We start from the raw sequence: 55,594 nt of genomic DNA, 5'->3' as shown, positions 1-55,594 counted from the left end.
GTGGACCAGCGCTCCGTCGCCCTGGACATGAAGACCGAGGGCGACCAGGTCACCGTGACGGTCCCGAAGAACCGCAATCTGGTCCCCTCCGGCTGGTACATGCTCTTCGTGACGGACGGCAAGGGCACACCGTCGAAGGCGCAGTGGGTGAAGGTGCCGTAGGCAGCCGTCCCCGGGAAGCAGCGCGCGGGGCGAACTCGCGGGCGCGCGCGACGACTTCCCGGGCAACAGGACGCCCGCCGGTCCTCCAGCGGTCCGGCGGGCGTTCCTCAACTCTCCTGGCCCATGGGCTACTTCGCGCCCTTCGCCAGCCCCAGCGCGTACTGGGGCCACCACTCGCCCGCCTTGGGGCCGCCCTTGCAGGTGCCGTCGGACTCGCCCGGGCGCTTGACCCAGAGGTAGGCCTTGACCAGGGGGTCGCCCGTCTTGACGGTGGGGGGCTCGCCGAGGGCGCGGCCGGGCGGGTTGCACCAGCGCTCCTTGGGATCGCCGCCGGTGTAGGGGCCGTTGCCGTTGCGGCTGGTGTCGACGACGAAGGGCTTGCCGCCGAGCTTCGCCGAGAGCTGCTTGCCGTAGGCGACGGACTGGTCGGTGCCGTAGAAGTTCGAGACATTGACCGCGAAGCCGTCCGCCTGCTCCGCGCCCGCCCGCTTCAGCGGCTCGAAGAGCTGATCGGGCTTGCCCCAGCCCGCGTTGCCCGCGTCGAGGTAGACCTCGGTGTCCTGCAGCGCGCCCAGGCGCTCGATGGCGCCCTTGAGCAGGTCGAAGCGCTCCTCGTGGAATTCGCCGGGGGTGCAGCCGTCCACCAGGTGCAGTACGGCGTCGGGTTCGAGGACCACGGTGGCGGGGCGGTCCCCGATGCCCGCCGCGACCTGATCGACCCAGCCGCGGTAGGCGTTGCCGTCCGCGGCGCCGCCGCCCGAGTAGTTGCCGCAGTCGCGGTGCGGGATGTTGTAGAGGACGAGCAGGGCCCGGCGGTCGGCCTTGGCGGCGGCCTCGGTGAAACCGCGCGCCTGCTGCTCGGCGTTCTCCTGGCCGATCCACTCGGCGGCGGGCTGCTCGGCGATCCGGCGCAGCAGACCGGCCTCCTCGTCCTGCCCGTCCCCCCGGTAACCGGCCGCCTGCGCCGCGGCCTTGCCGTCCGGATTCACCCAGAACGGGTCGGCGGCCTTGGGCTGCTGACGCACCGGCGCAGACTCCTCGCCGCCGTCGTCGGAGGAGGAGCAGCCGGCGAGCAGCAGCGCGGCCGCCGCGCCGAGCGCCGCGGCCCGAAGTCCCGTACGGGCGGAGCCGGTTGTGCGCTTGCTCACGGTGCCGCGGTCCGCGGCCCGGCAGATCGGTGTGCTGCCGTACATCCACTCCCCCTCGGTGGGCTCACTGGCGTCCCATCGTGGCACACCCGCCTTGCCGCACAGCGTCCGTACACCCCAGGTCGGCGGCTTGCGACCGGTTCGGGCGGCGGGCGCGCGGGGTGTCCGAGGGGCGGACGCAGAAGTGACCTGTCTGGTTGACAGGTTCACCGAACTGCTGGGACTCTCCGGACGACAAATCCATACATCGAGGCGACGGAAGCCAGGAACCCGGTGCGAATCCGGGACGGTCCCGCCACTGTTACCGCCGGCAGCCGCCGCGCGGGAGTCAGGAACTGACCCGTCGTCCTCCTGCCATGGGGCGTGGAAACCCCAAGAAGGAGGTCCACCGGTATGTCCTTGCACACCGCATCGCACACCGCGTCGGCGGCCGACGCCACTCTCAGCACCCGCGACTGGGCGATCGCGGCGGCCGCGGCGATCGTCTCCCTGATCGCCCTGTACGCCGTCTTCCTCGACCAGGGCACCCTGGTCTCCGCGACCGGCAGCTATCTGCACGAGTTCGCGCACGACGGCCGCCACCTGTTCGGCGCTCCGTGCCACTAGAGGGTGTCGTCACCGTCCCGCGCGGCGCCCACCGGGCCCGCACGGGACGGTGACGACGCTCCCCGCACCACGTACGACCACCCCCGCGTACTGATCCCGGAGCGCACAGAACCATGTCCACACCCCTGATACCCCTGCTCGGACGCGGCGTCGTCGCGGGCGCCGCCGCCGGTCTCGCAGCCGGTCTCTTCTCGCTGTTCGCGGCGGAACCGCTGATGGACCGCGCCATCCGCGAGGAGGAGGCGCGCGCGGCGAAGGAGCACGCGCACGAGCACGCCGCCGCCACGGCCCAGCACCACGAGGAACTCTTCTCCCGCTCCACCCAGCACTTCGGCCTGGTGGTCACGGCGGTCGTCGCGGGCATCGCCCTCGGCGTGTTCTTCGCCCTCGCCTACGCCCTGATCCACCGCCGCACGCCCCTGGCGAACCCCTGGCCGCGCGCCCTGGTCCTCGCCGCCGCCGCCTTCCTCGCGGTCGCCCTGCTGCCCGCCCTGCGCTACCCGGCCAACCCGCCCGGCGTCGGCGACTCCGCCACGGTCACCGACCGCCAGGAGATGTGGCTCGGCGCGGTCGCGATCGGCGTCCTCGGTCTGCTGCTCGCCTGGCAGGTCGCGGTGAAGCTCGCCGAACGGCCCGTCCCGGTTCGCCACACCGCCGTGGCCGTCACCGTGGTCGCCGTCCTCGCGGTGCTCTTCCTGCTCCCGGACAACCCGGACGCGGTACCGGTCGAGGCCACCCTGCTCTGGGACTTCCGCGTCCTGTCGATCGGCACCCAGGCTCTGCTCTGGGCCGTCTTCGGCGCGGTCTTCGGCGCCCTCGGCCTGCGCGCCGCGTCCCGTCCGGCCACCGCCGCCGAGCCACGACGGGAGACCGCCACGGCCTGAACGGCGGGAGACCGCCACGGCCTGAACGGCGCCCGCTTCGCGCACCGGCCCCGGTGCCCGTCCCCGATTCCGGGGCCGGGTATCGGGGCCTTCGCCATTCCGGGGCCGGGTATCGGGGACTTCGCCATTCCCGGGCCGGGTGTCGTGGCCTTCGCCGCTCCCCCCGTTCCGCAGCGTCTTTCCCCCGGTGTTCCGCCCGTGTTCCGCCCGGTGTTCCGCCCGTGTTCGGCCCGGTGCTCCGCCCGGTGTTCCGCCCGCCCCTCAACTCCCGTCAGCCACGCGGTTTTCCGCCGGTGCGCGCGGCTCCGCGGCGGGTGCTCCGTACCGCCATGGCGACCGCGGCCACCGAGGCGAGGGCGAGACCGGTGACGGTGTGCCGGGTGCCGGGGCCCGCGAGTTCGGGCTGGGCGGCCATCTCCGGGGCGGCGGCGCCGGGGGCCCGCGGTCCGGGCGAGGCGGAAGGGGCCGCGCCGGTCGCCTCCGGGGCCGCCGCCCCCTGCTTCTCGCCGGGGGCGGACGCCTGTCCCTCGCCGGAGGCCGACGTCTGCTCCTCGCCGGGGGCCGCTCCCCGCTCCTCGCCGGGTACCTGCCTCTGCCCTTCGCCGGGCGCCGAGCCCGTGGAGTGGGCCGCGTGGCGGGCGCCCCGGGTGCCCTCGTCCGGGCCGCTCCGCGAGGGCGCCAGATCTGCCAGGTCTGCCGTGCCCGCCCGGTCGCCCGCCCCCTCGTCGAGCACCCGGAAGGTGGTGAGCAGCCCCCGGTCGGCCCGGGCGGCGCCGTCCGGGTCCACCGGGCTGCCGGTGGTCGCGCAGGCGATCCGTACCTCGTGCAGGCCGAGGGTGGCGGTGGGCCGTATCCGGGCCTCGGCGCGGAGCGGGGCGCCCGGGGCGGCGGTGAGTTCGGCGGGGGCGGCGAAGGCCGGGGAGTAGGCCCGCCCGGTGCGGCCCGGGCAGCCGGTGACGGTGAGCGCGACGCTGCCGCCGCGGTCGACGACCGCGGGCGCGACCCGCACCACCCCGTCCCCCGCGGATGGCGGCGGCCCCTGGGCGGCGCACGCGGGTGCCGCCATCAGGACGGCGCACGCGGGTGCCGCCATCAGGACGGCGCCCGCGGCCGCGGCGCTCAGAGAGAGCAGAGCTATGTGCATCGTGAACCTCCTACTACGGCAGGTTCACCCCCGCGGAGGCACTTCGCATCCGGAGCGCTACGGAGCGTAGCCACCGGCCCGATGTCGACCGGGCTGCCGGGCCGCCTCTCCGCCGGGAACGCCCCGGTCGGCGGCGGTCGGAACACCCGGGCTACGGATCCAGCCCCGATCCCGAGGCCGACCCTCAGCCTCGGCCCCGCCTCAGACCAGATCCACCAGATCGGCGATCGAGCGCACCACGGTGGACGGCCGGAAGGGGTACTTCTCGATGTCGGCCTCGGCGGTGAGGCCGGTCAGCACGAGGAAGGTCTCCATGCCCGCCTCCAGACCGGCGAGGACGTCGGTGTCCATCCGGTCGCCGATCATCGCGCTGGACTCGGAGTGGGCGCCGATCGCGTTCAGGCCGGTGCGCATCATCAGCGGGTTCGGCTTGCCCGCGAAGTAGGGCTCCTTGCCGGTGGCCTTGGTGATGAGCGCCGCCACCGAGCCCGTCGCGGGCAGCGGGCCCTCGGTGGAGGGGCCGGTCTCGTCGGGGTTGGTGCAGATGAAGCGGGCGCCCGCGTTGATCAGCCGTACCGCCTTGGTCATCGCCTCGAAGGAGTACGTACGGGTCTCGCCGAGGACCACGTAGTCCGGGTCGGCGTCGGTGAGGACGTACCCGATGTCGTGCAGGGCGGTGGTCATGCCCGCCTCCCCTATGACGTACGCGGTGCCGCCGGGGCGCTGGTCGTCGAGGAACTTGGCGGTGGCGAGGGCGGAGGTCCAGATGTTCTCGACCGGGACGTCCAGGCCCATCCGCTTCAGGCGGGCGTGCAGGTCGCGGGCGGTGTAGATGGAGTTGTTGGTGAGGACCAGGAAGGGCTTGCCGGATTCGCGGAGCCGCTTGATGAAGGCCTCGGCCCCCGGGATGGGCACGCCCTCGTGGATGAGGACCCCGTCCATGTCGGTGAGCCAGGAATCGATGGGCCTGCGGTGTGACATCGTGCGGGTCTCCTGCCGTACGCCGAACCGAACCGAGAAAGTGCCGTGCTGGGGGCGCCGCCACCACACCGTGCCGACGCCCCCACCTTAATCAGCCGCTGGTCAGCCGGACCCCGTCGAGCGCCCAGAACCAGTTGTCGCCCCCGCGGTAGCGGAAGCGCACGGTGGCCTCGCGGGCGCCGGAGGGGACGTCCAGGCCGAGGTGTTCGACGCGGGAGGGGACGTCCTCGGTGTAGGTGGTGAGGACCTGCGGTGCGCCGCCGTCCCAGGAGACGGAGACCTCGCCGCGCTGCTCGCCCTCCTGGCGGTAGAAGGTGGTGTACGTGAGGGTGGCCGCGCCGCCGGTGACCGGGTACGCGGGGCTGACCAGGGTGGAGTCGAAGGTGCCGGCGGTCCCGGCGTCGGACCACTCGTCGCCGTCGGCCACCGCGAAGACGCCCCGGGAGCGGAGGTTGGACTCGCGCTGCTGGTCGGGGGCGGCCCGGGTCCAGAACTCGTCGGTGGTGAAGGTCCAGCCGCGCCACTCGGTGATTCCGCCCCCGCCCATCGCGGAGTTGTCGACCGACCAGCCCTTCGGCGGGGTGTGGGTGAAACCGAGGGCCTCGCCGGGGCCGCTCTCGTCGACGGCGGTCCCCAGCTTCTCGCGCAGGCTCTCGAAGTCGTCGGCGGCGGGCTCCTGGAAGGGGCGACCGTCGAGATCCCAGGCCGGGTCGAGGGCGATACCGAGGTGGGCGAGGGCGCCGGCCGCGAGGTCGGGCATCCGGATGTCGTGCCGGACCGAACCGGCCTCGGCGCCGCCGCCCACCGCGAGCAGGAAGGTCTGCCGCTCGGCCCAGGAGGAGCCGCCGTGGCCGCCGGGGTCGGTGTGGCCGTGGTCGGCGGTGACGAGGATCAGCCAGTCCTCCTCGCCGTGGCCGGGCCGGGCGGCGACCGCGTCGAGGATGCGGCCGACCTGGGCATCCACGCCCGCGATGGCGTCCAGGTACTCCTGGCTCGCGGCGCCGCTGCCGTGTCCCGCGTGGTCGACGTTGTCGAGGTGGACGAAGACGGCGTCCGGGTCGCCTTCGGTCAGCTCGGCCACCGCGCGCCGGGTGGTGCCCTCGTCGTACTCCGCCTCCGGGGTGGAGACGCGGGTGTCGACGGCCGGGGAGATCACGGTGTCGGTGAGCGGGTTCCAGGAGCAGACGGCGAGGGTCTTCAGCTCGGGCCGCGCCTGCTCGACGCGGGTGAGGAAGTCGGGGTAGCGGTCGAAGGCGTTGCCGGTGAACTCGTTGTCCCGGACGCGGTGCTTGTCGGGCCAGACCCCGGTCAGGACGGTGGCCCAGCCCGGTCCGGAGAGGGTGGGCGCGAGCGGCTCGGCGTAGATACTGCTGCGGGCGGTCAGGCCCTCGGCCATCAGCCGCTGGAGTCGCGGGGCCCGCGCGTCCTCGATACGGGAGAGCAGGGCGCCGTCGATGCCGAGGGCGAGCACCTTCGGTCTCCGGGCGGCGCCGCGGGCCACCGAGGCGAGCGGGCCCGCTCCGGCGGCGGCGAGCGCGGCGGCGCCCAGCAGCAGGGAGCGGCGGGAGAGGCGTGACATGGGGGTCCTCCGGTGGGGGGTCTCCGGGCGGCCGGGCCGCCGTGCCGGGCAGCCGGGCCGCGGTCTCCGGCGGCGGGCGCCGCGGAGGGTCTTGGTCCATACCTGTTATGCATTGGAGATAATCGCGGATGCGCGGCCGGGCTTTACAGCACCGGACGGTAAAGAGATTCCGGAGCGCGGGGGCGCAGGGGCGCCGGGCACACCCCGCTGCCCCTGTCGACCGGCCCCTCTCAACTGCCCGTCGCCGACTTCCAGTCGTCGACGTGGTCCGTGAGGTTCCCGGCGATGTCGGCCCAGTCGGGGGTGAAGATCTCGACGCCGTCCATCAGGGACTTCAGGGCGCGGGCGTGTTCGTCGGTGGGGCGCACATCGCGGCGCACGGTGAAGCCGCGGCCGATGGCGCTGACCTGCTCCTGGGCCCGCTTGCCGAGCAGGAAGTCGAGGAGCCTGCGGGCGTTGCCGGGGTGCGGGGCGCCCTTGACCAGGCCCGCCGCGTAGGGGAGCGCGAAGGTGGTGGGGCGGCCGCCCTGCCGGGCCGGGAACCAGATGCCGAGGTGGGGCAGGCTCGCGGACTGGGCGTGGTTCATCTGCACATCGCCGTTGGCGACGAGGAGTTCGCCCTTGTCGACCTTGGGCGCGAGCTTGCTGGTGGAGGAGGACGGGCCGACGTTGTTCTTCTGCAGGCGGCCCAGGTAGTCCAGGGCGGGCTGCTTGCCGCCGAAGTCGTGGATCGCCTTGATCAGTACGGCGGTTCCGTCGCCCGCGATGCCGGGGGTGGAGTACTGGAGCCGGTTCTTGTAGCGGGAGCCGAGGAGTTCCTCCCAGGTCCGGGGCGCGGTCTTCAGCCGCTTCTTGTTGTAGACGAAGCCGAAGTAGTTGTTCACCACCGGGGTCCACTTCCTCCCGGAGTCCTGCGGGGCGCCGGTGAGCTGAGCGGCCTCCTTGGGCTGATAGGCCGTCAGCAGGCCTTTCTCCTCGGCCTGTTGGATGAAGGGCGGCAGGGTGACCAGGATGTCCGCCTGGGTGTTGCGCTTCTCGCGGACGGCGCGCTGGACCATCTCGCCGGAGCCGCCCTCCACGTAGTCGACCTCGATGCCGGTCTGCTTGGTGAAGTCCGCGAAGACCCGGTCGTACCAGCCGTCGCCCTTCTCCCCCTTGAGCCCGTCGGCGCTGTAGACGGTGACGGCCTTCTCGTCGGAGGCGGCGGAGCCCGCGTCGCAGGCGGTGGCCGTCACCGCGAGGACGAGGCAACCACCGGCGGCCACAAGGGACTTGAGGGTACGGGGCAGGGTGGGCGGAGTGGACATGGCAGGGGTGTCTCCTGAGTACGGGACGGGAGCGGCGGGCGAACACACCCGCGCGAAAGGGGAGTTGAGCGGCGTCCGCGGTGGACGTCAGCGGTAGGAGGCGCGGTTGCGCAGGCGGGAGAGGGCGAGGAGCACGGCGAGCGTGGTCGCCATCAGGACGACGGCCAGGGCGGAGCCGGTGAACAGGGCGCCCCGGTCGGTGGCGGTGTAGATCTGCACCGGCAGCGGAACCCAGCCGGGCGGGTAGAGCATCATCGTGGCGCTCAACTCCCCCATGGACAGGGCGAAGCAGAGCCCGGCCGCCGCGTTCAGGGCGGGCAGGAGCAGCGGCAGCCGGACCCGCAGCAGGACGTACCAGGGCCGGGCGCCGAGCGAGGCGGCGGCCTGCTCGTAGGCGGGGTCGAGGCGGCCGAGCGCGGCGGTGACCGACTGGTGGGCGAAGGCGGTGACCAGGACGGTGTGGGCGAGGACGACGATCCAGGGGGTGCCGTTGAGCAGCAGCGGGGGCTGCGAGTAGGCGACGAGGACGGCGAGCCCGACGACGACCGAGGGCACCGCGAGCGGCAGCACGAACAGCGCGTCCATCAGGCGGCGCCGGCGCCCGCCGAGCGCGTGCGCGGCCAGGGCCGACCAGCCGCCGAGGAGCAGGGCGAGCAGGCCGGCGCCGAGGGCGGTGGCCAGGCTGGTGCCGAGCGCCTGGAGGGAGGAACCGCGGGTGGCCGCCTGGTAGTTGGCGGTGGTCGGGCCCGAGGGCAGGGCGCCGGACCAGTGGGTGGCGAAGGAGGCCGCGAGGATCACGCCGAGCGGCAGCGCGAAGAGCGGCAGGAAGAGGGCGAGGAAGAGCGCCCACAGCGCCCATCTGCCCTTGCGGCTATGCACCAGCACGGCGGCTCACCACCCGGTAGAGGGCGTAGAGGCCCACGGAGAGTGCGATGTTGACGACGGCGACGACGCAGGCGCCCGGGTAGTCGGACTCCAGGATCGCCTTGCCGTAGACCAGGGTCGGCAGGGTGGTGACGCCCTTGGCGCCGGTGAAGAGCACGATGCCGAACTCGTTGAGGCACATCACCAGGACCAGTCCCCCGCCCGCCGCGAGCGCGGGCAGCGCCTCCGGCAGGATCACCGTGCGCACGATCCGCAGCGGCCGGGCGCCCAGCGAGGAGGCCGCCTCCAGCTGCGCGGTCTCCAGGTGGGCGAAGGCGGCGAGCAGCGGGCGGACCACGAAGGGCGTGAAGTAGGTGATCTCCGCGAGGAGTACGCCCCAGGGGGTGGTGAGGAAGGCGAAGGGGCCCTCGGCGGCGCCGGTGGCCCCGGTCCAGACTCCGTTGGCCATGCCGACGGTGCCGTAGACGAAGACCAGGGCAAGGGTGACCAGGAAGGACGGGAAGGAGAGGAAGACGTCGATGAACCGGGCGAGCGCCCGGCATCGGCACGAAGGCGATGATCAGCGCGAGCAGGAAGCCGAGCAGCAGACAGCCCGCGGTGGCGGCGAGCGCCAGCCAGACGGTGGTCAGCAGCGCCTCGTGGAAGGCCGCGGAGCCGAGGACCCCGGTGTACGGGGCGAGGGAGGTGCCGCCCTCCTCGGGCCGGAAGGACTGCCGCACGACGAGGTACAGCGGGTAGAGGAAGAGCAGCCCGAGCGCGGCGAGCGGGGGCAGCGCCCAGAGCGCCCGGGTGCGGCCGCCTCGAAGTCCGCGCCGCCACCCCGGAGGGCTGCTCCGGGGCCGCGTCCGGGCGGGCGGTCCGGGCGGTCCCGACCGGTCTGCCGGGTACGGCGGTTGAGCGGGTGCGGCCGGGAGCAGGGTGGGGTCAGCCATCGGCGCGCCCCGCTCCGGTGAGGGCGCCCTGCGGTGAAGTCCCGGGAGCCGTGCGGGGGTTCGCGTCCGCGCCGATCCCGGCGGGCAGCAGTACCGCGTCGCCGGGGGCGAAGTGCACGGTGATCCGCTCCCCGAGGGCGGGCGGGGTGCGCAGCTCGGGCAGGTCCGCGGTGAGGGTGCGTCCGCCGAGGTCCAGGTGCAGCCGGTGGGTGGCGCCGCGCCACTGCACCTCCCGGACCGTGCCGGCAAGGGAGTTGGGGCCCTCGCCGAGGCCGATCAGGTGCGGGCGCAGGCACAGGGTGGCGCCGGCGCCGGGGGCCGACTCCCCGCGCTCCACGTCGAGTCGGGTGGTCCCGAGGAGGATGCCGCCCTCGGTGACGGTCACCGGCAGCAGGTTGGCGCCGCCCACGAAGGAGGCGGTGAACTCGGTGCGGGGCCTGCGGTACAGCTCCTGCGGGGTGCCGACCTCGCGCAGCCGGGCCTTGTCCATGACGGCGATCCGGTCGGCCAGGGTCAGCGCCTCGACCTGGTCGTGGGTCACGTACAGCATCGACATCTTCGGCAACTCGCGGTGCAGACGGGCGAGTTCGGCGAGCATGCCGGAGCGGAGCCGGGCGTCGAGGGCGGACAGCGGCTCGTCCAGGAGGAGCACCTCGGGACGGATGGCGAGCGCGCGGGCGAGGGCGACGCGCTGCTGCTGGCCGCCGGAGAGCTCCCGGGGGTGGCGCCGGGCGTAGGCGGCCATCCCGGTCAGCTCCAGGGCCTCGGCGACCCGGCCGGGTATCTCCCGGCGGGGCGCCCGCCGGGCCCGCAGGCCGAAGGCGACGTTCTCCTCGACGCGCAGGTGCGGGAAGAGCGCGTACTGCTGGACGACCATGCCGATGCCCCGCCGGTACGGGGGCAGCCCGGTGACGTCCCGGCCGCCGATCCGCACCCGCCCGGCCGCCGGGTGGACGAACCCGGCGACCGTGCGCAGCGCCGTCGTCTTGCCCGAGCCCGAGGGGCCGAGCAGCGCCATGACCTCCCCGGGTTCGACCCCGAGGTCGAAGCGGTCGAGGACGGTGGTGGCGCCGTAGGCGACCGAGACGTTCTCGAAGCGGATGCCGCCGCTCATGGCCGGGACCCGAACTGGTCCAGCAGCGCAGGCAGTTCGGCCACCGAGCCGAGGACATGGCTGGCGCCCGCACTGCGCAGCGCCGGCTCGTCGTGCGCCCCGGTGAGCACCCCCGCGACGACCGGGGCCCCGGCGCGGCGCCCGCTGAGCATGTCGTACGAGGTGTCCCCGGCGACGGCGATCTGGTGCACGCCGTCCGCGGCGCCGGTGCGCAGGAAGGCCTGGAGCACCATGTCCGGCCAGGGGCGGCCGCGGCCGCCGGCGTCGGCCGGGCAGAGGGTGAGCGCGACCAGGTCCCGCCAGCCGAGGGCGTCGAGGATCGCGTCCTGGGTGGGCCGGGCGAAGCCGGTGGTCAGCACCACGGTGCGGCCGGACTCCTTGAGGCGCTCGATGGCCTCCCGCGCGCCGGGCAGCGGGGCGATGCGCCCCGCGGCGACCTGCTCCGCGTACGCCTCCTCGAAGGCGGTGTTCGCGCGCTGCGCCGGCTCCTCGGCGCCGAAGAGGTGCCGGAAGACGGAGATCTTCGACTCGCCCATGGTGGCGCGGACATGGGCGAGCTTGGCCGCGTGGTCGGCGGAGCCGGGCTCCACCCCGAGGCGGGCGGCGGCGGCCGAGAAGGCCTGCTCCACCAGTCCGCCGTCGGCGACGGTGGTGCCCGCCATGTCGAGCACGGCGAGGCGGATGTCGAGGGGCGCGCCCTCGGCGGAGGGCTCCGGGCGGGCCGCCTCGCGGCGCGTGCTTGTCGGGGTCGTGGTCTGGTGGTCGGTCACGGGGGGCTCCACGGGGGTCGGTGCCGGGGTCATCGCCGGGGTCTGGGGCGGGAGTTGGGGCAGGGGTCGGGGCAAGGGTCGGGGCAAGGATTCGGACGCGGACTCGGGCGGGGACTCGGACTGGGGTGGGGAGGGGCGCCGGGCCGGGGGCTTCGCTGCGGCCCGTGCCGGGAGTCTCACGGCGGCCCGGGCCGGGGGCTTCGTCCGGTCCGGTGCCGGAGGTGCCACGGCGGCCCGTGCCGGGGGCTTCGCTGGTTCCCGTGCCGCGGGCTTCGCCCGGACCCGGGAGGCCGGGGGCCTTGTCACCGTGCTCACCAGCCGAGCGCCTCGGCGGTCTGTTCGGCGATGGCGGGTGAGCAGGTCATGCCGCGACCGCCGGGGCCGGTGACCAGCCAGGCCGCCTCGCGGACCTGCTCGCGGTGGACGAGGCGGGTGGTGTCGGTGCACTGCGCGTACACCCCGGCCCAGCGGCGGACGATCCTCGGCAGCGGGCGGCCGAGCAGCGACTCGGCGACCTCCCGCACATGCGCGTAGGGCTCCTCGGCCACGTCGAAGCCGAAGGGCTGCGCGTACTCGTGGGTGTCGCCGAGGGTCAGTCCGCCGTCCCGGCGCTGCACCATCAGGAGCTGCATCCGGTGCGCGGCGGCCACCTCGGGCTGCGGCTGACCGGAGTTGAGCGCGTCGAGCGCGCCGCCCGCGTAGGCCGGGTAGTAGCGGAAGCTGTCGGCGTCGGCGACCGAGGTGGTCAGGGTCTCGCCGAGCGGCGCGGTCTGCATCATCTGCAACCGCACCCGGCGCACCGGCAGTCGGGGCGCAAGCTCGCGGACCAGGCCGCCGAGCCAGGCCCCGGTGCACAGCACCACCTGGTCGCCGCGGTGCACCTGGCCGTGGTCGTCGCGGACCGCGCCCCGGTCGAGGACCTCGCGCACCTCGCGGCCGGGCAGGAAGGTGTAGCGCCCGGATCCGGCGAGCGCGGCGCGCAGGGCCAGTTGGGCGGTGCGCGGCTCGACCTGCGCGTCCCGCTCGCAGTGCAGCGCGGCGGTGAACTCGCCGCGCAGGGCCGGGTTGAGCGCCCGGGTCTCGGCCGCGGTGAGCAGCCGGTGCCCGCGCGCCGCGGCCTCGGGCCGGGACAGCGCCTCCTCGGCGACGGCCCGCTCGCGCGCGGTGCGCACCGGGGTCAGCGAACCGCTCGCCCGGAAGCCGAGGTCCGGGACCCGGGCGGCGATGGCCTCCCAGAGCTCCCGGGCGCGCAGCGCGGCACCGAGTTCCTCGCCGTGGGCGCGCCCGCCGACCCAGACCAGGCCGAAATTGCGCAGCGAGGCGCCGCGGGCCTCCGCCTCGCGCTCGATCTGTACGACCTCGTGGCCGCGTTCCACTGCCTGCCAGGCGTGCATGGTTCCGACCACGCCGCCTCCCACCACTATGACTCTCACGTCGGCAACGCTCCTCGGGATGAGTGGAATCAGTCCGTCCGCCCGGCAAAGGACCGGTGAACCGACTCCCAAGTTTGGACTAGACCCGTTACGTTAGCGTTATCGATAAGGGAGATCGAGACCGGATTGGAGTGATGGGCACCCTTCAGTGCGGTATGCGTCTTATGTCAGGGCGAGACCTCGGCCACAGGAGGGCGCGGAGCCGCCTCGGGGCGCCCGGCTCCACCCGTACGTACCGCCCGTGGGTGGAGCCGGACGGGGCGTACCGGGTGGAGAGTCCTCCTGGACGTACGGGTGGAGAGTCCTCCCGGGGGTCTACGTCGCGCTCCACCCGCTGAACTCGACCGTGCCGCGCGCCCCGCCGCCCCCGTTGGTGGCGGTCATGAACAGCCCCGCGTCCTGCCGGGCCGCCGCGCCGGGCACCCGTACGGCGGCGACCTCGCGCCAGGTGGTGCCCGCGTCGGTGGAGCAGGCGCCGGTGAAGGTGTCCCCGGTGCGGCTCAGCCGCAGCAGCACCGGGGCCGTGACCCCCTTCAGGCTCCGGTAGGTGTCCAGGGTGCCGTCGCCGGTGCTGTCGTAGGAGAGGACGACGCCGTTGCCGGGGGTGGCGGCGAGGTTGAGGAAGCCGGGGGCGCCCGCGGTGGCGAGGCTGTCGCGCACGATCAGGCCCGCGCGCGCCCAGGGCCCGGTCACCGCCTGGCTGTCCACGGACACGGTGAGGACCCCGCCGTCCGCGAACACCCCCGCCCGGTAGAGGGTGCCGAACTCCGCGGTGCCCTTCCAGAGGTCGGCGCCCGCCCCGTCGACGGCGAAGCGGTCGTCCAGCTGCCCGAAGACCGCCGCGTTGGTGGTGACGGTGCGCCAGCCGTCCGCGAGCGGACCGGCCTCGAAGAGGGTGCCCCGCTGCACGGCCTCCACCCGCCGCTCGCCCTCGGGCCCGTACCGCGCGGTGAGCGTGTACGGGAGCGGGCGCAGCGGGCGGTCCAGGGGTTTGGCGGGGGCCTTGGCCCGCCAGCGGACGGTGCCGGTGCCGGCGGGGGCGACGCGAGGCAGCCGGGCGGGGCCCTCGGGCTCGGCCTCGACACCGGTGAGGGTGAAGTCGACGGGGCCGGTCGCGCGCAGGCCGTTGACGTTGCGGAACTCGGCCGTGAGGCGGGCGCGGCCGCCGGGCGGGAAGGCGGGCGGCTCGCTGCTCACCGCCAGCCGGCCCTGGTAGGGCGCCCGGGCGAGCACCGCGCGGACCCGGGAGGCGGTGCGGTACGGGTCGGTGACCGGGCGCAGCGGATAGTCCTTGCGGGTACGCGTCCAGGGCTCCTCCACCGCGAACCAGTCGACCTCCGGCGGCTCCTCGCCGGTGTCCAGCGCGTCCTGGAGCAGGTCGAGCCACCTGCGCCAGCGCGGCAGGTAGAACTCGCCGATCAGCCCGTGCCATTCGCGGTTGGCGTACTCGTGGAGCTTGCCCGGGTCGGCGGTGCCCCGCTCGCCCCAGACGGTGAGGAGGACCTTCGCGGTGCGCTCGAACTCGGCGCGCTCGGCGGCGGTGGTGCCCATCCGGCGGGCGGCCTCCACCCAGGGGCCGAGGAGGAAGGCGCGGTGTCCACCCGTCAACTCCTCCGCCAGGTGCATGAGTCGCAGCCACAGCCGCGCCAGCTCCCGGAAGGTCCCGGCGTCGCCCCGCTCGTAGGCCGCCCGCAGCTGGGGCAGGTACTGGCGGCTGCGGTGGGCGAGGGCCTGGCGGGCCACGTCCACCAGGTCGTAGGCGTAGGCCTGGCCCCGGCGGCGGGCCGGGGCGACGGCGAGCAGCCCGGCGAGGGCGGCGTCGAAGCGGCCGGGATCGTAGGCGAGCGCGGGTGGCGCGTAGGCCGAGGAGCGCTCCGCGCTCAGCGAGGGCCGGGCGGTGAACAGCGAGTCGTGTGGGTCGCTGCGCTCCTTCGCGGTGTGCTGGTACGCGGTTTCCTCAAGTGCCCGCCAGGCCGCGCGGGCCCCGGGGTCCCGGCCGCCGTAGCGGAAGTCGGCGTACCCGGCGAACCAGTCGGCGCGGTCGGGGGCGCTCTCCCGCCAGGCGAGTTCGGAGAACAGCTCGAAGGCGGCCGGGTCGCGGTCCACGGCCTCCGGCAGATAGGCGGTTCCGGTCAGCGCGCTGTCCGGCTTGTCGCGCCAGGCGAAGAACTTCCGCGTCCACAGGTGGGCGCGGGCGCCGAGGGTGGTGCGCCCGCCGAAGTTGGGGATGGTGCCGAAGGCGTAGGGGGTGCCCGCCCAGTCCTTCTCCCGGTCGGTGACGCTGGAGAAGCGGTCGGAGACGCCGTCGACGATGAGCATCCGCTCCTTGTCCACCGCGTCCAGCAGCTCGGGCAGCGGATTGGCCTCCCAGCCGAGGATGACCCAGGTGCCCTCCGGATGGGCCGCCCGGAGCGCCCGCTGCACCCCGCGCGCCGCCTCCGGCACCGGTACGTCGCCCGCGGTGCCGCCCTCGTGCAGCAGGTCCATCTTGAAGTGCCGTGCCTCGCCGAAGAGTCGGCGCTGGTGGCGGTAGAAGGAGGCGGCCACCGAGGCGAAGGAGTCGGTGCGCGGGTCGAGCCAGTCGGGGCGGGCGAAGCCGTGCCAGGTGCCCTGCGGGACGACATGGGCGTCGCCTCCGTTGCGGTCGACGAAGCCGTCCGGGACATGGCCGTAGTAGCCGGGCAGCACCGGGGACATGCCGAGTTCGCGCAGCCGCGCGGTGATCCGGCGGCCCAAGTCGGCCCGCCCGGCGATCAGTTCGGCGGAGAGCGGGCCGCCGTATCCGGCCAGGTTCTGCAGCAGCCACCAGGGCTGGTGCGAGGGCGCGGGCAGCCAGGCGCGCGCCTCCGCGTCGCTGTAGCCGAACTCCTTCAGCACCCGGTGGTAGACCGCCTCCGCCCCCGCGATGACCATGACCTCGTTGCAGCCGTGCAGCGCGAGCAGGTCGATCATCCGCTCCCAGTACGCCCAGTCCGCGTACGGGGCGGTGTAGCCGTCGCTGGTGTCGTTGAGCACGAAGCGGTGCTTCAGCGTGGTGGAACGTTCCAGCGGGCGCCGCGGGGCGGGCAGCCGGTCCGGCAGGTCCAACTGCGCCCCGTTCCAGGCGAGATGGGCCCCGCAGACGTACTTGAGGTACCAGTGCACCCCGGTCAGCAGGGTGGCCGGGCCGGTCGCCTCGACGGTGAGGTGCCCCCGTCTTCCGGTGACGCGGAAGTGCTCGCGGCCCTCGTGAGGGGGCCGCAGCCGGAGCGTGAACTGCTCGGCGTGGTGCGGCAGCAGGCGCCGCAGGGCGGCCCGGGCGGCGTCGGTGCCCCGGTCCTCGCCGGCGCCCGGAGCCGCGGCAGGCGGCCCGGGCGCGGCAGCGGCGGAGGTGGGGAGCGCGAGGGCGGAACCGGCGCCGAGGGCGCCCGCGGCCCCGAGGACCAGTCGGCGGGGCAGACCCGAGGAGCCCGGAGCGGGCGGCGGAGACGACGGCGGCGAGAGGGGCGGGGTGGACGCCGAGGAGGGGGGAAGGTGCGGGGGAACGGTCACGGAAACCCCAAGCTGTCGTACGGGCGACGGAGGTACGTGCCCAGCGCACGCTAAGTGGGCGCGCACACCGGAGCAAGGGTCCTGCGCACCTTCCGTGTCGCCCCGAACGCGCCGCGTACGCGCCCCGCGGCCGGAGCTGACGCTCGCTCAGGGGGCTTTCGCACGGGCGGGTTTCGGCCGTCCAGGGGTCGGGGGCTGAGGGCCGGGGGATCTCCGAGCCGGGTGGAGGCGGGCTGTACGCCAGGTTCTGTCGCCCGGGGCCTCGCGGCGCTGCGGGGGCCCGCCGCACTCGGGTGGAGGGATCCCCGGGCGCAGGTGGAGGAGCCGCCGTACCCGGCTGGAGAGATCCCCGTACCCGGGTGGAGAAAGTCCCGGAGGTCAGGTGGAGGAGTCCCCGAGCCGGGTGGAGGAGGAGTCCCTGAGCCGGGTGGAGAAGGAGAAGCGGTCGCCGCGGTAGAGGCTGCGTACGCGTTCCAGGGGGCGGCCCTCGGTGTCGCGGGAGATCCGGTGGATGAGGAGCATCGGAAGGGCGGGCGGAGTGCCGATCAGGAGTGCCTCGCGGGGCGTGGCGAGCACGGTCTCCAGGCGCTCGTCGGCGTCCCCGAAGGCGATGCCGAGGCGGTCGTGCAGATAGGAGTAGAAGGAGGAGTCCGGGTCGAAGTCGGTGTCCAGATGCGGTACCCGCTCCGCCGCGACATAGGTCGACTCCAGGCCCATCCGCTCCTCGTCCGCCAGCAGCACCCGCTCCAGGTGCCAGACCGGCTCCCCCGGCCGGAGCCCGGTCTCCTCGGCGAGCGCCGCGTTGCAGGGGAAGCGGTCGAGACCGATCAGGTTCCGGCCCGGGGTGCGCCCCTGCCTGCGCACCCCCTCGGTGTAGCTGACCAGCGAGAGGGGCTGCTCCAGCTTGGGTCCCGCCGCCACGGTGCCGCGGCCCTGGCGGCGCAGCTTGCCCTCCAGGAGCAGATCGCGCAGGGCCTGCCGCACGGTCTCACGGGCGACCTCGTAGCGTTCCGCGAGATCCCGCTCGGTCGGCAGCGCGTTGCCCTCCGCCAACTCGTCCACGAGGAGGGCGATCCGCGCCTTCACCGCGTAGTACTTCGGAATCCGGCCGTGCTCGGGGATCCCGGAGCGCACGGGGGCGCCGGGTGCCTGGTCGTTCGGGTAGTCCACCGGGGAATCGTTGCAGACGACCACGGAGTCGGGGGGCGGCGGGGCCGTGCCGCCCCGCTCCGGGCCGCCCCGCTCCGGGTGGGCCCGTCCGGTACCGGGCGCGCCCGGTACCGCCGCGCCCCGCGCCCGGTCAGCGCGCCGCCGCCGCGATCCGCAGCCGGGTCGGTGCCCTGCCGCGCGGGGGCAGCGGCGGAAAGCCGTCCGCGCCCGGGGTGAGGGAGCCGAGGACGCTCGGGTGGGCGGCGCCGGTGCAGGCGGGGACGGTGGCCGGGAGGCCGTGCAGGCTCAGGAAGCCGAGCACGGCGAAGGCGTAGGCCTCCTTCGCGGCGGACGGCAGGCCGAGCTCGTCGGAGGTGCGCAGCGGCAGGGCGCCGAGTTCGCGGCGGAGCATGGCGAGCAGCGTCGGGTTGCGGGTGCCGCCGCCGGAGGCGATCACCTCGGTGCCGCCGACCGCGCGGACCGCCTCGGCGACGGTGCGCGCCGTCAGGGCCGTGACGGTGGCCACCACGTCCTCCGGCGGCAGGGGGTCGACCAGTCTCAACCGCTCGCGCAGATAAGGGAGATGGAAGAGTTCCTTGCCGGTCGTCTTCGGGGGCGTGCGCGCGTAGTACGGCTCCCGGAGCAGGTGCGCGAGCAGCGGCGGGTGCACGGTGCCGCGCGCCCCGAGCCGCCCGTCGGCGTCGTAGTGCAGCCGCCCCTCGGTCAGATACCGCACCGCGGCGTCCAGCAGCGCGTTCGCCGGTCCGGTGTCGAAGGCCACCGGCTCCTCACCGGCCGCCGCCGCGGTCAGATTGGCGATGCCGCCGAGGTTCAGGGCCACCGGCCTGCCGGGGCGCCCGCGCAGCCACAGCACGTCGAAGGCGCTGACCAGGGGTGCGCCCTGGCCGCCCGCGGCGACGTCCCGGGCCCGCAGGTCGGAGACCACGGGCAGCCCGGTGCGTTCGGCGATCCAGGCGGGCTGGCCGAGTTGCAGGGTGCCGCGGACCCGTCCCGCCTCGGTCCAGTGGTAGACGGTCTGCCCGTGCGAGACCACCAAGTCGGCCCGGCCCGCGCAGAGTTCGCGCCGGGCGCGGTCCGCGGCCCCGGCGAAGGCCTGCCCGAGGGCGGTGTCGAGGCGGCAGACCGCCTCCATCGTGGTTGCGGAGGGCGGGAGTTGGGCCGCGAGCGCCGTCCGCACCTCCTCGGGGTGCTCGCCGCCGAACCAGCCGAGGGGGTTGAGGAGCAGGGTGGCACCCGGGTCCCCGCCGGGGCCGATATCGGCGTCGGTGCCGGTAGCGCTGTGGGCGTCCTCGAAGGTCAACTCGGCGGCTGCCGCGTCGATTCCGTCGTACGAGGTGCCGGACATCAGGCCGATGACCCTCATCGCCCGCCCCTCGCGTACCCCTGCCCGCACCTCGCGCGGCGCGGCCCGCACCTCGCGTACCGCCGTCCGCTCCCCGCGTACCGCCGCTCGTCCCTCATGCCTCGCTCCTCGTCGGCGGTGCCTCGTGGTCCGCTTCGCGCAGCGGGCGGCGGTGGGCGTCGCCGCGCAGGGTGAGGAGGGCGCCGATGCTCACCAGGCAGGTGGCGGCCACGTAGTAGGCGGGGATGTCGGCGTTGCCGGTGTGTTCGATGAGTTCGGTGATGATGAGGCCCGCCGAGCCGGAGAAGATCGCGTTGGAGAGGGCGTAGGCCAGGCCGAGGCCGATGTAGCGGACGTCCGTGGGGAACATCTCGGCGAGCATGGCCGGTCCCGGCCCCGCCGCGAGTCCGACCGCGGCGCCCGCCGCGCAGACGCCGAGCCCCTTGGCCCAGGTCGGGGCGGAGCCGTCCTGGAGCAGGCTCATCAGGGGGAAGGCGAGCAGGACGACCAGGACCATGCCCGCGACCATCACCGGGCGCCGGCCGATCCGGTCGCTGAGCATCCCGGCGGGCAGGATGACCGCGGCGAAGCCCAGGTTCGACACCACGGCGGCGAGCAGCGCCTGCTGGAAGCTGGCGTCGAGCGCCACCTGCAGATAGCCCGGCAGGACGACCAGGAAGGTGTACCCGGCCGCCGACCAGCCCATCAGCCGCCCGGCGCCCAGCGCGATGGCCCGCGCGGTGGCCCGGGGGCCCGCCCGGTCCACCGGTGCGCGGGCGGCGTCCTCACCGGGTGGCCGCCCGGCGGCGGTCCGCCGGAAGGACGGGGTCTCCTCCAGGCGCAGCCGCAGCCAGAGCGCGATCAGGCCCAGCGGCAGGGAGAGCAGGAAGGGAATCCGCCAGCCCCAGTCGTCGAGTTGGCCGGCGCTGAGCACCGTGGCGAGGAGCGCGGCGGCGCCCGCCCCGCCGAGCAGGCCGAGGGCCACGGTGAAGGACTGCCAGGCGCCGTAGAGCCCCCGGCGGCCCGGCGGCGCGAACTCGGTCATCACCGCCACCGCACCGCCGAACTCCCCGCCCGCGGACAGGCCTTGGACGATCCGTACCGCCGTGAGCAGCCAGGGTGCCGCCGCCCCGACCGTGGCGTACGTCGGGAGGAGCCCGATCAGCGTGGTGGCGCCGCTCATCAGCAGGACGACGAGGATCAGCACCGGGCGCCGCCCGATCCGGTCCCCGAGCCGCCCGAAGACGGCGGCGCCCACCGGGCGGAAGAAGAAGGCGAGCGCGAAGGAGGCGTAGGTCTTGACCAGGCTCTCCAGGTCGCCGGTGCCCTCCGGGCTGAAGAACTGCGCCGCGATGGTGGTGGCGAAGTAGCCGTAGACACCGAACTCGTACCACTCGATGAAGTTGCCCACCGAACCGGCCACCAGGGCGCGGCGCCGGCCGGGCGGGGCCTTCGGCTCCTCGCCGTGCTCGCGCTGATCGACCGGCTCGTTCATCGGCTGCCCTCTCGCGTCACCATCCGAGAAGGGTCCGCTCCGGCGGACCCGCGCACAAGACTCCGTACCGGGCCCGGTCTCTTCCGTGCCGGGCCCGCTCCCCCGCGAGCCGGGACCGCTCTCCTCGGCGCCGGGCCCGCTCCCCCACGTACCGCCGGTGGAGTCGCTCCTCGTCCCCCGGGTCATCTGGACTGCTCCCAGGCCGACTTGAGGATCGGGTCACCTCGTGGTCAGGCCGGGCCGCGAGGGGTCTTCCGGGCCAACTTCCTTGCTAAGCGCAGCAGTACGGTCCCGGTCAGCAGGAACACCGCCGCGAGGGCGGTGAGTTGGGGGAGATGGCGTTGGCCGGTACGGGCGAGTTCGGGGCGCGGCCAGGAGTCCGGGAGCCCGTGGCCGCCGGTGGTGTCCGCGGCGCCGGTGTCACCGGGCTCGGGGTGACCGGACTCGGGACGACCGGGCTCCGGGTGACCGGCGCTCTCCCGGGACTCGCCCTGCCGGGACTCCTCCGTGAGCGGTCCCTCCGGGGGCTCCGGCCGCTCGGTGGCCTCGGGTGCGCGGCCGGTGGCGGAGAGCAGCGTGAAGCGGTGCGGCGCGGACTGCCCGAACCAGTCGCCGTCCCCGCCCCGGCGCCGTACCACCGTCACCTCCGCCGTCAGCTCGTCCGGGGCCGCGTCCCGGGCGAAGGCCAGCCGCATCCGCACCCGGCGGGTGTCGCCCGCGGACAGCCCGAAGCCCTCGAACCCGGGCCCCGCGAAGACCCCGATGGTCTCCCCGCGGTCGGTGTGCTCGCGCTGCACCGGCCGCCACCGCCCGCCGTCGTGGAACTCCATCCGGACCTGTCCGGGGCGCAACGTCCCACCGCTGTCGACGAGTACGAGCAGGGGGTGCAGCGCGCGGCACCGGGTACGGGTGGTGTTGGTCAGCTCGACCGTCCAGTTCCGCGGGGCGGCGCCCGCGCGAAGGCGCGGCTCACCGGCGGCGTCGAGGCGCGCACGGACCGGGAACTCGGCGCCCCGGGCGGCGCACTCGCGGGCCGGGGCCGCCACCGGGGACGATTCCGCGGCAGCGGCCGGGACCGCGCCGACCAGCGGGCCGGGGCCGGTCACCAGGCCGAGGAGGGCGAGCGGGGCCAGGGCGGCGGCGAGGGCGCGGGCTCCGGCGCGGGCTCCGGCGCGGGCGCGGACTCCGGCGCGGGCTCGGGCTCGGGCGGCGGTGGGTGCCTGGCTCCGGGGGCGGGCACGTCCGCGCGCAGGGGGGCGGCTCCCGGCCGCTGCCGGGCCACCCCGCGCCCGCGCCCCGGTGGCTCGCGCCTCGGCCCCCGGCTCCCCGCTTCCCCTTCCGCTCCCGCTCCCGCTCCCGCTGCTGCCGTCTCTGCCGGCGTCTCTGTTCCCGTCTCTGTTTCCGCTTCCGCTTCCAGGTCGGCTGTGCATGCCATGCCTCCTCCCGCGGCGCGGCGTACGCCACACCCCGCTACCCCCGTTCAGCGGCGGCCTTCCGCCCGTTCGGCGGGGCCGGGCAGCGGCCTGGGCCGGGCGAGGAGGCCGCGGATCCGGCGGCCGTACCCCGGGAACGGGACGGCGGCACCGGCGGACCGCGCCTCCCCCGGCGGGCGGCGACCCCGTACGGCGCCGGGTGTGCTCCCTGCCTAAGCTGGCGCCATGACTGGCACGCACCCCCTGCGCACCGGGCTCGTGGGCTACGGCCTCGCGGGTTCCGTTTTCCACGCCCCGCTGATCGCCGCGACCGAGGGGCTGCTCCTCGACACCGTGGTCACCGCCAACCCCGAGCGGCGGGAGCAGGCGCGGGCCGAGTTCCCGGAGGTGCGCTTCGCGGCGGGACCGGAGGAGCTGTGGGCGCGCGCCGGTGAACTCGACCTGGTGGTGATCGCCTCGCCGAACAAGACCCATGTCGCCCTCGCGCGGGCGGCCCTGGAGGCCGGACTGCCGGTCGTCGTGGACAAGCCGCTCGCCGGTACGGCCGCCGAGGCACGGGAGCTGGCGGCGCTGGCCGAGGAGCGCGGGCTGCTGCTCTCGGTCTTCCAGAACCGCCGCTGGGACAACGATTTCCTGACCCTCCAGGAACTCGTCCGGGGCGGTGAACTGGGCGAGGTCTGGCGCTTCGAGTCCCGCTTCGAGCGCTGGCGGCCGCGGCCCAAGGGCGGCTGGCGCGAGTCCGGCGACCCCGAGGAGATCGGCGGGCTGCTCTACGACCTCGGCAGCCATGTCGTCGACCAGGCGCTGGTCCTCTTCGGCCCGGTGGAACGCGTCTACGCCGAGTCCGTGGTGCGCCGCTCGGGCGCCGAGGCGGACGACGACACCTTCTTCGCGCTCACCCACCGCGGCGGGGTCCGCTCCCATCTGTGGGCGAGTTCGACGGCGGCCCAGCTCGGGCCGCGCTTCCGGGTGCTCGGCTCGGGCGGCGGCTATGTGAAGTACGGACTCGACCCGCAGGAGGCCGCGCTGCGCGAGGGCCTGCGCCCCGACTCGGAGACCGCCTGGGGCGTGGAGCCCGAGTCGCTGTGGGGCCGCCTCGGCTCCGGCGAGTCCCCGCTGACCGGCGGCGGCAAGCCGGTACCCACCCGGCACGGCGACTACCCGGCGTACTACGCGGCGGTGGCCGCCGCCGTCCGCGGCGAGGGCCCCAACCCGGTCACCGCGCGGGAGGCCGCCGCCGCCCTGGACGTCCTGGAGGCCGCCCGCCGCTCGGCCCGCGAGGGCGTGACAGTGACGCTGGGGTGACTTCGGACGCCGGGGTGGCCGCGGACACTGCGGACACTGGGGTGACCGCAGACGCCGGGATGGCCGCGGACACCGGGATGACCGCGGACACCGGGATGACCGCGGCACGGACTCTGGGCTGACCGTGGAGTGGGGCCGGGGCATTGCGCCCCGGCCCGCTCGCCGCCCCGCACGCTTCCGTCAGGCGGCGGCGCCCTCCGCCCGCGCCTCCGGCTGCTCCCGCTCCCGGTAGAGGACCGCCCGTTCGACCGCGCTCCAGGTCGTACTGGTGACGACGTAGAGCGCGGCGGCGAGCGGCAGTACCGCGACGCTGATCAGGGTCAGGAAGGACATCAGCGGCAGCACCCTGGTCAGGGCGCCGAGCCCCGGGGCCGGGCGCCCGTCCTCGCCCGCCGGGAGCAGCGGGCCGGAGGCGGCCATGCCGCGCCGGGTGCGGCGGAGACTGGCCGTGGCCACGGCGGCGACCAGCAGGAAGAGCGCCAGATAGACGAGGCCGGGCGCGCCGAAGGGGCCGCCCTCGGCCAGGGCCTCGTGCCAGCGCCCGCCGAGCGGGACACCGAGGAGGGTGTGCCCGAGCAGGGCGTTGGGCTCGCCGCCGATGCTGCCGCTGGAGAACAGGTGGTAGAGCAGGAAGAACGCGGGCAGTTGCAGCAGGCTCGGCAGGCAGCCGGAGAGCGGCGAGACCTGGTGCTCGGCGTGCAGCGCGGTGAGCGCCCGCTGCAATGCCGCCGGGTCCTTCCGGTGCTTCGTCCGCAACGCGGCGATCTGCGGGGCGAGTCGGGCCCGCGCCCGCTGCCCGCGCGCGGCGGCCAGGGACAGCGGCAGGACGAGCAGCCGTACCAGTGCGGTGAAGACCACGATCGCGGCGGCGGTGGCGGAGTCGTGGCACAGGGGGTCGAGCAGGTCCGCGAGAGACGCGACCAGGTCGGCGAAGACGGACAGCGATGCCATGGGAGGAGCCCTCCGGGGGTCTCGTCGTGCCGGTCGCCCCTTGCGGATGCCGAAGGGGGGACCGGGAAGGGAGGAGAAGACCTCGGCAGGACGGACCGTACGGACGGGGCGGCGCGGTCGGGCGCCCCGCCCGGGAGGCGGGCGCACGGCGGGGCCGCGTACCCCGGGGGCACGCGGGCGGTTCAGCCGGTGCGGCGCTTCCTCATACGGCCGTCACGGGCCGGCACCCCGGTGCCCGGGGCCTCGGGCGCCCGGCGGCGTCGGGATCGCGCTGGGGCAGGAAGGCGGTGCGCCGGGCCCGGTCGCGGATCGCGGTACGGACCCGGGCGTGCGGCACCGCGGGCACCGCACGCGCGGCGAGCAGGGCGCAGAGCGCGAGCAGCGAACCGGCCGCCGCGGTGGCGGCGAGCGTCATGGCGGCGCCGAGCATCCCCGCCTCGGCGAACAGCACCTCGGAGAGGACCACCAGGAGCGGCAGGAGCAGCCGCCGCAGGAGCGCGGGGTGCGCGAGGGCGGTCAGGCGGGTCGGGGCCGGGATCCGGTGGGTCGGGGCCGGGATCCGGCGGGTCGGAGCCGGGATCCGGCGGGAGCGCGTCGCCGCCGGAGGTGCGAGGGCGGTCATACGGGCCGGAGCCGGGGCCCGGTGCGGGGCCGCCGCCGGACGTACGAGGACGCCGGTCGCGCCCAGGTCTCCACCCGTGCCCATGTGCCGCTCGCCCTCCCCGCTTCGTACCCCGGTGGTCCCGATTGTCCCGGTCGTCCCGGTCGTTCCGGCTGTCCACCTGCCGCGTTCCCGCGCCCGCACTTTTCGTTCCTGTCCGCGAGCCCGTGAACGCACCCGCAACGCCCCCGCGGACGCGCTCTGTCCGGTTATACCCGAGAGCCGGGGCCCGGCTGCTCCACCCCAGGGAGGAGATCGACCGGCCGCCGATGCCGCGCTGCTCACACTCCCGGCACCGTTCGTTTCAGGTGGCCGCAACCGCAGTACCGTGTCCGCATGCGCCCCGAAACGTCAGCCGATTCCGTCGACCACATCGCCGAAGCCGAACGCCTGGAGCGCACCGCCGGGCTCTACCCAGAGGACGCGGAGCAACTGCTGCTGCAGGCGGCCGCCCATCTCGAACTCGCCGGTGCCCGCTCCCGCGCGAGCACCCTCTACGACCGTCTGCTCAGCGCCGCCCCGACCCCGCTGGAACGCCCCGACCTGGTCAAGGCCCTCAAGGCGGCCAATCTGTGGGAGTACGGGCACGAGGCCGAGGCGCGCGCCAACCTCGACGGGGTACGGCTGGCGGCACCGCGCGAGGGCGCCCCGTACGTCATCGCGGGTGAGGCCTACGAGGCGCACGACGACCTGGACGCCGCCCACGAGACCTTCACCGAGGGCGTGCGCCAACTGCTCTCGGCGCAGGCTCCGGCGGCCAAGGACCTGCAACCGCTGCTGGTCGGGCGCCACCGGGTACGCCGGATGCTCGGCGCCGAACACGACGAGTGGGACGCGCTCGCCCAGGAGCGGCACACCGGCCCGGTGGCCCTGGACGAGCTGCACGACCCCAAGCGGGTCTGGTCGCTGGGCTCGGACAACCCGGCCGAGATCCAGGCGGAGATCTCCCGCCTCAACGCCGAACTCGGCGCCTACCGCGCCGCCTTGTCCCGCCCCTTCCCGGTGGCCGTACTGCACTGGCCCGCCGCCGAACTCGCCGAACTGCTCGCCGCCTACCCCTCGTTGGCCTCCGAGTACCCCTCGCACGGGGAGCACCTCGCGGCCATAGAGTCCAGCCTGCGCGAACTCGCCGACTCCGGCACCGCCAATATCGGCATCGTCTCCGCCACGGTCCCCTCCTACGAGGCCTTCGCCGCCTCCGAGGGCAGCTCCCCCGCCGACACCGAACTCCTCCCCCAGTACGCCACCACCCTCGCCGCCCGCGGCCGCGCCACGGCCTGGCCCCCGGCCGCGACCGACACCTGCTGGTGCGACTCGGGCCGGACGTACGGGGAGTGCCACGGGGCGGGCTGAGGCCGCGGCGGCCGGGTGCCCGCCCCGCTCCACGGCGGTGCGGGCACCCGCGCTAGCCTCGTCCGGTAGCCGCACCTGGGGCGGTATCCGCAGCTCATCCCGTTCATCCCGTACGCGCACGCATGGAGGCACAGATGGCGAAGGTTCCCGCGGCGGTGCTGGCCTCGGCCGGGCTCATCGGTGGGTACGCCACCGCCCGCTTCACCAGGAAGCGGCAGCTCGGCGGGGCCGTGCTCGCCCTCGCCGGGGCCGCCGCCGCGAACCAGTGGCGGGAGCAGGCCGGCGGGAAGGCCGCGGGTGCGCTGACCGCCGCCTACCTGGGCGCCTTCGGGGCCTCGCATCCGCTGGCGAAGAAGATCGGGGCCTGGCCCGCGGTGTTCTCGGTGGCCGGTGCCGTGGCCGCCGCCTCCTGGGCCGTCGCCGACCGGCGGGGCTGAGGCGCCCGCAGCCACCGGGGCATCCCCACCAGGCCGGGACCGGTCCGGACCCGCGCGCTCCTCACCAAGTCGGGACCGGGCCGGGCCCGTGTGTTCCTCACCAGGCGGGGACCGGGCCGGACCCACGTGCTCCTCACCAGGCCGCGACCGGACCGGACCCGCGCGCTCCTCACCAAGTCGGGACCGGGCCGGGCTCGTGTGTTCCCCGGGCCCGCGGTTCAGTCCTCGCGGTGGGTCAGCACGTTCACCACGCGGCCGCCCGGGTCGCGGACGAAGAAGCGGCGGACGCCCCACTCCTCGTCCCGCAGTTCGCGGACGATCTCGGCGCCGCGCGCCGTGACGGCGGCGTAGACCGCGTCCACGTCCTCGACCTCGACGCTCAGCTCGGGGACGACGGGGGCGGTGCGCTCCTCGGTGAAGAAGGAGATCTGCGCGGTGGGGTTGGCGGGCGAGGCCATGGTGACCACCCAGTCCATGTCCATCACCTCCTCGAAGCCCAACAGGCCGTAGAACGTGCGGTGCCGGTCCGTCGCGGCGGTCGAGCCGGTGTGCAGATCGGGCATGATGCGGCGGATGGTCATCGCTGAGGTCTCCTGCCTGCGGTGGCGGTCGGTCGGCTGCGGTGCCGGGGGCTCCGGGGTCCAGTGTGGCCCGGGTCGCGGGCCCGGGCCCGGCCGGGCGGGTCAGCGCGGCCCGGTGGCGCCGCGGAAGGTCGAGCGGTAGGCGCCCGGTGAGACGCCGAGGGCGCTCTGGAAGTGCTGGCGCATCGAGGCGCCGGTGCCGAAGCCGCAGGTGGCGGCGATGCGGTCGACGGTGTGGTCGGTCTCCTCCAGGAGGGCCCGGGCCCGGTCCACGCGCCGCTGGGTGAGCCACTGGACCGGGGTGAGACCGGTCTCCTCACGGAAGCGGCGGCTGTACGTCCGTACGCTCATGCCGTCCCGGGCGGCGAGGGCGGCCAGCGTCAGCGGTTCGCCGAGGTGGTCGAGGGCCCAGGCCCTGGAGGCGGCGGTCGAGGTCGACTCCGGTTCGGTGACCGGGCGTCGGATGTACTGGAGCTGGCCGCCCTCGCGGTGCGGGGGCACCACCGTGCGGCGGGCGGCGCCGGTGGCGACGGCGGCGCCGTGGTCCCCGCGGATCATGTGCAGGCAGAGGTCGATGCCCGCGGCCTCGCCCGCCGAGGTCAGCACGGCGCCCTCGTCCACGTAGAGGACGTCCGGGTCGACGGTGACGTACGGGAAGGCGCGGGCGAAGCGGTCGGTGGACTGCCAGTGGGTGGTCGCGCGGCGGCCGTCGAGCAGGCCGGCGGCGGCGAGGACGAAGGATCCCGTGCAGATCGAGGCGAGCCGCCCGCGCCCCGCCGCCTCGGTCAGGACCTCGGCCAACTCCCCGTCCAGAGCGCCGGGTCGCAGGGTCTCGTCGAGTTCGTGGGAGGCCGGTACGAGGACCGTGTCCGCCGCCCGTACCGCCTCGAGTCCGTGCGGGGTGTGCAGCGTGAAGTCGACGTCGGTACGGATCGTGCCGGGCTCGGGGGCGCAGGTCACCACCTCGTAGAGCGGCGCGTCCGCGGCGTCCCGGGCCGCGCCGAAAAGCTGGTGCACCAGGCCGAGTTCCATCGGCAGCACACCGTGGCGGACGAGGACGGCGACCCGGTGCCGGGGACGGGAATCCCTCCGGTTCGCGGCCGGGGTCCGCCGGGTGGGAGTACGCGCAGCCATGGCCAGATTCTTGCATATCTCGGCCATCTGGCCACTGCCGGGGAGGGGCGGCCCGGGCGCACGCTCGTCGCATGACCAGGCACACCACCTCCGACAGCACCGCCGGCGTCACTTCTTCCGGCGCCCTCGACAGCGCTCCCGACAGCAACGACACCGGCTGCGCCACCGGTGACGGTGCCACCGGCGAGCGGGCCGCCCGGGGTCACCTCCGCACCGCCGCCACCCCCACCGGCGACCGTGCCCGCCCCCGCCCCGAGCGCCAAGCCCTCCCCTGGCTCATCGCCGCGCTGGCCGCGCTCGCGCTGATCACCGCCGGGGCCGCCGGGACCCTGGCCGGGCTCCTTGTCGGGCCGCTGCACCGGGAGTTCGGCTGGTCGCGGTCGACGATCGGGGCGGGGAGCCTGGTCAGCCTGGTGATGTACGGGGCCGGCGCGCCCTTCGCCGCGGCGCTGATGGACCGCTTCGGGATGCGCCGGGTCGTCTCCGGCGCCCTCGGCCTCGCGGGCACCGGGGCCGCGCTCACCGCGACCATGGCGGCGCCCTGGCAATTCGCCCTGTACTGGGGGCTGTTGGTGGGCCTCGGTTCGGGTGCCGCCGCGCTGGCCTTCGCGGCGACGGTCGCCGAACGGTGGTTCGCGCGCCGCCGGGGACTGGTGACCGGCATCCTCACGGCGGCGGGAGTGGTGGGCCAGTTCGTCTTCCTGCCGGTGCTCGCCGGGGTGATCGGCGCCCACGGCTGGCGGGCGGCGGTGCTCGCCGTCGCGGTCGCGGCCCTCGGCACCGGCGCTCTGGTGCTGCTCTTCCTGCGGGACCATCCGGCGGATGTGGGTCAACGCCCGTATGGGGCAACGGAGTTCGTGCCGCGCCGGGCGCCGGAGCCGGGGGCGGCGCGGCGGGCCGTGCGGGTGCTCGGCGGCGCGGTGCGCAGCGGGCCGTTCTGGCTGCTCGCGGGGAGCTTCGCGGTCTGCGGGGCCTCGACCAACGGCGTGATGTGGAACCACTTCGCGCCCGCCGCCCATGACCACGGTATGCCGGTGCCGCTCGCCGCCTCGCTGCTCTCGCTGGTCGGGATCTTCAATGTCGCCGGGACCGTGGCCTCCGGCTGGCTCAGCGACCGCCTCGACGTCCGGCGGCTGCTCGCCTCGTACTACGCGCTGCGCGGGCTGTCGCTGTGCGCGCTGCCGCTGCTGCTCTCCGCCAGTGCGCGGCCCCAACTCCTGGCGTTCATGGTGGTGTTCGGGCTGCTCGACGTGGCCACGGTGCCGCCGACGATCGCGCTCTGCCGGGAGCGGTTCGGCGCCGACGCCACCGTGGTCTTCGGCTGGGTCGGCGCCGCGCACCAGCTCGGCGCGGGCCTGCTCGCCCTGCTCGGCGGCGCCGCCCGGGACGTCTTCGGCAGCTACGACCCGATGTGGGTGGCGACCGGCGCCCTCTGCGCGGCGGCGGCGATCCTGGCGCTGGCGGTGCCCCGCCCTCGCCCCGGCTCCCGCGCCTGAGGCACGGGCAGGGGGGCACCCCGAGCGCGTACGTACCGCTCAGACAGCCGAGAGCGGCTTGGCGATGTCCTCCAGGCTGCGCTGCTCGGCGCGTACCGCGAGGAAGGCGGCGACCAGTCCGGCCAGGCACATCAGACCGGCGCCGAGCTGGAAGGCGAGGACGGTGTCGCCGACCTTTCCGGACTCGGTGAGGTCGGCGAAGATCAGCGGGCCGGAGATACCGCCCGCGGCCGTGCCGATCGCGTAGAAGAAGGCGATGGCCATCGCCCTGGTCTCCATCGGGAAGATCTCCGAGACGGTGAGATAGGCGCTGGAGGCACCGGCCGAGGCGAAGAAGAGGACCGCGCACCAGCAGGCCGTCATCGTGGTCGCGTCCAGCGAGCCGCGGTCGAAGAGCCAGGCCGTGCCGAAGAGCAGGATGCCGGAGAGCAGATAGGTGGAGGAGATCATGATCCGGCGGCCGAGGGTGTCGAAGAGCTTGCCGAGGGCGAGCGGGCCGAGGAAGTTCCCGGCGGCGATCACCGCGAAGTAGTAGCCGGTGTTGCCGGAGGGCACGTCGAAGAAGGTGGTCAGGATGGCGCCGAAACCGAAGGTGATCGCGTTGTAGAGGAAGGCCTGCCCGATGAAGAGGGAGAGGCCGAGGACGGCGCGCTTGGGGTACGTACCGAAGACGGTCCTGGCGATCAGGCCGAAGCCGACGCTCTTGCGCTGGTGGATGGTGAGCGCGGGACCGGGCTCGGGCAGCGTGCGGCCGTGCTCCCGCTCCACCTCGCGCTCCACCGAGGAGACCAGTTCCTCGGCGTGCTCGCCGCGGCCGTGGATGAACTGCCAGCGCGGGCTCTCCGGCACATGGCGGCGCACGAGCAGGATCACCAGTCCGAGGACGACGCCCATGGCGAAGGTGAGCCGCCAGCCGAGGTCCTTGGGGAAGATCGCGGTGTTCAGGGCGACGACGGAGAGCAGGGAGCCGCCGACCGCGCCGAGCCAGTAGCTGCCGTTGATGATCAGGTCGACGCGGCCGCGGTACTTGGACGGGATCAGCTCGTCGATCGCCGAGTTGATGGCCGCGTACTCGCCGCCGATGCCGAAGCCGGTGAGGAAGCGGAAGAGGAAGAACCACCAGGCGTCGAAGGAGAGCGCGGTCATCGCGGTGGCGGCGAGATAGACGGCGAGCGTGACCATGAAGAGCTTCTTGCGGCCGTAGCGGTCGGTGAGCCAGCCGAAGAAGAGGGCGCCCGCGCAGGCGCCCGCGACATAGAGGGCGGCGGCCAGGCCGGTGATCTGCGCGGAGGTGATGTCCAGGCCGCTGCCGTCCTCGGAGAGCCGGCTGGCGATGTTGCCGACCGTGGTGACCTCCAGGCCGTCCAGGATCCACACCGTGCCCAGGCCGATCACGATCATCCAGTGCCATCGCGACCAGGGCAGCCGGTCGAGCCGGGCCGGTACGGCGGTGGTCACGGTGCCGCCGGACGGGTCACCGGGTCCGCCGCCGGACGGATCGCCCAGGCCGCCGGCGGACCGGTGGCCGGAACCTGGCTCGGATGTCTCGGACATGGCTCCCTCTTCCTGCACGCTTCCCTGCACGCGGCGACCGGAGCGCGCCTTGCGGCCCCCGGCCGGACGGTCATCCGGTTCGGGTGCCCGTTCTGCGGTACCGGATGCCCGCTCCGCGGCGGGCCATGAGCACCGGCTCGGTCCGCCGTGCGCGCGGGGCTCCGCCGCGGCTTACCAGCCTGCCGGTACGGGGGGATTTCGGCCTGTCGGCCGGGTAGGGGGTGCGGCATCCGGGGCGTACGGGGCGGGGGGGTACCCGGTCCCCTGGCCGCGCTCGGGGCGGGCCGGTGCGCTCGGGGCGGGGCGGTCCTCCCGGCGCGGGCAGGTCCCGTCGGAGGCGGGACGGCCGCGTCAGAGGCGAAACGGCTTCGCCGGACGCGGACCGGTTCCGTGACGCGGGCCGGTTTCGTCAGACGCGGGCCGGTCCCGTCAGGATCGCGCTCGCGACCACCTCGAAGAGGTGACCGGCGCTCGGCGCGAAGGAGGGCTGGTCCCCGAGCCAGGCGAGCGCGGCGATCAGCGCGAACAGCTCGTCGCCGTCGAGGTCGCCGCGCGCCGTGCCCGCGGCCTGGGCGCGCTCCAGGAGCCGTGCGCCGGCCGCGCGCAGGGTGGTGCAGGAGGCGTGCAGCGCGGAGTCGGGGTCCTCGATGGCGGCAGCCATCAGCACGGTCACGCCCCGGTAGGTCGTGGTCCAGGAGACGCAGTCGCGCAGCCAGGCCAGCAGCGCGTCCTCGGCGGACCCCGAGGCCGCCAACTCCTCGGCCCGGGCGGTCAGTTCCTCGAAGCTGGTACGGAGCAGGGCGTCGAGCAGCGCCTCGCGGGTCGGGAAGTGCCGCAGCAGGGTGGCGAGCCCGACGCCCGCCCTGCGCGCGAGATCGCGCATCGAGGTGTCCACGCCCTGCTCGGCGACGGCCTCGCGCGCCACGGTGAGCAACTGGTCCCGGTTCTTCCTGGCGTCCGCCCGCATCCACACCCTCCCGGCCTCCGGAACCGCGCCTCGGCCGTACTTCGGCGAGGCCGCGATTGACGATCCGGATCAGTGGTCCATATATTCGGTTCAGTGATCCGGATAAACGGATCGCCGATCCGTTCAGCGTACCCGCCCCGAGGGACCAGGAGACACCGATGCCGACACCCACCATGAAGGCGATCCGGCTGCACGAGTACGGCGGCCCCGGGGTGCTGCGCCTGGACGAGGTGCCGGTGCCCGAGCCCGGTCCGGGCGAGGTGCTCGTCCGGGTGCACGCGGCCGGTCTCAACCCTCCCGACTGGTACGTACGCGAGGGGATGCCCGGGGTGCCCGAGGAGTTCAGGCCGCCGTTCGCGCTGCCCCTGGTCCCCGGGACCGATGTCTCCGGCACCGTGGCGGCCGCGGCCCCCGATGTCCCCGGCTTCGCGGTCGGGGACGAGGTCTGCGGACTGCTGCGCTTCCCCGACTCCCTCCAGGGCGGCGCCTACGCCGAGTACGTCACCGCTCCGGCGGCCGACCTCGCCCGCAAGCCCTCCGGGGTCAGCCACGTCGACGCCGCCGCGCTGCCCATGTCGGGGCTGACGGCCTGGCAGTTCCTGATCGACCTCGGGCACGACCACCCCTCGCCGTTCCAGGAGGCCCGGCACCGCCCGGCGGCCCTCGGCACCGGGACCACGGTGCTCGTCAACGGCGCCGCCGGGGGCGTGGGGCACCTCGGTCTCCAGCTGGCCAAGTGGCGGGGCGCGCGCGTGGTCGCCGTGGCCTCCGGTCCCCATGAGGCCTTCCTGCGCGAGCTGGGCGCCGACGCCTTCGTCGACTACACCGCACAGCCACCCGAGGAGGCCGTCCGGGACCTCGACCTGGTCCTCGACACCGTCGGGGGCCCGCACAGCCGGCGCTTCCTGCGCACCCTCAAGCGCGGCGGATCGCTCTACCCGGTGTACTTCGGGGAGTTCGACGAGGCGGAGAACGCGCGGCTGGGGATCACCGTGACGGGCACCCAGGTCCGCTCGAACGGCGCCCAACTCGCCGAACTGCTCGGCCTCGTGGAGGCGGGCACCCTCCGTCTCGCGATCGAGGGCACCTTCCCCCTCGCGGACGCCCCGGCGGCGCACGAGCGGGCGGCGCGGGGCCACCTCCGGGGCAAGATCGTGCTCACCGTGACGGAGGACTGACCCGGCCGCCCGGGACACAGGCGCCGGCCCGAGCAGGACCGGCTGCCGACCCGAGCAGGGCTACCGGCCCCGGGGCCGGCGGTCTCAGGCCCCCAGCCCCCGCGAGGCCGCGTAGATCACCAGCCCGGCGAGGGAGCCCACCACCGTGCCGTTGATGCGGATGAACTGGAGGTCGCGGCCGATGTGGGCCTCGATCTTGCGGGTGGTCTGCTCGGCGTCCCAGCCCGCGACGGTCTCGGTGATCAGGGAGGTGATCTCCCGCCGGTAGGTGGTGACCACGTAGACGGCGGCGCCCTCGATCCAGCGGTCGACCTTCGCCTGGAGCCCGGCGTCCGCCGCCATCCGGGAGCCGAGCGAGAGGAGGGCGGCGCGTACCCGCAGGCGCAGTTCGCTGCGCTCGTCCTCGGCCGCCGCGACCATCATGGCCCGTACCGAGGACCAGGCGGAGGCGATGAGGTCCTGCACCTCGTCGCGGGCCAGCACCTCGCTCTTGAGGCGTTCGACGCGGGCCCGGGTGTCCGGGTCGGTGCGCAGATCGGCGGCGAAGTCGGTGAGGAAGCGGTCCAGGGCGCCGCGCGCGGGGTGGCCCGGCATGTCGCGCATCTCGGCGAGAAAGCGCAGGAGTTCCTTGTAGACGCGCTCGCCGACCCGGCGGTCCACGAAGCGGGGCGTCCACCCGGGGGCGCCGCCCTGCACCGCGCCCATCACCGAGTCGCTGTGCACCTCAAGCCAGTCGTGGGCGTGGACGCAGATCAGGTCGACGACGCGGCGGTGGCCGCCGTCGGTGACGATCCGCTCCAGCAGGTCGCCGAGGCCGGGGGCGATCTCCTGGGCGTCGGCGCGGCGGGTGATGGCCTCGCCGACGACGGCCTGCACATCGGAGTCGCGCAGCACGGCGAGGGCGCCGCGCAGGGCGGTGGCGAGTTCGGCGGTGACCCGGTCGGCGTGCTCGGACGCGGCGAGCCAGGCGCCGAGCCTGCTGCCGATGCCGACGGCCCGCAGCCGCTGGCGTACGACCTCCTCGGAGAGGAAGTTCTCGCCGACGAACTCGCCCAGGGAGACGCCGAGTTGGTCCTTCTTCGTCGGGATGATCGCGGTGTGCGGGATGGGCAGGCCGAGCGGGTGGCGGAAGAGGGCGGTGACCGCGAACCAGTCGGCGAGCGCGCCGACCATGCCCGCCTCCGCCGCCGCGGCCGTATAGCCCGCCCAGGCACCGGCGCCCTGGTGCTCGGCCCAGGTGGCGAGGGCGTAGACGACGGCCACGCCGAGCAGCAGGGCGAGGGCCAGCGCCTTCATCCGCCGTACCCCGCGGCGGCGTTCCTCGTCCGCCGCGCTGTCTGTGAATCCGCTCACAGGTGTGGTCGGTACTCCGCCCGGGGCGGGCTCCCTCTCGGCCGTTTCATCCACTTTCGCGCGTTCCGTTCGCTGGGCAGTACCGCAGGTCCCGCCCGCATTGTGCCCTGCCGGGGATACGGGTGGGATCCATGGGGCGCCCGGCTGCGTCTGGTGGGAGGGGGGACGAAGGCGTCCTGATCAATGCCGCATCATGGATCCGTACCAGCACCGCGGATCCGCACCGGAGCCGCCGTCACGGGGCCCTGGGGCTCAGGCACTTCGCCCCCGCACCGCCGCCCCCGCGGGCCCGGTGCACCACCACCGCACCGGAGCACCCGCTCCCCTGTCCGAGGAGACCGCACCGCATGACCAGGCGCCACGGTTATGCCTCGCTCGCCGCCATCGTCGCCGTGGTGGTCGTCGTCTCGACGGCCATCTACCTCGGCGTCTCCCGGAGCGCGGACGGCGAGCGGGACACCCTGGCCGGTTCGGGCGGCGGCGCGAAGAACCCGGCCGCGCCCGCCTCCACGGCCTCCTGGGTGAGCAGTTGGTCCGCCTCGCCGGTGGGCGGCGAGCCCGGCACCGCGGTCCGCGGACTGGCCGGCACCTCGCTGCGCAACCTCGTGCACACCAGCGTCGGCGGCTCCGGCGCCCGGGTCACCCTCTCGAACCTCTTCGGCCGCGGCCCGCTGACGATCTCGCACGCCTCGCTCGCGCTCGCCGCGGGCCCGGACTCCGCGACTGCCGCCCCCGGCACCATGCGCCGCCTCACCTTCCGCGGCAGCCCCCGGTTCGTCATCCCGGTCGGGCGCCAGGTGGTCACCGACCCGGTGCGGCTCGCCGTCCCGCACGACGCCGACGTGCTCGTCAGCACCTACTCACCGGCCCCCGCCGGTCCGGTGACCTACCACCCGCACGCCCGGCAGACCTCCTTCGCGGCCCGCGGCGACCACACGGAGAACCCGGACGGCACCCCGTACACCGCGCGCACCGACCACTGGCGCTACGTCACCGCGCTCGACGTGCTGACCCAGACCGCCAACGGCACCGTGGTCGTCCTCGGCGACTCCCTCACCGACGGCATCAGCTCCACGCCGGACGCCAACCACCGCTGGACCGACTTCCTCGCCGAGCGGCTGCGCACCGAGAACGGCGCCCCGCGCTACGGCGTCGTCAACCAGGGCATCAGCGGCAACCGGATCCTCACCGACGGCCTCGGGCGCCCCACGTTCAACCCGAGCGGCCTCTCCCGCTTCGAGCGGGACGTGCTCGGCCGAAGCGGCGCCAGGGCCGTGGTGATCGTCCTCGGCGTCAACGACATCCTGCGCACCCCGCACGAGACCGACCCGGCCCGGATGGCCGAGGGCCTGCGGGAGTTGACCCGCAAGGCGCGCGAGCGCGGGCTGCGGGTGATCGGCGCGACCCTGATGCCCTTCAAGGGCCACCGCGGCTACCAGGACACCCTGGAGAACACCCGCCGGGGCCTCAACAACGAGATCCGCGCCGGCCGCGTCTTCGACACCTACGTCGACTTCGACAAGGCCGTACGGGACCCCTACGACTGGCGGCGGCTGCGCCCCGAGTACGACAGCGGCGACCACCTGCACCTGAGCGACGAGGGCTACCAGCGGATGGCCCAGTCCTTCAACCTGGCCCAGCTGCGCAAGGGGACGGAACCGGCGCGGCTCTGACCGGGACCGGACCGGCTGCGAACGGCGCGACTGCGACCCGGCGCGGCCCCGACCGCCACGGCTGGGGGCACGCCGCCCGGACCGCCCGGACCTGCGGCCACGTGGAACACCCCGGCGAGCGGGCACGCGGAACAAGCGGACGAGCGGAGACGCGGAGCGGAGGACGACGGCATGGGCAGGCTGCACGTACAGGAGTGGGGGCGGGGCGAGCGGGTGGCCGTGCTCGTCCACGGGATGACGACGGACGCGGGCTCGTGGTGGCGGATGGGCCCCGAACTGGCCGAGCGGGGCTACCGGGTGCTCGCCCCCGACCTGCCGGGGCACGGCGAGAGCCCCCGCGGCGCGTACACCCTGCGCGGGATGGGCGAGGCGCTGGCCGAGTCGGTTCCCCGGGGGCCGGAGCTCGCCCTCGGCCACTCGCTGGGCGGCACCGTGCTCGCCTACGCGGTGGAGCGGCTGCGGCCCGCCCGTGCCGTCTACGAGGATCCGCCGTGGGGCGCGCCGCCCGGCCCCGAGGTGGCCGCCTTCCTCGACGCCCAGCGCGGCTGGACCCTGGAGCGGCTGGCCGCCTTCCACCCGGGGTGGCCCGAGCAGGCGGTCCGGGAGAAGCACCGGGGGCTGTCCCGCTGGGACCCGGCGACCGTGGAGGTGGCGCGGGAGTACCCGGGGCGGCGGAGGACACCGCCGCCCGGCCCCTCGCTCGTCCTGGCCGGTGACCGGCAGCCGATGATCGACGAGGCGCTCGCCGGACAGCTGCGTACCGAGGGCTATGAGGTACGGGTGGTCGCCGGGGCGGGGCACAACATCCACAACGACGACGGGGACGGTTTCCTCGCCGCGCTCGACGGGTGGTTGTAGCTCCCGGACCGGGTGGTACCGGGTGGTCACCGGGTGGCGGTGGATCCACCGGACCGGGTGGTTGCGGGTTCCGGCCCGGGTGGTTGCAGGTCCCGGACCGGGTGGTTGCCGGGTCCCGGGTCGGCCCCGGCTCCCCTCAGCCGTCCCGGCGGCGGTCGCGCCGGTCCCCGCGGTCCCTGTCCAGGCCGGCTCGGCGGTCCGTACGGTCCTTCGTCAAGTCGGCGCGGCGGCCTTCCAGTTGGTCGTGGCGGTCCGCCTGCCGGCCCTCCAGTTCGGCGCGGCGGGCCTCGCGGCGGTCCAGGCGCTCGGCGCGGCGCTCCTCGCGCAGCCGGAGCTTCTCGGCGCGGCGGAGCTTGCGTTCCACGCCGACGCCGCCCATCAGGGAGAAGCCGGTGACCGTGACCTGCGGGGAGCCCGGGGTGCCCTGGCCCCCGGCGGCGTCGCCGAAGCCGCCCATGATGCCGATTCCCGTGACGCGTACGGTCAGTTCGGGCGGGACGGTCACATGGACGCCGCCCATGACCGTGAAGCAGCGGATGACCGCCTCGTCCGCCTCGAAGTCGGCCTCGCGCAGGTCGATCTCGCCGCCGCCCCAGACGGCGAAGGCGGTGAACACCCGGGGCACCGTCCACCGGCCCTTGCGGCTGAAACCGCTCCAGAAGGCGAAGGCGCCCTTGGAGGTGGGCGCGCCGCCGATCCGGTCGGGCCAGTGCACCTCCCCGTCCGGGCGCCCGGCTCCGGCACCCGGCGCCTTGGCGGGCGCGACCGCCCCGGCGCCCGGCAGATCACGGGTCAGCGGCGCCAACTCCCCGTAGGTGCGCGCCCGGTAGACCGCGTCGAGGCGTTCGTCGAACTCCTCCATGTCGAGCCGCCCCTCGGCGACCGCCTCCCGAAGGATCTCGGCGACCCGGTCGCGGTCGGCGTCGGAGGCACGCAGTTCGGGGAGGTCGTCGCTCATGGGGGGCAGCCTACGAGGTCGCCCTGCCCGCGTACATCCGGGCGATGACGGCCTCGATGTCGGGCTCGCGCACCGAGAGGTCGAGCAGCGGGTAGCGGGCGGCCACCTCGGCGACCAGCGGGGCCGCGGACTGCGCGGCCGGGAAGGCGAGCCACTGGCGCGGGCCCTCGGTGCGCACCACCCGCGCCGAGTCGACCTGGATCGGCGGGAGTTCGCGCTCCAGGTCGACGACGAGCAGCCGCTCGCTCTCCCCCGCCTCGTGCAGACCGGCCAGCGCCCCGTCGTACATCAGGCGGCCGTGGTCGATGACCATCACCCGCCGGCAGAGCTGCTCGATGTCGGTGAGGTCGTGGGTGGTGAGCAGGACCGTGGTGCCGCGCGCGGTGTTGAGGTCCTTGAGGAAGGCGCGTACCCGGGCCTTGGAGAGCACGTCGAGGCCGATGGTGGGCTCGTCCAGGTAGAGGATCTCCGGGTCGTGCAGCAGGGCCGCGGCGATGTCCCCGCGCATCCGCTGGCCGAGCGAGAGCTGCCGGACGGGGGTGTCCAGAAGGGCGCCCAGTTCGAGGAGTTCGACGCAGCGGTCGAGGTTCTCCCGGTAGCGCGCGTCGGGGATGCGGTACATCCGGTGCATCAGGCGGTACGAGTCGAGCAGCGGCAGGTCCCACCAGAGGGTGGTGCGCTGGCCGAAGACGACGCCGATGCGGCGGGCCAGGCGGGTGCGCTCCCGGGCCGGGTCGATACCGGCGACGCGCAGCCGCCCGGCGCTCGGGGTGAGGATGCCGGTCAGCATCTTGATGGTGGTGGACTTGCCCGCGCCGTTCGGGCCGATGTAGCCGACCATCTCCCCGCGCGCGACCTCGAAGCTGAGCGAGTCGACCGCCCGTACCTCCCGCTTCTCCCGCCGCAGCCGCCGCCCGTTCCTGCGCCGCACCTCGAAGACCTTCTCCACGCCGTCGAGCCGGATGAGGGCGGGGGCGGCGGCGGGCGCGGCGCTCGGTGCCGGGGCGGTGGCGGGTGCCGCGGGGGCGGGTGCCGCGGGGGCGGTCGCGGCGGCGGTCGGTGGTGGGACGGCGGTCGGCGGCGGGGCTGCCTGGGGCCCGTCGGCGGCTTCGGCGGTCATCTGGTTCTCAACTCCCGGTACTGCGGTACGAGGTGAGGCCCGCGCGCCAGGCGAGTCCCGCGAGGGCGCAGCAGGCGAGGGCGACGAGCGGCGGGGTGAAGGCGAGCCAGCCGGGCAGCCCGAGGGGGTAGTCCCGGCCGAGGATGTACAGCGCGGGCAGCCAGCTCACGAAGGCGAGCGGCACCACGCAGGTCACCGAGCGCAGCAGGTCCTTGCCGAAGACGGTCGGCGGGTACTGGAGCAGGGTGACCCCGCCGTAGGTGAAGGAGTTCTGCACCTCGGCGGCGTCCTGCGCGAGGAACTGGAAGGCCGCCCCGCAGACGAACACCGCCCCGAAGATGACCGACCCGCTCAGCAGCATCAGCGGCACCATGAGCACCTTCAGCGGGGACCAGTCCACGTCCAGGACCCAGAGGGCGTAGCCGAGGATCAGCAGTCCCTGGGTGATCCGGCCGAGCCGCCGCAGCGCGAAGCGGTCGGCGGCGACCTGGGCGAGCACCGGCACCGGCCGCACCAGGAGGGTGTCCAGGGTGCCGTCGCGCACCCGGCGCCCGAGCCGGTCCATGGAGCCGAGCAGCAGGTCCGCGATGCCGAAGGCGGTCCCGGCGCTGCCGTAGAGCAGGGCCACCTCGGGCAGTTGGTAGCCGCCGAGCCGGTCTACCTGCGAGAACATCAGCAGGATGGCGACGAAGTCGAGGGCGGTCGCGGCGAAGTTGCCGAAGAGGGTCATCGCGAAGGAGGCCCGGTAGGCCATGGTGGAGCGGATCCACATCGCGCAGATCAGGCCGTAGGCGCGCAGCCCCTGGAGCAGCCGGGCGCAGGGGCCGGTCTTCTCCGCCTGGGGCCCAGCCCACTCCCAGGGCTCCGCGGGCGGGGCGTGCCGGACGGACTCGGCGGACGCAGCGGACTCGGCGGACTCGGCGGACTCGGCGGACTCAGCCACCCTGCACCACCACCCGCCGGGTCGCCACCGTCTGGAGGAGCCGGCCCAGGGTGAGCAGGGCCGCCGCCCAGCCGAGCTGGAAGGCGTAGCCGGAGAGCAGGGCGGCGCCGGTGCGTTCGCCGAGCAGGACGTCGGCGGGCAGCTGCATCAGCGAGGCCCAGGGCAGCAGCCGGGCGATCTCGCCGAGCAGTCCGGGGAACACGTTCAGCGGCAGCAGCATGCCGGAGAAGAAGATGCCCGTCAGCCAGGCCATCTGGGCGACCCCGGCGCCGTCCATCAGCCAGAAGGCGGAGAGCGCCACCAGGAACCGGATCGCGAAGCTCACCAGGAGCCCGAGCAGCGCCGCGCCCAGGAAGGCCAGCCAGCGCAGCGGATCCGCCGGGAGCGCCAGGTCGAAGACGAGGGCGCCGAAGAGCATCGGCACCAGGCCCCGGGCGAGCAGGTGGAAGAGGCCCCGGCCCAGGTCCCCGGCCAGCCACCACAGTTGGAGGTCGGCGGGCCGGTAGAGGTCGATCGCCACGTCCCCGCTGCGGATCCGCTCGATCAGCTCGTCCTCGAAGCCGCCGCCGAGCACCGCCATCACCATGTGCAGCGACTGGCCCAGCCAGACGTACGTCAGGGCCTGCGCCTGGTCGTAGCCGCCGAGGCCGGGGCGCTGGTCCCAGAGGGCGAGATAGGTGTAGGCGAGGATCAGGCCGAAGACGGTGTTGGTGAACACCCCCGCCGCCGTCGCCGTCCGGTAGGTCGCATGCCGCCGGAAGCCCCCGCGCGCCACCGCGCCGTAGAGCCGGACCGACCCTGTCACCGCTCCCCCTCACCCCGCCGCCACCGGCCGTTCGGCACCAAAGCGCCCGAGCCTAGCCCCGCCCCTCCCCGGCCGCCACGCGTTTTTTCCGGGAGCGCCCGAGCGGCGCCCTCCGGAACGCGGGCCGGGAGCCGCGGTGCGAGAGTGTCCCCACAGGCGCGTAAGCGACATACAGCGCAGAACCGGCAATCGGGAGTTCAGTGCGACATGGGCGACGACGAGCCGCAGCACCGCGAGAGGCGTGAGACGACGGGGGCACCGGGCGGGTCACCGGGGGACGCGCCGGGCTGGGCCCCGCGCACCGCCGCGGACGGCGGGGCCGGACCCGGGAAGCGGTCCGCGGGCCCCGGCCGGCGGACCCGTACCGGCCGGCGGCGCTTCCTGCCCAGCCTGCGCCTCGTCCTCGGCGGCTTCATCGGCGTGATCCTGCTCGGCGTCGCGGGCTTCCTGACCGGCTACCTCACCGTCGACATCCCGGACGCCAACGCGAACGCCACCGCCGAGAGCAATGTCTACCTCTACGCCGACGGCGGCCAGCTCGCCCGCGACGGCGACGTCAACCGCGAGAACATCCCGCTCGGCCAGGTCCCCGAGCACGTCCAGCACAGCGTGCTCGCCGCCGAGGACCGCGACTTCTACGAGGAGTCGGCGGTCGACCCCCAGGCGATGGTGCGCGCGGCCTGGAACACCGCCACCGGCAAGGGCCGCCAGTCCGGCTCCACCATCACCCAGCAGTACGTGAAGAACTACTACCTGGGCCAGGAGCAGACCGTCACCCGCAAGTTCAAGGAGTTCTTCATCTCCATCAAGCTCGACCGGGAGCAGAGCAAGCAGGAGATCCTCCAGGGCTATCTGAACACCAGCTTCTTCGGCCGCAACGCCTACGGCATCCAGGCCGCCGCCCAGGCCTACTACGGCGTCGACGCCGCCCATCTGACCACCGCCCAGGGCGCCTACCTGGCCTCCCTGCTCAACGCCCCCAGCGTCTACGACGTCGTCGCGCACCCGGAGAACACCCGGCGCGCGGTGGCCCGCTGGAACTACGTGCTCGACGGCATGGTCCAGCAGAAGTGGCTCAGCCGCACCGAGCGCGCCGGGCTCAGCTTCCCGGTGCCGCACCGGGCGAAGAACACCATCGGCACCGGCATGGCGGGCCAGCGCGGCTACATCGTGCGGGCGGTCAAGGAGTACCTGCAGAGCAACGACATCATCAGCGAGAAGGAGCTGGCCACCGGCGGCCACCGGATCACCACCACGCTCCAGCGGGGCAAGCAGAACGCCCTCACCGAGGCCGTCGACGAGCAGCTGCTCTCGCTGCGCGACAGCGACCGGCCCGAGGACCGCAACGTCCGCGCGGGCGGCGTCGCCCTCGACCCCGCCGACGGCGATGTGGTGGCGATGTACGGCGGGGTCGACTACACGAAGCAGTACGTCAACAACGCCACCCGGCGCGACTACCAGGTCGGCTCCTCCTTCAAGCCCTTCGTCTTCACCGCGGCCGTCGAGCACCGCGCGCGCACCCAGGACGGCCGCCGGATCGGCCCGCACACCAAGTACGACGGCACCAGCTCGCGCACCGTCCAGGGCTGGAGCGGCGAGCGCTACGCGCCCGAGAACGAGGACAAGAAGTCCTACGGGCAGCTCTCCGTGAAGCAGGCCACCGACAAGTCCGTCAACGCCGTGTACGCGCAGATGGCCGCCGACGTCGGGCCGCAGAAGGTCCTGGACACCGCCGTCGCGCTCGGCATCCCGCGCACCACCCCCGACCTCACGGCCTCGCCCTCGCTCGCGCTCGGCACCGCCACCGCGAGCCCGCTCGACCTCGCCCAGGCCTACGCGACCCTCGCCGACCACGGCGAGCACCACCCGTACACCCTGGTCACCAAGGTCGCCAAGAAGGGCGAGAAGACCCGCGAACCGGCCCGACACAAGCCCCGGCAGGCGGTCAGCCGGGCCTCCGCCGACACCACCACCGCGGTGCTGCGCGGCGTCGTCGAGGGCGGCACCGGCACCGCGGCGCAGAGCGCGGGCCGCCCCGCCGCGGGCAAGACCGGCACCGCGGAGGAGGACACCGCGGCCTGGTTCGCCGGGTACACCCCCGACCTGGCCACCGTGATCACCGTGATGGGCCAGAACCCCGCCTCGGGCTCGCACACCCCGCTGTACGGGGCGCTGGGCCAGGCCCGCATCAACGGCGGCGGCTATCCGGCCGCGATCTGGGGCCAGTTCACCGAGGCCGCCCTCGAAGGCCGCCCCGCCAGGGCCTTCGACCTGCGCCTGGCCCCGGGCGCCACCAAGCCCGACCCCTCGGACTCCGGCAGCGCCTCGCCCTCCCCCAGCGAGGAGGGCGAGGAGAACGGCCGCGAGGACGGGTACGGCGACGGCGAGGAGCAGGAGGAGGGCACCCGGGAGCCCGGCACCGAGACCCCCGGCACCGAGGACCCGGGCACGGACGACCCCGGCACGGACGACCCCGGCACCGCGGAACCCAGCCAGGAGTACGGCGAACCGCGGGACGAGGCGGGCAGCGGCGAGAGCGAGCAGCGGTCACCCGAGACCCCGGCGGGCGGCTCCCAGCCCTTCTGGCGCCCGGAGCGGCTGCGCTGACCACCGGGTGGGCCCCCCGGGCACGGCGACGGGGCCGGTGAGCAACTCACCGGCCCCGTATGCCACTTGCGCCATCGCGGCCGGGCTCGCGGTCCGCTTCCAACCCCCGGGGGAGGCCGCCCTCAGGAACGCAGCACGGCTCCCCCGGGTCAGGAACGCCGCACGGCTCCCCCGGCAACCTCGCGGCTCACAGACCGGGCCCCGTACGGCTCACAGATAGAGCCCCGTCGAGTCCTGGGAGCCCTCGAAGCGGTCGGCGGCCACCGCGTGCAGGTCGCGCTCGCGCATCAGCACGTAGCCGACGCCGCGCACCTCGACCTCGGCGCGGTCCTCCGGGTCGAAGAGCACCCGGTCCCCGGCCTCCACGGTGCGGACGTTCTGCCCGACGGCGACGACCTCGGCCCAGGCGAGGCGCCGGCCCACCGCCGCGGTGGCGGGGATCAGGATGCCGCCGCCGGAGCGCCGCTCGCCCTCGGCGGTGTCCTGCCGCACGAGCACGCGGTCGTGCAGCATCCGGATGGGGAGTTTGTCGTCCTGGCTCTTCTCGCTCACGCCCCGCAACCTACCTGTCCGGGCCGCGCCGGGACCCCGCGGGTCAACGCCTGCCGCGGCGCACGACGACCAGCGAGGTCAGCCCGACCACGACCACCGCCGCCGGGATCACCCGCTCCAGACGCGGGGCGCCCTCCTCCGAGACGAACTGGCCGCGCACCGAGGACACCACGCGGTTCGCGGTCACGTACGCGCGGCCGAGGGTGTGGTCGACGCGGGCCGCGAACGAGGCCTTGGCGTCGCCGATGATGGTCTTCGGGTGCACTCGCACACCGATCTCGTCGAGCGTCTCGGCGAGCGTCGCCCGACGCTGCTCGATGTCCGCCTCGATCTGCGTGGGAGTCCTGGCGTCCGACACCGGGCTGCCTCCGTGGTCGTTGTCCGAAAGTTCTCTTCCCAACAGTCTGTCAGCTCCACCGCCGCCGCACCCCACGGCACCCCTGAATGCCCGGCGTACCCTCGACGCGTAACCAGCCCCGGGGACCCGAAACCCCGTTCCGCGAGGAGTACGAGCAATGAGCGAGCGCCTCACCACCGGCGACACCGCCCCGGACTTCACCCTGCCCGACGCCGACGGCAAGAGCGTGTCCCTGGCCGACCACCGGGGCCGCAAGACCCTCGTGTACTTCTACCCGGCCGCCCTCACCCCCGGCTGCACCAAGCAGGCCTGCGACTTCACCGACAACCTCGAACTCCTCGCGGAATCCGGCTACGACGTCCTCGGCATCTCCCCCGACAAGCCGGAGAAGCTCGCGAAATTCCGCGAGAAGGAGAACCTGAAAGTCACCCTGCTGGCCGACCCCGACAAGTCCGTGCTCACCGCCTACGGCGCCTTCGGCGAGAAGAAGCTGTACGGAAAGACGGTCACCGGAGTCATCCGTTCCACCGTGGTCGTGGACGAGGACGGAAAGGTCGAGCGCGCCCTCTACAACGTCCGCGCGACCGGCCATGTGGCGAAAATCCTCAAGGACCTCGGCATCGCCGCCGACTGAGTCCGCCGCGCCGATGGACCGCAAAACCCGCAGGCCGGGCCGGTGACATGCCGGGCCGCCGCAGCACCGAGGGCCTCCGCGGGAGCGGGGGCCCTCGGCCGTCCAGGGGGATCCGCGCCGCCCGCCCCTCGTTTGCGTCCGCCTGAGCGCGGAAGAAGACTGCCCTGGAACCCCGGCGGCGGACGAAGGGATTCATCGATGGCGGTCAACGGTCCGGAAGAAGCGGGCGATCCGGCGGCGCTCAAGCGCCACCGCACCCTCTTCCGCGCCGTCAGACGCCGCCGGAACCCGCCGCTGCGCCGCACCGACATCACCGTCACCGACGAGGCCGCCGTCAAGCGCGCCGTGAAGGCCGCCGCGCTCGGCAATGCCATGGAGTGGTTCGACTTCGGCATCTACAGCTATCTCGCGGTCACCATCGGGCACGTCTTCTTTCCCAGCGGAAACGACACGGCACAGCTCATCTCCTCGTTCGCCACCTTCGCCGTCAGCTTCCTGGTGCGGCCGCTCGGCGGAATGTTCTTCGGGCCCATGGGCGACAAGATCGGCCGCAAGAAGGTGCTCGCCCTCACGATGGTCCTGATGGCGATCGGCACCTTCGCCATCGGCCTCATTCCCTCGTACGCGACCATCGGATTCTGGGCGCCGGCGCTGCTCATCCTCTTCCGCCTGATCCAGGGTTTCTCCACCGGCGGCGAATACGGCGGCGCCTCCACCTTCATCGCCGAATACGCCCCCGACAAGCGCCGCGGATTCTTCGGCAGCTTCCTCGAATTCGGCACCCTCGCCGGCTACATCGGCGCCGCCGGCCTGGTCACGATCCTCACCGCCCTGCTCGACGACGGCGGCATGGAGTCCTGGGGCTGGCGGGTGCCCTTCCTGGTGGCCGGTCCGCTCGGCCTGGTCGGGCTCTATCTGCGGCTGCGGCTGGACGAGACCCCGGCCTTCCAGAAGCTGGAGGACGAGTCCACGCACAGCGCCGCGGAGGCCGCGGGCGCCGAGACCACCGCCAAGGGCGACCTCGCGAAGATCTTCCGCGACCACTGGCCGACGCTGGTGCTCTGCGTCTGCCTGGTCGGCGCGTACAACGTCACCAACTACACGCTGCTCTCGTACATGCCGACCTATCTCACCGACGAACTCCACTACGACGAGAGCCACGGGCTGCTGCTGCTCATCGGCACCATGGCGGTGCTGCTCCTGGTCATCAACCAGGTCGGGAGGCTCTCCGACCGGATCGGCCGCAAGCCGCTGCTGATGGCCGGGATGCTCGGCTTCCTGGTGCTGTCGGTCCCGGCCTTCCTGCTGCTGCACCAGGGCAGTGTGCTCGCCGTCTCGGGCGGGATGCTGCTGCTCGGCTTCAGCCTGGTCTGCCTGCTCGGCACCATGTCCGCCGCGCTGCCCGCCCTCTTCCCCACCGACGTCCGCTACGGCTCGCTCTCCGTCGGCTACAACCTCTCCGCCTCCCTCTTCGGCGGCACCACACCCCTGGTCGTCACGGCCCTGATCAGCGTCACCGGCACCGACATGATGCCCGCGTACTACGCCATGGCCGCCGCCCTGGTCGGAGTGGCCTCGGTCGCCGCCATGAAGGAGACCGCCCGCCGCCCGCTGGCCGGTTCGCCGCCCGCGGTGGCCACCGACGAGGAGGCCGCCGCGCTGGTGGAGTCGAAGGCGCCGGTGCCGCGGTTCTGAGACCGGGCGACGCGGTGGAGCGCCAGGGGCCCGGGCCAGTACGATGTCCCGGCGACCGGCGGCGGTGGCGCAGTCGGCGACGCAGCAGGTTTAGGTCCTGTGGCCCCCAGGGGCTTGAGGGTTCGAATCCCTTCCGCCGCACCGTGAGGGGTCCGTGTTCCGCGCCATGGGACACGGACCCCTGTGCGTACGCCCCCGGGGCTCAGGCGCCGACCAGCTCCCGTACCGCCGGCACCAGCGCCCGGAAGGCCTTGCCGCGGTGGCTGATCGCGTTCTTCTCCTCGGGGCTCAGCTCGGCGCAGGTGCGGCTCTCGCCCTCGGGCTGGAGGACGGGGTCGTAGCCGAAGCCGCCGGTGCCGTGCGGGGAGAGCCGTAGGGTGCCGGTCAGGCGGCCCTCGACGACGCGCTCGGTGCCGTCCGGCAGGGCGAGGGCGGCGGCGCAGGCGAAGTGGGCGCCGCGGTGCGGCATGTCGATGTCGGAGAGCTGGGCGAGCAGGAGCTCCAGGTTGGCCCGGTCGTCGCCGTGCCGCCCCGCCCACCGGGCGGAGAAGATGCCGGGGGCGCCGCCGAGGACGTCGACGCAGAGCCCGGAGTCGTCGGCGACGGCGGGCAGTCCGGTCGCGCGGGCGAGGGTGTGCGCCTTGAGCAGGGCGTTCTCGGCGAAGGTGACGCCGGTCTCCTTGACGTCGGGGATGTCCGGGTAGTCCTCGGCGCCGAGGAGTTCGTGCGGAAGTCCGGCGGCGGCGAGGATCGCCCTCAGCTCGGTGATCTTTCCGGCATTGCGGGTGGCAAGGATCAGGCGGGTCATGCGCCCAGTATCGCGGGCGGCCCGGGTGCTCCCCCGATCCGGGCCCGGCGCGGGCGGGTTCAGGGGGTGCAGACCTTGGTCAGCTCGCCCGCGGCGTCCGTGACGGGGCTGAGGTCCGGGGTCTCGTCGCCGTTCCGCAGCGCCGTACGGACGTTGGTGACCGCCCGGTCGAGGTCGTCGACGGCCTTGTTGACGTCGGTGTTGTCGGTCTTGTCGCCGATCTCGTCGAGGTTCTTGTCGATGTCGTCGAGGGCCTCGTCCGCCTGGGCGGGGTTGTCGGAGGCGTTCTCGACGGCCTGTTGGAGCGCGGTGACGCTGTCGGCGATGGCATCGGCGGTCTGCACGCAGTCCAGCGCCTTGTCGAGGGCGCTGCAGCCGACGGCGGCCGGGGCGAGCAGTGCCACGCTCGCGAGAACTGCGGCGGCGGTGATGGTGCGGCGGCGCGTGGCCATGTCGGCGGTCCCTCCCGAGAGTCATGGTGCGGGCGCTTCGCCGAAGCGTCGCGCCCGCACCAGTAGAAACGCGGAGGGGTGCTTCTTGGTTGCTTCTTTACCGTTTGCGCATACGGGTGTGACGGCTCTCTCACCGGGGCCCGCACGGCGGCGGGGCGCACACGGCGCGTTTCCCCAAGTGGGCGGCGCGACCGGGGTGTTGGGCGCCCGCGCCCGCCGGTGCGTTCAGCCCGCGGTCTGCTCCAGCGCCGCCCGCTGGAGGGCGGCGAGTTCGCCGCAGCCGGTGACGGCGAGGTCGAGGAGGGCGTCCAGCTCCTCGCGGGCGAAGGGCTCGGCCTCGGCGGTGCCCTGGACCTCGACGAAGCGGCCGTCGCCGGTGCAGACCACGTTCATGTCGGTCTCGGCGCGCACGTCCTCCTCGTAGCAGAGGTCGAGCAGCGGCACCTGGCCGACGATGCCGACGCTGACCGCGCTGACGGTGCCGGTCAGCGGCTTGCGGCCGGGCTTGACGAGCTTCCTGCCCTGGGCCCAGGTGAGGGCGTCGGCGAGGGCGACATAGGCGCCGGTGATGGCGGCGGTGCGGGTGCCGCCGTCGGCTTGGAGGACGTCGCAGTCCAGGACCACGGTGTTCTCGCCGAGCGCCTTGTAGTCGATGACGGCGCGCAGCGAACGCCCGATGAGGCGGCTGATCTCGTGGGTGCGCCCGCCGATCTTGCCGCGCACCGACTCGCGGTCGCCCCGGGTGTTGGTGGCCCGCGGCAGCATGGCGTACTCGGCGGTGACCCACCCTTCCCCGCTGCCCTTGCGCCAGCGCGGGACGCCCTCGGTGACGGAGGCGTTGCACAGGACTCTGGTGTCGCCGAAGGAGACGAGGACGGAGCCCTCGGCGTGCTTGCTCCAGCCGCGCTGGAGGGTGACGGGACGCAGCTGTGCGGGGGTTCGGCCGTCGATACGAGACATGCGAGGAGCCTAGCCCGCCGGGCGGAGGCCGCCGTACGCCGCCCTGGTGGCCCGGGGCCGGGTGCCCGCCGCGCGGCCCGGTGCGGGGGCCGCGCGGCCGGGGCTCACATCATGTCCTCGATCTCGTGCACGACGGGGTCGGCGTCGCTGCCGATGACGACCTGCACGGCGCTGCCCATCTTGACGACCCCGTGGGCGCCGGCCGCCTTGAGCGCGGCCTCGTCGACGTTGTCCTGGTTCTCGACCTCGGTGCGCAGGCGCGTGACGCAGCCCTCGACCTCGATGATGTTCTCGACTCCGCCCAGTCCGGCGACGATCTTCTCTGCCTTGGTGGCCATGGTGCGCTCCGGGGGTTTCGGTGGCCCGCGCCCACGCGGTCCGTTTTGTCACGTTAACCCACGGTCCGCCGATCTTCACGGGCGGTGCCCCGGCCCCCGGCACCCGCCCGCCCGGCACCGGCGAAGGCCCCGCGAGCGGTCACGGGCGCGGGGCCTTCGGGAGGGGAGTGCGGGGGCGCGGTGCTCGCGCGGGCTCAGATCTCGTACGTGGCGCGGGGGGCGGCGAGTTCGACCGGGCCCTCGAAGACCTCGCGGGCGTCGGCGAGGTTGGTCCCGGCGTCGGTCCACGGCGGGATGTGGGTCAGCACCAGGCGGCCCACGCCCGCGCGCCGGGCGCTCTCGCCCGCCTCGCGGCCGTTGAGGTGCAGGTCGGGGACGTCCTCCTTGCCGTGCGTGAAGGCGGCTTCGCACAGGAAGAGGTCGCTGCCCTCGGCGAGGGCGTCGAGTTCGGGGGCCACCCCGGTGTCGCCGGAGTAGGTGAGGGAGCGGCCGCCGTGTTCGAGGCGGATGGCGTAGGCCTCGACGGGGTGGCGCACCCGCTCGGTGCGTACCGCGAAGGGGCCGATCTCGAAGGCGGCCGGCTTGACGGTGCGGAAGTCGAAGACCTCGCTCATCGAGGAGGCGCTCGGGGTGTCGGCGTAGGCGGTGGTCAGGCGCTGTTCGGTGCCCTCGGGGCCGTAGACGGGCAGGGCGGGGCAGCGGCCGCCGTCGTGCCGGTAGTAGCGGGCGACGAAGTAGCCGAGCATGTCGATGCAGTGGTCGGCGTGCAGATGGCTGAGGAAGATCGCGTCGAGGTCGTAGAGACCGCAGTGGCGCTGCAGCTCGCCGAGGGCACCGTTGCCCAGGTCGAGGAGCAGCCGGAAGCCGTCGGCCTCGACGAGGTAGCTCGAACAGGCCGATTCCGCGGACGGGAACGACCCCGAGCAGCCGACGACGGTGAGCTTCATGGGAGCTGGAACCTCCGCGCTGGCAGGGGACGGGGGGGCGTACGGGTCCGTCGAGGGTAAGGCGCGGAACTGGGGGCCGCTCCTCCGCGGCGGGCCGTTGTGGGAGAACTCACCTGCGCTGTCACCGGTTCGGATGGCCCCGGGCAGAGGTGTACGGAAAAGCCCGCGGCGGCAGGTGTGCGGGGCGCCCGGGAGGGGGAAAGGGGCGAGGGCGCACTCCCGGTGTGCAGGGGGGGTGCGCCCTCGATGTGCGGTGCCGGTGCGGCTCAGACCGGTGGCCGGTCCCGGTGCCGGTCCCGGTGGCTCAGGCCCAGAGCTGGCCCTGGAGGGTCTCGATGGCCTCTTCGGTGGTGGCGGCGGTGTAGACGCCGGTGGAGAGGTACTTCCAGCCGCCGTCCGCGACGACGAAGACGATGTCGGCCTCCTCGCCCGCGTCCAGCGCCTTCTTCCCGACACCGATCGCGGCGTGCAGGGCGGCCCCGGTGGAGACGCCCGCGAAGATGCCCTCCTCGCGCAGGAGTTCACGGGTACGGGTGACGGCGTCGGCGGAGCCCACCGAGTAGCGGGAGGTGAGCACGGAGGCCTCGTACAGCTCGGGGACGAAGCCCTCGTCGAGGTTGCGCAGCCCGTAGACCAGGTCGTCGTAGCGCGGCTCGGCGGCGACGATCTTCACCTCGGGCTTGTTGGCGCGCAGATAGCGGCCGACGCCCATCAGGGTGCCGGTGGTGCCGAGGCCCGCGACGAAGTGGGTGACCGAGGGCAGGTCGGCGAGGATCTCGGGGCCGGTGGTGGCGAAGTGGGCGCCCGCGTTGTCCGGGTTGCCGTACTGGTAGAGCATCACCCAGTCCGGGTGCTCGGCGGAGAGCTCCTTGGCGACCCGTACCGCCGTGTTGGAGCCGCCCGCGGCGGGGCTGGAGATGATCTCGGCGCCCCACATGGTGAGCAGTTCGCGCCGCTCCGAGGAGGTGTTCTCGGGCAGGACGCAGACGATGCGGTAGCCCTTGAGCCGGGCGGCCATGGCCAGCGAGATGCCGGTGTTGCCGCTGGTGGGTTCGAGGATGGTGCAGCCCGGGGTGAGCCGCCCGTCCTTCTCCGCCTGCTCGATCATGTGCAGGGCGGGCCGGTCCTTCACGGAGCCGGTGGGATTGCGGTCCTCCAGCTTGGCCCAGATGCGGACGGATTCGGCGGGCGAGAGCCGCGGCAGGCGCACCAGAGGGGTGTTGCCCACCGCGGCGAGGGGGCTGTCGTAGCGCATCCGGGATCAGCGGCTTCCGCCGGCGACGGCCGGGAGGATGGTCACGTTGTCGCCGTCGCTCAGCTTGGTGTCGATGCCGTCGAGGAAGCGCACGTCCTCGTCGTTGAGGTAGACGTTCACGAACCGGCGCAGCTGCTCGCCGTCGACGACCCGCTCGCGGATGCCGGTGTGGCGCGAGTCCAGGTCGGCGAGGAGTTCGGCGAGGGTGCCTCCGGTGCCCTCGACCGCCTTCTGGCCGTCGGTGTAGGTACGGAGGATGGTCGGGATGCGGACCTCGATGGCCATGGTGGTGGGCTCCTTCGGGAGGGCAGATCGGGGAGGGGCGCGGGGCCCCGGGGGCCCCTCGGCGCGGGGGCTTGCGCCGCGGGCCCATGGCCGGGCGGCGGCAGGTGTCAGTGCTGACAGATGGCGCTGGCGAGCCTGCACAGGTCGACGTGCAGCCGCGCCGCTCCGCAGCCGAAGGCCCCGAGCAGGCCGGAGGCGGAGCGCGCGCGAGCGGACGCGGCGAGCGGGGCGCCCGGCGTCGTCGTTTCGCTCACGTCATGGAGAACCATGGGGGCATCGTAGCGATTCCCGGTCCGGGTTCCGGAATGGCGTCTCGCATCCTGGACGGATTCTGTTCGTCAGACGGGACCGGGCAGAGGGGTGACCGTGGGTGAGCCGGCCCCTGCGACGCTCCGCGCGGCCACCACCGGCGAGACCGCGCAGACGACGGGACCGGCATCAGCTTGCTTGAAGTGTGCTTCAAGGTCCTAGCGTCGCGACGGCCGAAGCGCACGCCCCACGCGTCGACGCGTCATCCCCCACGATCGGCTGGAAGGCAGCAAGTGACCGACAACCCATTCGCCACGCATGCGGAACTCTTCGATCTGCGGGGAAAGCGCGCGCTGGTCACCGGTGGCACCCGAGGCATCGGTCTGATGATCGCGCGCGGCCTCCTCCAGGCAGGCGCTCGCGTGGTCATCAGCTCACGCGACGCGGAGGCGTGCGCTCAGGCGCAGGAGCAGCTGTCCCGCTGCGGTGAGGTGCGGGCCGTCCCCGCCGACCTGTCCCGCCACGACGAGTGCCGGCGGCTGTCCGGCCTCGTCACCGGCGAGTCCGAGCGCCTCGACATCCTCGTCAACAACGCGGGCGCCATCTGGGACGAGCCGCTGGCGACCTTCCCCGACGAGGCCTGGGACACGGTCGTCGACCTCAACCTGAAGTCGCCGTTCTGGCTGGTCCAAGCGCTGCTGCCCGCGCTTCGCGAGGCGGGCACCGCCGACGACCCCGCGCGGATCATCAATATCGGCAGCATCGCCGCCCTCCACATCCCCCAGCGGCCCAACTACTCGTACTCCAGCAGCAAGGCCGCACTGCACCAACTCACCAGAGTGCTCGCCAAGGAGCTGGGACCGCAGCACGTCACCGTGAACGCCGTGGCGCCGGGGCCGTTCCCGTCGGCCATGACGGCGGCGATCCTCGACGAGTTCGGCGAGGCCGTCGCGGCGTCGGCCCCACTGCGCCGGATCGGCCGCGACGACGACATGGCGGGTGTCGCCGTGTTCCTCGCCAGCCGGGCAGGCGCCTACCTCACAGGCACCGTGATCCCTGTCGACGGCGGCATCGCGACAACCGCGTAGGCCCGGGGTGAGGTGTCTCGGGACCGCGGCCTGCTCCCCCTCGGGCCCGTCTTCACCCGGTGCGCCTCGTGCGCCCGGCCCGCGCACGCCGCGCCGGCCGGGCGCTTCCCGGTGTCGAGGCGGGTGTCGACGGCGGACTGCGCTCAGTACGCCCGCACGACCCGCACCTCCTCCTCGGTGACCTCCCCCTCCGTGATCCGGAAGGAGCGGAACTGGAACTCCCCGGCCCCGTCGGTGTCGGCGGTGGAGACCAGGACGTAGTGGGCGCCGGGCTCGTTGGCGTAGGAGAGGTCGGTGCGGGAGGGGTAGGCCTCGGTGGCGGTGTGCGAGTGGTAGATGATCACCGGCTCCTCGTCCCGGTCGTCCATCTCCCGGTAGAGCTTCAGCAGATCCGCGGAGTCGAACTCGTAGAAGGTGGGCGAGCGGGCGGCGTTCAGCATCGGCACGAACCGCTCGGGGCGCCCGCTGCCCGCAGGGCCCGCGACGACTCCGCAGGCCTCGTCGGGGTGGTCCTGCCGGGCGTGCGCGACGATGCGGTCGTAGAGGTCCTGGGTGAGGGTCAGCATGGGGCCCAGAATATGCGGCGGGCCGCTCCGTACCACTGGCTGGTACGGAGCGGCCCGCATGCTGGACACCGAGGCGTCCGGGAGCCTCAGTCGCGCGGGGCGGCGGCGCCCTGGACCGGGGTGCGGTCGAAGGCGTCCGGGTTGCGGGACTTCAGGACCTGGTAGGAGACGAACATGATCAGGGCCCAGACGGGGGCGCAGTAGAGCGAGACCCGGGCGTCCTTGTCGATGCCCATCATCACGATGACCATGCCGATGAAGGCGAGCGAGAAGACGCTGGTCCACGGGGCGCCGGGGGCGCGGAAGGAGGAGCCGGGCAGCTCGCCGCGGTCGGCCTTGGCGCGGTAGCGGATCTGGCAGACCAGGATCATGATCCAGGCCCACATGCCGGAGATGGTGGCGAAGGAGACCACGTAGTCGAAGGCCTCGCCGGGCCACTGGTAGTTGATCCAGACGCCGACCATCATCAGTGCCGCCGAGAAGGTGGTGCCGACCAGCGGGGTGCCGCTGCGGGTGAGGCGGGTGAAGAAGCGGGGCCCCTGCCCGTTGAGGGCGAGGTCGCGCAGCATCCGGCCGGTGGAGTACATGCCGGAGTTGCAGGAGGACAGGGCCGCGGTCAGCACCACGAAGTTGACGATGCCCGCGCCCGCGGCGAGGCCCATCTTCTCGAAGGCGGCGACGAACGGCGAGACGCCCGGCTGGAACTGGGTCCAGGGCACCACCGAGAGGATCATGATCAGGGCGCCGACGTAGAAGACGGCGATCCGCCAGGGCACCGTGTTGATCGCCTTGGGCAGGGTCTTCTCCGGGTCCTTGGACTCGCCCGCGGTGACACCGACCAGCTCGACCGCGAGGAAGGCGAACATCACGATCTGCAGGGTCATCAGGGTGCCGCCGACGCCCTTGGGGAAGAAGCCGCCGTCGGACCAGAGGTGGCTGACGGAGGCGGTGTCGCCCGCGTCGGAGAAGCCGAGGGTGAGGATGCCGGCGCAGATGAGGATCATGCCGATGATCGCGGTGACCTTGACCATCGAGAACCAGAACTCCAGCTCACCGAAGACCTTCACGGAGATCAGGTTCACCCCGTAGAGGATCAGCGTGAAGACCAGCGCCGAGACCCATTGCGGGATGTCGAACCAGTACGTCATGTACTCGGCGGCCGCGGTGACCTCGGTGATGCCGGTGACGACCCAGAAGAGCCAGTACGTCCAGCCGGTGACGTATCCCGCGAAGGGGCCCACGAACTCCCGGGCGTACTCCGAGAAGGAGCCGGAGACCGGGCGGTACATGAGCAGTTCGCCGAGGGCGCGCATGATGAAGAAGATCACCAGGCCCGCGATCGCGTAGGCGAGGATGAGGCTCGGCCCGGCCTTCGCGATGGCCTTGCCCGCGCCGAGGAACAGGCCGGTGCCGATGGCACCGCCGATCGCGATCATCTGGATCTGCCGGGCACCGAGCCCGCGCTGGTAGCCCTCGCCCTGGTGGGCGCCGGGCGCTCCGGCGGCGTCGGCCGCCGGGCCGTCCTGCTGCTTGCCGACCCGCGCTGAGGTCATCGTT

50 protein-coding genes, 1 tRNA gene, 2 pseudogenes and 1 riboswitch (1 of these 54 running past the window's edge) are annotated in these 55,594 nt (G+C 73.9%); of the genes and pseudogenes, 15 read left to right on the top strand and 38 right to left on the bottom strand.

The annotated features are described in order from the left end of the window. On the top strand, positions 1-162 hold the end of the coding sequence (gene glxA / locus HFV08_RS00750; protein WP_168534768.1) for a radical copper oxidase GlxA. The gene continues 1,776 nt to the left of window position 1, outside the view; only the last 162 of its 1,938 coding nucleotides appear in the window; the start codon falls outside the window, past its left edge; the stop codon is at positions 160-162. 128 nt (positions 163-290) lie between these two features. Here glxA and HFV08_RS00745 read toward each other — a convergent pair whose 3' ends face one another. After that, the gene (locus HFV08_RS00745) at positions 291-1,355 is read right to left on the bottom strand and encodes a glycoside hydrolase family 6 protein (RefSeq protein WP_168535603.1); all 1,065 of its coding nucleotides are present in this window, start codon (positions 1,353-1,355) and stop codon (positions 291-293) included. Between the two features lie 142 nt (positions 1,356-1,497). After that, positions 1,498-1,668: riboswitch (cobalamin riboswitch) on the top strand. Between the two features lie 35 nt (positions 1,669-1,703). Between HFV08_RS00745 and HFV08_RS00740 the strand changes: the two genes are divergently transcribed. Next, positions 1,704-1,916, top strand: a complete 213-nt coding sequence (locus tag HFV08_RS00740; protein WP_168534766.1) for a CbtB domain-containing protein — start codon at positions 1,704-1,706, stop codon at positions 1,914-1,916. Positions 1,917-2,029: 113 nt separating this feature from the next. After that, positions 2,030-2,800: a CbtA family protein gene (locus HFV08_RS00735; RefSeq protein ID WP_168534764.1), complete on the top strand. Its 771-nt coding sequence runs from the start codon at positions 2,030-2,032 to the stop codon at positions 2,798-2,800. A gap of 271 nt (positions 2,801-3,071) precedes the next feature. Here HFV08_RS00735 and HFV08_RS00730 read toward each other — a convergent pair whose 3' ends face one another. The 14 genes and pseudogenes from HFV08_RS00730 to HFV08_RS00665 form a co-directional block, all read right to left on the bottom strand. Continuing rightward, on the bottom strand, positions 3,072-3,944 hold the full coding sequence (locus tag HFV08_RS00730) for a hypothetical protein (RefSeq protein ID WP_168534762.1): 873 nt from the start codon (positions 3,942-3,944) through the stop codon (positions 3,072-3,074). Positions 3,945-4,145: 201 nt separating this feature from the next. Continuing rightward, positions 4,146-4,925 (bottom strand): HAD-IIA family hydrolase, encoded by a 780-nt coding sequence (locus HFV08_RS00725; protein ID WP_040249071.1) that lies wholly within the window; start codon positions 4,923-4,925, stop codon positions 4,146-4,148. A 91-nt stretch (positions 4,926-5,016) separates the two neighbouring features. Next, on the bottom strand, positions 5,017-6,504 hold the full coding sequence (locus HFV08_RS00720; protein WP_210429698.1) for an alkaline phosphatase family protein: 1,488 nt from the start codon (positions 6,502-6,504) through the stop codon (positions 5,017-5,019). A gap of 230 nt (positions 6,505-6,734) precedes the next feature. Next, positions 6,735-7,811, bottom strand: a complete 1,077-nt coding sequence (locus HFV08_RS00715) for a 2-aminoethylphosphonate ABC transporter substrate-binding protein (RefSeq protein WP_168534760.1) — start codon at positions 7,809-7,811, stop codon at positions 6,735-6,737. Between the two features lie 87 nt (positions 7,812-7,898). After that, positions 7,899-8,696, bottom strand: coding sequence for an ABC transporter permease subunit (locus HFV08_RS00710; RefSeq protein ID WP_168534758.1), 798 nt, complete (start codon positions 8,694-8,696; stop codon positions 7,899-7,901). After that, a pseudogene (locus HFV08_RS00705) lies at positions 8,683-9,628 on the bottom strand (2-aminoethylphosphonate ABC transporter permease subunit). Before HFV08_RS00705 ends, HFV08_RS00710 begins: the two are co-directional and overlap by 14 nt. Further along, positions 9,621-10,742 carry an ABC transporter ATP-binding protein gene (locus tag HFV08_RS00700; RefSeq protein ID WP_168534756.1) on the bottom strand — a complete coding sequence of 374 codons (1,122 nt, stop codon included), beginning with the start codon at positions 10,740-10,742 and terminating at the stop codon, positions 9,621-9,623. The pseudogene HFV08_RS00705 and the gene HFV08_RS00700 overlap by 8 nt, the downstream one beginning before the upstream one ends. After that, positions 10,739-11,545 (bottom strand): phosphonatase-like hydrolase, encoded by an 807-nt coding sequence (locus HFV08_RS00695; protein WP_168534754.1) that lies wholly within the window; start codon positions 11,543-11,545, stop codon positions 10,739-10,741. Before HFV08_RS00695 ends, HFV08_RS00700 begins: the two co-directional genes overlap by 4 nt. A gap of 278 nt (positions 11,546-11,823) precedes the next feature. Then, on the bottom strand, positions 11,824-12,945 hold the full coding sequence (locus HFV08_RS00690; RefSeq protein ID WP_168534752.1) for a TIGR03364 family FAD-dependent oxidoreductase: 1,122 nt from the start codon (positions 12,943-12,945) through the stop codon (positions 11,824-11,826). A 315-nt stretch (positions 12,946-13,260) separates the two neighbouring features. Next, complete coding sequence (locus HFV08_RS00685; protein ID WP_168535601.1) at positions 13,261-16,371, bottom strand: alpha-N-acetylglucosaminidase; 3,111 nt, start codon at positions 16,369-16,371, stop codon at positions 13,261-13,263. Positions 16,372-16,854: 483 nt separating this feature from the next. Further along, positions 16,855-17,646, bottom strand: coding sequence for a GntR family transcriptional regulator (locus HFV08_RS00680; RefSeq protein ID WP_168534750.1), 792 nt, complete (start codon positions 17,644-17,646; stop codon positions 16,855-16,857). 130 nt (positions 17,647-17,776) lie between these two features. Beyond that, entirely contained in the window at positions 17,777-19,009 is a 1,233-nt protein-coding gene (locus HFV08_RS00675; RefSeq protein WP_168534748.1) for an anhydro-N-acetylmuramic acid kinase, read from the bottom strand. 94 nt (positions 19,010-19,103) lie between these two features. Beyond that, on the bottom strand, positions 19,104-20,483 hold the full coding sequence (locus HFV08_RS00670; protein WP_168534746.1) for an MFS transporter: 1,380 nt from the start codon (positions 20,481-20,483) through the stop codon (positions 19,104-19,106). Positions 20,484-20,713: 230 nt separating this feature from the next. Beyond that, a complete protein-coding gene (locus tag HFV08_RS00665) occupies positions 20,714-21,589 on the bottom strand; it encodes a hypothetical protein (protein WP_168534744.1) in 876 nt (291 codons plus the stop codon). A gap of 552 nt (positions 21,590-22,141) precedes the next feature. On the opposite strand from HFV08_RS00665, the gene HFV08_RS00660 reads away from it, so the two are divergent. Further along, on the top strand, positions 22,142-23,221 hold the full coding sequence (locus HFV08_RS00660; protein ID WP_168534742.1) for a Gfo/Idh/MocA family oxidoreductase: 1,080 nt from the start codon (positions 22,142-22,144) through the stop codon (positions 23,219-23,221). Between the two features lie 180 nt (positions 23,222-23,401). On the opposite strand, the gene HFV08_RS00655 is transcribed toward HFV08_RS00660, so the two are convergent. Then, positions 23,402-24,172 (bottom strand): YidC/Oxa1 family membrane protein insertase, encoded by a 771-nt coding sequence (locus HFV08_RS00655; protein WP_168534740.1) that lies wholly within the window; start codon positions 24,170-24,172, stop codon positions 23,402-23,404. A 202-nt stretch (positions 24,173-24,374) separates the two neighbouring features. Further along, a complete protein-coding gene (locus HFV08_RS00650; protein WP_376770549.1) occupies positions 24,375-24,794 on the bottom strand; it encodes a DUF6412 domain-containing protein in 420 nt (139 codons plus the stop codon). Between the two features lie 375 nt (positions 24,795-25,169). Between HFV08_RS00650 and HFV08_RS00645 the strand changes: the two genes are divergently transcribed. Then, on the top strand, positions 25,170-26,186 hold the full coding sequence (locus HFV08_RS00645) for an SEC-C metal-binding domain-containing protein (protein WP_168534738.1): 1,017 nt from the start codon (positions 25,170-25,172) through the stop codon (positions 26,184-26,186). A 134-nt stretch (positions 26,187-26,320) separates the two neighbouring features. Beyond that, positions 26,321-26,623: a hypothetical protein gene (locus HFV08_RS00640; RefSeq protein WP_168534736.1), complete on the top strand. Its 303-nt coding sequence runs from the start codon at positions 26,321-26,323 to the stop codon at positions 26,621-26,623. A gap of 218 nt (positions 26,624-26,841) precedes the next feature. Here the strand turns inward: HFV08_RS00640 and HFV08_RS00635 are convergent, their stop codons facing one another. Beyond that, positions 26,842-27,204, bottom strand: a complete 363-nt coding sequence (locus HFV08_RS00635) for a VOC family protein (protein WP_040249096.1) — start codon at positions 27,202-27,204, stop codon at positions 26,842-26,844. A 102-nt stretch (positions 27,205-27,306) separates the two neighbouring features. Continuing rightward, positions 27,307-28,338, bottom strand: a complete 1,032-nt coding sequence (locus HFV08_RS00630) for a GlxA family transcriptional regulator (protein ID WP_281373112.1) — start codon at positions 28,336-28,338, stop codon at positions 27,307-27,309. Between the two features lie 71 nt (positions 28,339-28,409). Here HFV08_RS00630 and HFV08_RS00625 point away from each other — a divergent pair, with 71 nt between their 5' ends. Continuing rightward, a complete protein-coding gene (locus tag HFV08_RS00625) occupies positions 28,410-29,834 on the top strand; it encodes an MFS transporter (RefSeq protein WP_168534732.1) in 1,425 nt (474 codons plus the stop codon). A 39-nt stretch (positions 29,835-29,873) separates the two neighbouring features. On the opposite strand, the gene HFV08_RS00620 is transcribed toward HFV08_RS00625, so the two are convergent. Together HFV08_RS00620 and HFV08_RS00615 are read right to left on the bottom strand one after the other, a co-directional pair. After that, complete coding sequence (locus tag HFV08_RS00620) at positions 29,874-31,388, bottom strand: MFS transporter (RefSeq protein WP_168534730.1); 1,515 nt, start codon at positions 31,386-31,388, stop codon at positions 29,874-29,876. A gap of 409 nt (positions 31,389-31,797) precedes the next feature. Continuing rightward, positions 31,798-32,355 carry a TetR/AcrR family transcriptional regulator gene (locus HFV08_RS00615; RefSeq protein WP_168534728.1) on the bottom strand — a complete coding sequence of 186 codons (558 nt, stop codon included), beginning with the start codon at positions 32,353-32,355 and terminating at the stop codon, positions 31,798-31,800. 158 nt (positions 32,356-32,513) lie between these two features. Between HFV08_RS00615 and HFV08_RS00610 the strand changes: the two genes are divergently transcribed. Further along, positions 32,514-33,533, top strand: a complete 1,020-nt coding sequence (locus HFV08_RS00610) for an NADP-dependent oxidoreductase (protein WP_210429697.1) — start codon at positions 32,514-32,516, stop codon at positions 33,531-33,533. 84 nt (positions 33,534-33,617) lie between these two features. On the opposite strand, the gene HFV08_RS00605 is transcribed toward HFV08_RS00610, so the two are convergent. Continuing rightward, positions 33,618-34,886 (bottom strand): DUF445 domain-containing protein, encoded by a 1,269-nt coding sequence (locus HFV08_RS00605; RefSeq protein WP_312885250.1) that lies wholly within the window; start codon positions 34,884-34,886, stop codon positions 33,618-33,620. 347 nt (positions 34,887-35,233) lie between these two features. Here HFV08_RS00605 and HFV08_RS00600 point away from each other — a divergent pair, with 347 nt between their 5' ends. Together HFV08_RS00600 and HFV08_RS00595 are read left to right on the top strand one after the other, a co-directional pair. Continuing rightward, positions 35,234-36,559: an SGNH/GDSL hydrolase family protein gene (locus HFV08_RS00600; protein WP_168534726.1), complete on the top strand. Its 1,326-nt coding sequence runs from the start codon at positions 35,234-35,236 to the stop codon at positions 36,557-36,559. Between the two features lie 171 nt (positions 36,560-36,730). Next, positions 36,731-37,417: an alpha/beta fold hydrolase gene (locus tag HFV08_RS00595; protein ID WP_168534724.1), complete on the top strand. Its 687-nt coding sequence runs from the start codon at positions 36,731-36,733 to the stop codon at positions 37,415-37,417. Positions 37,418-37,553: 136 nt separating this feature from the next. Here HFV08_RS00595 and HFV08_RS00590 read toward each other — a convergent pair whose 3' ends face one another. The 4 genes and pseudogenes from HFV08_RS00590 to HFV08_RS00575 all read right to left on the bottom strand — a co-directional run bounded on the left by HFV08_RS00590 (position 37,554) and on the right by HFV08_RS00575 (position 41,243). Continuing rightward, on the bottom strand, positions 37,554-38,375 hold the full coding sequence (locus HFV08_RS00590; protein WP_168534722.1) for a DUF1707 SHOCT-like domain-containing protein: 822 nt from the start codon (positions 38,373-38,375) through the stop codon (positions 37,554-37,556). 10 nt (positions 38,376-38,385) lie between these two features. Next, positions 38,386-39,237: pseudogene (locus HFV08_RS00585) on the bottom strand (ABC transporter ATP-binding protein); the annotation flags it as partial. A gap of 265 nt (positions 39,238-39,502) precedes the next feature. Then, positions 39,503-40,438 carry an ABC transporter permease gene (locus HFV08_RS00580; protein WP_312885247.1) on the bottom strand — a complete coding sequence of 312 codons (936 nt, stop codon included), beginning with the start codon at positions 40,436-40,438 and terminating at the stop codon, positions 39,503-39,505. Further along, on the bottom strand, positions 40,431-41,243 hold the full coding sequence (locus tag HFV08_RS00575) for an ABC transporter permease (protein ID WP_312885246.1): 813 nt from the start codon (positions 41,241-41,243) through the stop codon (positions 40,431-40,433). The genes HFV08_RS00580 and HFV08_RS00575 overlap by 8 nt, the downstream gene beginning before the upstream one ends. A gap of 207 nt (positions 41,244-41,450) precedes the next feature. Here HFV08_RS00575 and HFV08_RS00570 point away from each other — a divergent pair, with 207 nt between their 5' ends. Next, a complete protein-coding gene (locus HFV08_RS00570; RefSeq protein WP_246341415.1) occupies positions 41,451-43,850 on the top strand; it encodes a transglycosylase domain-containing protein in 2,400 nt (799 codons plus the stop codon). A 210-nt stretch (positions 43,851-44,060) separates the two neighbouring features. Here HFV08_RS00570 and HFV08_RS00565 read toward each other — a convergent pair whose 3' ends face one another. Together HFV08_RS00565 and HFV08_RS00560 are read right to left on the bottom strand one after the other, a co-directional pair. Continuing rightward, positions 44,061-44,363 (bottom strand): GroES family chaperonin, encoded by a 303-nt coding sequence (locus tag HFV08_RS00565; protein WP_107071489.1) that lies wholly within the window; start codon positions 44,361-44,363, stop codon positions 44,061-44,063. A gap of 82 nt (positions 44,364-44,445) precedes the next feature. Then, positions 44,446-44,760, bottom strand: coding sequence for a DUF3618 domain-containing protein (locus tag HFV08_RS00560; RefSeq protein ID WP_312885244.1), 315 nt, complete (start codon positions 44,758-44,760; stop codon positions 44,446-44,448). Between the two features lie 157 nt (positions 44,761-44,917). Between HFV08_RS00560 and bcp the strand changes: the two genes are divergently transcribed. The 3 genes from bcp to HFV08_RS00545 all read left to right on the top strand — a co-directional run bounded on the left by bcp (position 44,918) and on the right by HFV08_RS00545 (position 47,230). Then, a complete protein-coding gene (gene bcp, locus HFV08_RS00555; protein WP_168534717.1) occupies positions 44,918-45,394 on the top strand; it encodes a thioredoxin-dependent thiol peroxidase in 477 nt (158 codons plus the stop codon). Positions 45,395-45,592: 198 nt separating this feature from the next. Further along, positions 45,593-47,089, top strand: coding sequence for a glycine betaine/L-proline transporter ProP (gene proP, locus HFV08_RS00550; protein ID WP_168534716.1), 1,497 nt, complete (start codon positions 45,593-45,595; stop codon positions 47,087-47,089). Between the two features lie 58 nt (positions 47,090-47,147). Then, positions 47,148-47,230: transfer RNA gene (locus tag HFV08_RS00545), tRNA-Leu, on the top strand. Positions 47,231-47,291: 61 nt separating this feature from the next. On the opposite strand, the gene rdgB is transcribed toward HFV08_RS00545, so the two are convergent. From rdgB to HFV08_RS00505, 8 genes are all read right to left on the bottom strand, one after another. Further along, a complete protein-coding gene (gene rdgB / locus HFV08_RS00540) occupies positions 47,292-47,897 on the bottom strand; it encodes an RdgB/HAM1 family non-canonical purine NTP pyrophosphatase (protein ID WP_168534714.1) in 606 nt (201 codons plus the stop codon). 59 nt (positions 47,898-47,956) lie between these two features. Then, positions 47,957-48,349: a hypothetical protein gene (locus HFV08_RS00535; RefSeq protein ID WP_168534712.1), complete on the bottom strand. Its 393-nt coding sequence runs from the start codon at positions 48,347-48,349 to the stop codon at positions 47,957-47,959. 225 nt (positions 48,350-48,574) lie between these two features. Then, positions 48,575-49,309, bottom strand: coding sequence for a ribonuclease PH (gene rph, locus HFV08_RS00530; RefSeq protein ID WP_168534711.1), 735 nt, complete (start codon positions 49,307-49,309; stop codon positions 48,575-48,577). Between the two features lie 104 nt (positions 49,310-49,413). Further along, the gene (locus HFV08_RS00525; protein ID WP_040249144.1) at positions 49,414-49,647 is read right to left on the bottom strand and encodes a PTS sugar transporter subunit IIB; all 234 of its coding nucleotides are present in this window, start codon (positions 49,645-49,647) and stop codon (positions 49,414-49,416) included. Positions 49,648-49,841: 194 nt separating this feature from the next. Then, on the bottom strand, positions 49,842-50,594 hold the full coding sequence (locus HFV08_RS00520; RefSeq protein ID WP_168534710.1) for an MBL fold metallo-hydrolase: 753 nt from the start codon (positions 50,592-50,594) through the stop codon (positions 49,842-49,844). A gap of 304 nt (positions 50,595-50,898) precedes the next feature. Then, a complete protein-coding gene (locus tag HFV08_RS00515) occupies positions 50,899-51,849 on the bottom strand; it encodes a PLP-dependent cysteine synthase family protein (protein ID WP_168534709.1) in 951 nt (316 codons plus the stop codon). A 6-nt stretch (positions 51,850-51,855) separates the two neighbouring features. Beyond that, the gene (locus HFV08_RS00510; protein WP_168534708.1) at positions 51,856-52,134 is read right to left on the bottom strand and encodes a MoaD/ThiS family protein; all 279 of its coding nucleotides are present in this window, start codon (positions 52,132-52,134) and stop codon (positions 51,856-51,858) included. 107 nt (positions 52,135-52,241) lie between these two features. Next, the gene (locus tag HFV08_RS00505; RefSeq protein ID WP_107071301.1) at positions 52,242-52,403 is read right to left on the bottom strand and encodes a putative leader peptide; all 162 of its coding nucleotides are present in this window, start codon (positions 52,401-52,403) and stop codon (positions 52,242-52,244) included. A 273-nt stretch (positions 52,404-52,676) separates the two neighbouring features. Here HFV08_RS00505 and HFV08_RS00500 point away from each other — a divergent pair, with 273 nt between their 5' ends. Beyond that, entirely contained in the window at positions 52,677-53,471 is a 795-nt protein-coding gene (locus HFV08_RS00500) for an SDR family oxidoreductase (protein WP_168534707.1), read from the top strand. Between the two features lie 143 nt (positions 53,472-53,614). On the opposite strand, the gene HFV08_RS00495 is transcribed toward HFV08_RS00500, so the two are convergent. Next, positions 53,615-54,037, bottom strand: coding sequence for a M67 family metallopeptidase (locus tag HFV08_RS00495; RefSeq protein WP_168534706.1), 423 nt, complete (start codon positions 54,035-54,037; stop codon positions 53,615-53,617). An 86-nt stretch (positions 54,038-54,123) separates the two neighbouring features. After that, the gene (locus tag HFV08_RS00490; RefSeq protein ID WP_168534705.1) at positions 54,124-55,590 is read right to left on the bottom strand and encodes an amino acid permease; all 1,467 of its coding nucleotides are present in this window, start codon (positions 55,588-55,590) and stop codon (positions 54,124-54,126) included. Positions 55,591-55,594 lie beyond the last annotated feature (4 nt).

The sequence above is a fragment of the Streptomyces physcomitrii genome (genome assembly GCF_012273655.1).
GTDB lineage: Bacteria > Actinomycetota > Actinomycetes > Streptomycetales > Streptomycetaceae > Streptomyces > Streptomyces physcomitrii.
This window is presented reverse-complemented; position numbering and strand designations above follow the sequence as displayed.

Excerpts from the sequence above, each read along its gene's own strand:
- HFV08_RS00700 (WP_168534756.1), bottom strand. The coding sequence starts at position 10,742 with ATGAGCGGCGGCATCCGCTTCGAGAACGTCTCGGTCGCCTACGGCGCC.
- HFV08_RS00515 (WP_168534709.1), bottom strand. The coding sequence starts at position 51,849 with ATGCGCTACGACAGCCCCCTCGCCGCGGTGGGCAACACCCCTCTGGTG.
- HFV08_RS00490 (WP_168534705.1), bottom strand. The coding sequence starts at position 55,590 with ATGACCTCAGCGCGGGTCGGCAAGCAGCAGGACGGCCCGGCGGCCGAC.
- HFV08_RS00655 (WP_168534740.1), bottom strand. The coding sequence starts at position 24,172 with ATGGCATCGCTGTCCGTCTTCGCCGACCTGGTCGCGTCTCTCGCGGAC.
- HFV08_RS00725 (WP_040249071.1), bottom strand. The coding sequence starts at position 4,925 with ATGTCACACCGCAGGCCCATCGATTCCTGGCTCACCGACATGGACGGG.
- rph (WP_168534711.1), bottom strand. The coding sequence starts at position 49,309 with ATGTCTCGTATCGACGGCCGAACCCCCGCACAGCTGCGTCCCGTCACC.
- HFV08_RS00615 (WP_168534728.1), bottom strand. The coding sequence starts at position 32,355 with ATGCGGGCGGACGCCAGGAAGAACCGGGACCAGTTGCTCACCGTGGCG.
- HFV08_RS00740 (WP_168534766.1), top strand. The coding sequence starts at position 1,704 with ATGTCCTTGCACACCGCATCGCACACCGCGTCGGCGGCCGACGCCACT.
- bcp (WP_168534717.1), top strand. The coding sequence starts at position 44,918 with ATGAGCGAGCGCCTCACCACCGGCGACACCGCCCCGGACTTCACCCTG.
- HFV08_RS00510 (WP_168534708.1), bottom strand. The coding sequence starts at position 52,134 with ATGGCCATCGAGGTCCGCATCCCGACCATCCTCCGTACCTACACCGAC.
- HFV08_RS00505 (WP_107071301.1), bottom strand. The coding sequence starts at position 52,403 with ATGGTTCTCCATGACGTGAGCGAAACGACGACGCCGGGCGCCCCGCTC.
- HFV08_RS00650 (WP_376770549.1), bottom strand. The coding sequence starts at position 24,794 with ATGACCGCCCTCGCACCTCCGGCGGCGACGCGCTCCCGCCGGATCCCG.
- HFV08_RS00730 (WP_168534762.1), bottom strand. The coding sequence starts at position 3,944 with ATGCACATAGCTCTGCTCTCTCTGAGCGCCGCGGCCGCGGGCGCCGTC.
- HFV08_RS00660 (WP_168534742.1), top strand. The coding sequence starts at position 22,142 with ATGACTGGCACGCACCCCCTGCGCACCGGGCTCGTGGGCTACGGCCTC.
- HFV08_RS00630 (WP_281373112.1), bottom strand. The coding sequence starts at position 28,338 with ATGGCTGCGCGTACTCCCACCCGGCGGACCCCGGCCGCGAACCGGAGG.
- HFV08_RS00715 (WP_168534760.1), bottom strand. The coding sequence starts at position 7,811 with ATGTCCACTCCGCCCACCCTGCCCCGTACCCTCAAGTCCCTTGTGGCC.
- HFV08_RS00695 (WP_168534754.1), bottom strand. The coding sequence starts at position 11,545 with ATGACCCCGGCACCGACCCCCGTGGAGCCCCCCGTGACCGACCACCAG.
- HFV08_RS00670 (WP_168534746.1), bottom strand. The coding sequence starts at position 20,483 with ATGAACGAGCCGGTCGATCAGCGCGAGCACGGCGAGGAGCCGAAGGCC.
- HFV08_RS00600 (WP_168534726.1), top strand. The coding sequence starts at position 35,234 with ATGACCAGGCGCCACGGTTATGCCTCGCTCGCCGCCATCGTCGCCGTG.
- proP (WP_168534716.1), top strand. The coding sequence starts at position 45,593 with ATGGCGGTCAACGGTCCGGAAGAAGCGGGCGATCCGGCGGCGCTCAAG.
- HFV08_RS00620 (WP_168534730.1), bottom strand. The coding sequence starts at position 31,388 with ATGTCCGAGACATCCGAGCCAGGTTCCGGCCACCGGTCCGCCGGCGGC.
- HFV08_RS00590 (WP_168534722.1), bottom strand. The coding sequence starts at position 38,375 with ATGAGCGACGACCTCCCCGAACTGCGTGCCTCCGACGCCGACCGCGAC.
- HFV08_RS00495 (WP_168534706.1), bottom strand. The coding sequence starts at position 54,037 with ATGCTGACCCTCACCCAGGACCTCTACGACCGCATCGTCGCGCACGCC.
- HFV08_RS00640 (WP_168534736.1), top strand. The coding sequence starts at position 26,321 with ATGGCGAAGGTTCCCGCGGCGGTGCTGGCCTCGGCCGGGCTCATCGGT.
- HFV08_RS00745 (WP_168535603.1), bottom strand. The coding sequence starts at position 1,355 with ATGTACGGCAGCACACCGATCTGCCGGGCCGCGGACCGCGGCACCGTG.
- HFV08_RS00610 (WP_210429697.1), top strand. The coding sequence starts at position 32,514 with ATGCCGACACCCACCATGAAGGCGATCCGGCTGCACGAGTACGGCGGC.
- HFV08_RS00645 (WP_168534738.1), top strand. The coding sequence starts at position 25,170 with ATGCGCCCCGAAACGTCAGCCGATTCCGTCGACCACATCGCCGAAGCC.
- HFV08_RS00720 (WP_210429698.1), bottom strand. The coding sequence starts at position 6,504 with ATGTCACGCCTCTCCCGCCGCTCCCTGCTGCTGGGCGCCGCCGCGCTC.
- HFV08_RS00595 (WP_168534724.1), top strand. The coding sequence starts at position 36,731 with ATGGGCAGGCTGCACGTACAGGAGTGGGGGCGGGGCGAGCGGGTGGCC.
- HFV08_RS00520 (WP_168534710.1), bottom strand. The coding sequence starts at position 50,594 with ATGAAGCTCACCGTCGTCGGCTGCTCGGGGTCGTTCCCGTCCGCGGAA.
- HFV08_RS00525 (WP_040249144.1), bottom strand. The coding sequence starts at position 49,647 with ATGGCCACCAAGGCAGAGAAGATCGTCGCCGGACTGGGCGGAGTCGAG.
- rdgB (WP_168534714.1), bottom strand. The coding sequence starts at position 47,897 with ATGACCCGCCTGATCCTTGCCACCCGCAATGCCGGAAAGATCACCGAG.
- HFV08_RS00565 (WP_107071489.1), bottom strand. The coding sequence starts at position 44,363 with ATGCTGCACGACCGCGTGCTCGTGCGGCAGGACACCGCCGAGGGCGAG.
- HFV08_RS00625 (WP_168534732.1), top strand. The coding sequence starts at position 28,410 with ATGACCAGGCACACCACCTCCGACAGCACCGCCGGCGTCACTTCTTCC.
- HFV08_RS00735 (WP_168534764.1), top strand. The coding sequence starts at position 2,030 with ATGTCCACACCCCTGATACCCCTGCTCGGACGCGGCGTCGTCGCGGGC.
- HFV08_RS00570 (WP_246341415.1), top strand. The coding sequence starts at position 41,451 with ATGGGCGACGACGAGCCGCAGCACCGCGAGAGGCGTGAGACGACGGGG.
- HFV08_RS00635 (WP_040249096.1), bottom strand. The coding sequence starts at position 27,204 with ATGACCATCCGCCGCATCATGCCCGATCTGCACACCGGCTCGACCGCC.
- HFV08_RS00675 (WP_168534748.1), bottom strand. The coding sequence starts at position 19,009 with ATGAGGGTCATCGGCCTGATGTCCGGCACCTCGTACGACGGAATCGAC.
- HFV08_RS00535 (WP_168534712.1), bottom strand. The coding sequence starts at position 48,349 with ATGGCCACGCGCCGCCGCACCATCACCGCCGCCGCAGTTCTCGCGAGC.